Origin of the sequence: Membranihabitans maritimus (genome assembly GCF_021729145.1) — a bacterium.
GTDB lineage: Bacteria > Bacteroidota > Bacteroidia > Chitinophagales > Saprospiraceae > Membranihabitans > Membranihabitans maritimus.
On the sequence record NZ_JAJSLW010000027.1, the window covers coordinates 1 to 57,061 of the forward strand.

The 57,061-nt window shown below is 37.7% G+C and carries 59 protein-coding genes; 52 read left to right on the forward strand and 7 right to left on the reverse strand.

Annotated features, from left to right (window positions below):
- The 39 genes from LVD47_RS21325 to sucD all read left to right on the forward strand — a co-directional run.
- Window positions 1-228 (forward strand): T9SS type A sorting domain-containing protein (locus tag LVD47_RS21325; RefSeq protein ID WP_236980487.1); only part of this gene is annotated, 228 nt, incomplete at its 5' end.
- Window positions 229-1,144: 916 nt separating this feature from the next.
- Window positions 1,145-3,394, forward strand: a complete 2,250-nt coding sequence (locus LVD47_RS21330; RefSeq protein WP_236980571.1) for a polyprenyl synthetase family protein — start codon at window positions 1,145-1,147, stop codon at window positions 3,392-3,394.
- 337 nt (window positions 3,395-3,731) lie between these two features.
- Window positions 3,732-4,103 (forward strand): 30S ribosomal protein S12, encoded by a 372-nt coding sequence (gene rpsL / locus LVD47_RS21335; RefSeq protein WP_236980489.1) that lies wholly within the window; start codon window positions 3,732-3,734, stop codon window positions 4,101-4,103.
- Window positions 4,104-4,125: 22 nt separating this feature from the next.
- Window positions 4,126-4,593 (forward strand): 30S ribosomal protein S7, encoded by a 468-nt coding sequence (gene rpsG / locus LVD47_RS21340; protein WP_236980490.1) that lies wholly within the window; start codon window positions 4,126-4,128, stop codon window positions 4,591-4,593.
- 51 nt (window positions 4,594-4,644) lie between these two features.
- Window positions 4,645-6,780: an elongation factor G gene (gene fusA, locus LVD47_RS21345; protein ID WP_236980491.1), complete on the forward strand. Its 2,136-nt coding sequence runs from the start codon at window positions 4,645-4,647 to the stop codon at window positions 6,778-6,780.
- A gap of 51 nt (window positions 6,781-6,831) precedes the next feature.
- Window positions 6,832-7,140, forward strand: a complete 309-nt coding sequence (gene rpsJ / locus LVD47_RS21350; RefSeq protein WP_236980492.1) for a 30S ribosomal protein S10 — start codon at window positions 6,832-6,834, stop codon at window positions 7,138-7,140.
- Between the two features lie 128 nt (window positions 7,141-7,268).
- On the forward strand, window positions 7,269-7,889 hold the full coding sequence (gene rplC, locus LVD47_RS21355; RefSeq protein WP_236980493.1) for a 50S ribosomal protein L3: 621 nt from the start codon (window positions 7,269-7,271) through the stop codon (window positions 7,887-7,889).
- A gap of 6 nt (window positions 7,890-7,895) precedes the next feature.
- Window positions 7,896-8,525 carry a 50S ribosomal protein L4 gene (gene rplD, locus LVD47_RS21360; protein WP_236980494.1) on the forward strand — a complete coding sequence of 210 codons (630 nt, stop codon included), beginning with the start codon at window positions 7,896-7,898 and terminating at the stop codon, window positions 8,523-8,525.
- A gap of 23 nt (window positions 8,526-8,548) precedes the next feature.
- Window positions 8,549-8,845 carry a 50S ribosomal protein L23 gene (gene rplW / locus LVD47_RS21365; protein ID WP_236980495.1) on the forward strand — a complete coding sequence of 99 codons (297 nt, stop codon included), beginning with the start codon at window positions 8,549-8,551 and terminating at the stop codon, window positions 8,843-8,845.
- A 36-nt stretch (window positions 8,846-8,881) separates the two neighbouring features.
- A complete protein-coding gene (gene rplB / locus LVD47_RS21370) occupies window positions 8,882-9,712 on the forward strand; it encodes a 50S ribosomal protein L2 (protein ID WP_236980496.1) in 831 nt (276 codons plus the stop codon).
- 2 nt (window positions 9,713-9,714) lie between these two features.
- Complete coding sequence (gene rpsS / locus LVD47_RS21375) at window positions 9,715-9,984, forward strand: 30S ribosomal protein S19 (protein ID WP_236980497.1); 270 nt, start codon at window positions 9,715-9,717, stop codon at window positions 9,982-9,984.
- 36 nt (window positions 9,985-10,020) lie between these two features.
- The gene (gene rplV, locus LVD47_RS21380) at window positions 10,021-10,419 is read left to right on the forward strand and encodes a 50S ribosomal protein L22 (protein ID WP_236980499.1); all 399 of its coding nucleotides are present in this window, start codon (window positions 10,021-10,023) and stop codon (window positions 10,417-10,419) included.
- Window positions 10,420-10,442: 23 nt separating this feature from the next.
- Entirely contained in the window at window positions 10,443-11,150 is a 708-nt protein-coding gene (gene rpsC / locus LVD47_RS21385) for a 30S ribosomal protein S3 (protein ID WP_236980501.1), read from the forward strand.
- A 95-nt stretch (window positions 11,151-11,245) separates the two neighbouring features.
- Window positions 11,246-11,668, forward strand: a complete 423-nt coding sequence (gene rplP, locus LVD47_RS21390) for a 50S ribosomal protein L16 (protein WP_236980503.1) — start codon at window positions 11,246-11,248, stop codon at window positions 11,666-11,668.
- Between the two features lie 11 nt (window positions 11,669-11,679).
- Entirely contained in the window at window positions 11,680-11,940 is a 261-nt protein-coding gene (gene rpmC / locus LVD47_RS21395) for a 50S ribosomal protein L29 (protein ID WP_236980505.1), read from the forward strand.
- Window positions 11,941-11,969: 29 nt separating this feature from the next.
- The gene (gene rpsQ / locus LVD47_RS21400) at window positions 11,970-12,227 is read left to right on the forward strand and encodes a 30S ribosomal protein S17 (protein WP_236980507.1); all 258 of its coding nucleotides are present in this window, start codon (window positions 11,970-11,972) and stop codon (window positions 12,225-12,227) included.
- 30 nt (window positions 12,228-12,257) lie between these two features.
- Complete coding sequence (rplN, locus tag LVD47_RS21405; RefSeq protein ID WP_236980509.1) at window positions 12,258-12,626, forward strand: 50S ribosomal protein L14; 369 nt, start codon at window positions 12,258-12,260, stop codon at window positions 12,624-12,626.
- Between the two features lie 11 nt (window positions 12,627-12,637).
- Window positions 12,638-12,967: a 50S ribosomal protein L24 gene (rplX, locus tag LVD47_RS21410; RefSeq protein WP_236980511.1), complete on the forward strand. Its 330-nt coding sequence runs from the start codon at window positions 12,638-12,640 to the stop codon at window positions 12,965-12,967.
- Window positions 12,967-13,518 carry a 50S ribosomal protein L5 gene (gene rplE / locus LVD47_RS21415; protein ID WP_236980514.1) on the forward strand — a complete coding sequence of 184 codons (552 nt, stop codon included), beginning with the start codon at window positions 12,967-12,969 and terminating at the stop codon, window positions 13,516-13,518. Before rplX ends, rplE begins: the two co-directional genes overlap by 1 nt.
- Window positions 13,519-13,520: 2 nt before the next feature.
- Window positions 13,521-13,790: a 30S ribosomal protein S14 gene (gene rpsN, locus LVD47_RS21420; protein WP_236980516.1), complete on the forward strand. Its 270-nt coding sequence runs from the start codon at window positions 13,521-13,523 to the stop codon at window positions 13,788-13,790.
- A 21-nt stretch (window positions 13,791-13,811) separates the two neighbouring features.
- A complete protein-coding gene (gene rpsH, locus LVD47_RS21425; protein ID WP_236980517.1) occupies window positions 13,812-14,216 on the forward strand; it encodes a 30S ribosomal protein S8 in 405 nt (134 codons plus the stop codon).
- Window positions 14,217-14,234: 18 nt separating this feature from the next.
- The gene (gene rplF / locus LVD47_RS21430) at window positions 14,235-14,789 is read left to right on the forward strand and encodes a 50S ribosomal protein L6 (protein WP_236980518.1); all 555 of its coding nucleotides are present in this window, start codon (window positions 14,235-14,237) and stop codon (window positions 14,787-14,789) included.
- Between the two features lie 37 nt (window positions 14,790-14,826).
- Complete coding sequence (gene rplR, locus LVD47_RS21435) at window positions 14,827-15,180, forward strand: 50S ribosomal protein L18 (protein ID WP_236980519.1); 354 nt, start codon at window positions 14,827-14,829, stop codon at window positions 15,178-15,180.
- Between the two features lie 20 nt (window positions 15,181-15,200).
- On the forward strand, window positions 15,201-15,719 hold the full coding sequence (gene rpsE / locus LVD47_RS21440; RefSeq protein WP_236980520.1) for a 30S ribosomal protein S5: 519 nt from the start codon (window positions 15,201-15,203) through the stop codon (window positions 15,717-15,719).
- A 59-nt stretch (window positions 15,720-15,778) separates the two neighbouring features.
- Entirely contained in the window at window positions 15,779-15,958 is a 180-nt protein-coding gene (gene rpmD / locus LVD47_RS21445) for a 50S ribosomal protein L30 (RefSeq protein ID WP_236980521.1), read from the forward strand.
- A 25-nt stretch (window positions 15,959-15,983) separates the two neighbouring features.
- On the forward strand, window positions 15,984-16,433 hold the full coding sequence (gene rplO / locus LVD47_RS21450) for a 50S ribosomal protein L15 (RefSeq protein WP_236980522.1): 450 nt from the start codon (window positions 15,984-15,986) through the stop codon (window positions 16,431-16,433).
- Window positions 16,434-16,441: 8 nt separating this feature from the next.
- The gene (gene secY, locus LVD47_RS21455) at window positions 16,442-17,806 is read left to right on the forward strand and encodes a preprotein translocase subunit SecY (RefSeq protein ID WP_236980524.1); all 1,365 of its coding nucleotides are present in this window, start codon (window positions 16,442-16,444) and stop codon (window positions 17,804-17,806) included.
- 7 nt (window positions 17,807-17,813) lie between these two features.
- The gene (gene map / locus LVD47_RS21460) at window positions 17,814-18,620 is read left to right on the forward strand and encodes a type I methionyl aminopeptidase (RefSeq protein WP_236980526.1); all 807 of its coding nucleotides are present in this window, start codon (window positions 17,814-17,816) and stop codon (window positions 18,618-18,620) included.
- A gap of 39 nt (window positions 18,621-18,659) precedes the next feature.
- Window positions 18,660-18,878: a translation initiation factor IF-1 gene (gene infA, locus LVD47_RS21465; protein ID WP_236980528.1), complete on the forward strand. Its 219-nt coding sequence runs from the start codon at window positions 18,660-18,662 to the stop codon at window positions 18,876-18,878.
- A 10-nt stretch (window positions 18,879-18,888) separates the two neighbouring features.
- Complete coding sequence (gene ykgO / locus LVD47_RS21470) at window positions 18,889-19,005, forward strand: type B 50S ribosomal protein L36 (protein ID WP_236980530.1); 117 nt, start codon at window positions 18,889-18,891, stop codon at window positions 19,003-19,005.
- Window positions 19,006-19,016: 11 nt separating this feature from the next.
- A complete protein-coding gene (gene rpsM / locus LVD47_RS21475) occupies window positions 19,017-19,394 on the forward strand; it encodes a 30S ribosomal protein S13 (RefSeq protein WP_236980532.1) in 378 nt (125 codons plus the stop codon).
- A gap of 33 nt (window positions 19,395-19,427) precedes the next feature.
- Window positions 19,428-19,808 carry a 30S ribosomal protein S11 gene (gene rpsK / locus LVD47_RS21480; RefSeq protein ID WP_236980534.1) on the forward strand — a complete coding sequence of 127 codons (381 nt, stop codon included), beginning with the start codon at window positions 19,428-19,430 and terminating at the stop codon, window positions 19,806-19,808.
- Window positions 19,809-19,841: 33 nt separating this feature from the next.
- The gene (rpsD, locus tag LVD47_RS21485) at window positions 19,842-20,453 is read left to right on the forward strand and encodes a 30S ribosomal protein S4 (protein WP_236980536.1); all 612 of its coding nucleotides are present in this window, start codon (window positions 19,842-19,844) and stop codon (window positions 20,451-20,453) included.
- An 81-nt stretch (window positions 20,454-20,534) separates the two neighbouring features.
- Window positions 20,535-21,533, forward strand: coding sequence for a DNA-directed RNA polymerase subunit alpha (locus tag LVD47_RS21490; protein ID WP_236980538.1), 999 nt, complete (start codon window positions 20,535-20,537; stop codon window positions 21,531-21,533).
- 76 nt (window positions 21,534-21,609) lie between these two features.
- Complete coding sequence (rplQ, locus tag LVD47_RS21495; RefSeq protein ID WP_236980540.1) at window positions 21,610-22,122, forward strand: 50S ribosomal protein L17; 513 nt, start codon at window positions 21,610-21,612, stop codon at window positions 22,120-22,122.
- A gap of 142 nt (window positions 22,123-22,264) precedes the next feature.
- The gene (gene carA / locus LVD47_RS21500; protein ID WP_236980542.1) at window positions 22,265-23,380 is read left to right on the forward strand and encodes a glutamine-hydrolyzing carbamoyl-phosphate synthase small subunit; all 1,116 of its coding nucleotides are present in this window, start codon (window positions 22,265-22,267) and stop codon (window positions 23,378-23,380) included.
- A 5-nt stretch (window positions 23,381-23,385) separates the two neighbouring features.
- Complete coding sequence (gene eno / locus LVD47_RS21505; RefSeq protein WP_236980543.1) at window positions 23,386-24,669, forward strand: phosphopyruvate hydratase; 1,284 nt, start codon at window positions 23,386-23,388, stop codon at window positions 24,667-24,669.
- Window positions 24,670-24,704: 35 nt separating this feature from the next.
- A complete protein-coding gene (locus LVD47_RS21510; protein WP_236980544.1) occupies window positions 24,705-25,019 on the forward strand; it encodes an FtsB family cell division protein in 315 nt (104 codons plus the stop codon).
- 5 nt (window positions 25,020-25,024) lie between these two features.
- Window positions 25,025-25,903 (forward strand): succinate--CoA ligase subunit alpha, encoded by an 879-nt coding sequence (sucD, locus tag LVD47_RS21515; RefSeq protein WP_236980545.1) that lies wholly within the window; start codon window positions 25,025-25,027, stop codon window positions 25,901-25,903.
- Between the two features lie 41 nt (window positions 25,904-25,944).
- Here the strand turns inward: sucD and LVD47_RS21520 are convergent, their stop codons facing one another.
- On the reverse strand, window positions 25,945-26,223 hold the full coding sequence (locus tag LVD47_RS21520) for a chaperone modulator CbpM (protein ID WP_236980546.1): 279 nt from the start codon (window positions 26,221-26,223) through the stop codon (window positions 25,945-25,947).
- A 4-nt stretch (window positions 26,224-26,227) separates the two neighbouring features.
- Entirely contained in the window at window positions 26,228-27,142 is a 915-nt protein-coding gene (locus tag LVD47_RS21525; RefSeq protein WP_236980547.1) for a DnaJ C-terminal domain-containing protein, read from the reverse strand.
- A 141-nt stretch (window positions 27,143-27,283) separates the two neighbouring features.
- On the opposite strand from LVD47_RS21525, the gene LVD47_RS24190 reads away from it, so the two are divergent.
- Both LVD47_RS24190 and LVD47_RS21535 read left to right on the forward strand, forming a co-directional pair.
- Complete coding sequence (locus tag LVD47_RS24190) at window positions 27,284-28,360, forward strand: phosphatase domain-containing protein (protein ID WP_236980548.1); 1,077 nt, start codon at window positions 27,284-27,286, stop codon at window positions 28,358-28,360.
- Between the two features lie 116 nt (window positions 28,361-28,476).
- A complete protein-coding gene (locus tag LVD47_RS21535; RefSeq protein ID WP_236980549.1) occupies window positions 28,477-28,947 on the forward strand; it encodes a Dps family protein in 471 nt (156 codons plus the stop codon).
- A 143-nt stretch (window positions 28,948-29,090) separates the two neighbouring features.
- On the opposite strand, the gene LVD47_RS21540 is transcribed toward LVD47_RS21535, so the two are convergent.
- Window positions 29,091-29,444 (reverse strand): single-stranded DNA-binding protein, encoded by a 354-nt coding sequence (locus tag LVD47_RS21540; RefSeq protein ID WP_236980550.1) that lies wholly within the window; start codon window positions 29,442-29,444, stop codon window positions 29,091-29,093.
- A 446-nt stretch (window positions 29,445-29,890) separates the two neighbouring features.
- On the opposite strand from LVD47_RS21540, the gene LVD47_RS21545 reads away from it, so the two are divergent.
- Window positions 29,891-32,632 carry a TonB-dependent receptor gene (locus LVD47_RS21545; protein WP_236980551.1) on the forward strand — a complete coding sequence of 914 codons (2,742 nt, stop codon included), beginning with the start codon at window positions 29,891-29,893 and terminating at the stop codon, window positions 32,630-32,632.
- A gap of 358 nt (window positions 32,633-32,990) precedes the next feature.
- Here LVD47_RS21545 and LVD47_RS21550 read toward each other — a convergent pair whose 3' ends face one another.
- Both LVD47_RS21550 and LVD47_RS21555 read right to left on the reverse strand, forming a co-directional pair.
- On the reverse strand, window positions 32,991-33,308 hold the full coding sequence (locus tag LVD47_RS21550; protein ID WP_236980552.1) for a hypothetical protein: 318 nt from the start codon (window positions 33,306-33,308) through the stop codon (window positions 32,991-32,993).
- Between the two features lie 100 nt (window positions 33,309-33,408).
- Window positions 33,409-34,788, reverse strand: coding sequence for a vanadium-dependent haloperoxidase (locus LVD47_RS21555; RefSeq protein ID WP_236980553.1), 1,380 nt, complete (start codon window positions 34,786-34,788; stop codon window positions 33,409-33,411).
- Between the two features lie 322 nt (window positions 34,789-35,110).
- On the opposite strand from LVD47_RS21555, the gene LVD47_RS21560 reads away from it, so the two are divergent.
- The 4 genes from LVD47_RS21560 (at window position 35,111) to LVD47_RS21575 (ending at window position 42,446) form a co-directional block, all read left to right on the forward strand.
- Window positions 35,111-35,446, forward strand: a complete 336-nt coding sequence (locus LVD47_RS21560; RefSeq protein ID WP_236980554.1) for a hypothetical protein — start codon at window positions 35,111-35,113, stop codon at window positions 35,444-35,446.
- A gap of 1,469 nt (window positions 35,447-36,915) precedes the next feature.
- The gene (locus tag LVD47_RS21565) at window positions 36,916-40,143 is read left to right on the forward strand and encodes a SusC/RagA family TonB-linked outer membrane protein (protein ID WP_236980555.1); all 3,228 of its coding nucleotides are present in this window, start codon (window positions 36,916-36,918) and stop codon (window positions 40,141-40,143) included.
- Between the two features lie 50 nt (window positions 40,144-40,193).
- On the forward strand, window positions 40,194-42,200 hold the full coding sequence (locus LVD47_RS21570; protein ID WP_236980557.1) for a RagB/SusD family nutrient uptake outer membrane protein: 2,007 nt from the start codon (window positions 40,194-40,196) through the stop codon (window positions 42,198-42,200).
- Window positions 42,201-42,233: 33 nt separating this feature from the next.
- The gene (locus tag LVD47_RS21575) at window positions 42,234-42,446 is read left to right on the forward strand and encodes a hypothetical protein (RefSeq protein WP_236980559.1); all 213 of its coding nucleotides are present in this window, start codon (window positions 42,234-42,236) and stop codon (window positions 42,444-42,446) included.
- 75 nt (window positions 42,447-42,521) lie between these two features.
- On the opposite strand, the gene LVD47_RS21580 is transcribed toward LVD47_RS21575, so the two are convergent.
- The gene (locus LVD47_RS21580; protein WP_236980561.1) at window positions 42,522-43,841 is read right to left on the reverse strand and encodes a gluconate:H+ symporter; all 1,320 of its coding nucleotides are present in this window, start codon (window positions 43,839-43,841) and stop codon (window positions 42,522-42,524) included.
- Between the two features lie 1,002 nt (window positions 43,842-44,843).
- Between LVD47_RS21580 and LVD47_RS21585 the strand changes: the two genes are divergently transcribed.
- Both LVD47_RS21585 and LVD47_RS21590 read left to right on the forward strand, forming a co-directional pair.
- Entirely contained in the window at window positions 44,844-45,392 is a 549-nt protein-coding gene (locus tag LVD47_RS21585) for a type 1 periplasmic binding fold superfamily protein (RefSeq protein ID WP_236980563.1), read from the forward strand.
- Window positions 45,393-45,406: 14 nt separating this feature from the next.
- Window positions 45,407-47,710 carry a TonB-dependent receptor gene (locus LVD47_RS21590; protein WP_236980564.1) on the forward strand — a complete coding sequence of 768 codons (2,304 nt, stop codon included), beginning with the start codon at window positions 45,407-45,409 and terminating at the stop codon, window positions 47,708-47,710.
- 137 nt (window positions 47,711-47,847) lie between these two features.
- On the opposite strand, the gene LVD47_RS21595 is transcribed toward LVD47_RS21590, so the two are convergent.
- Window positions 47,848-49,986 (reverse strand): alginate lyase family protein, encoded by a 2,139-nt coding sequence (locus LVD47_RS21595; protein WP_236980565.1) that lies wholly within the window; start codon window positions 49,984-49,986, stop codon window positions 47,848-47,850.
- Between the two features lie 256 nt (window positions 49,987-50,242).
- On the opposite strand from LVD47_RS21595, the gene LVD47_RS21600 reads away from it, so the two are divergent.
- From LVD47_RS21600 to LVD47_RS21615, 4 genes are read left to right on the forward strand one after another with little or no spacing between them, the layout of a single operon-like run.
- Entirely contained in the window at window positions 50,243-50,890 is a 648-nt protein-coding gene (locus LVD47_RS21600; protein ID WP_236980566.1) for an RNA polymerase sigma-70 factor, read from the forward strand.
- Between the two features lie 55 nt (window positions 50,891-50,945).
- Window positions 50,946-51,917: a FecR family protein gene (locus LVD47_RS21605; protein ID WP_236980567.1), complete on the forward strand. Its 972-nt coding sequence runs from the start codon at window positions 50,946-50,948 to the stop codon at window positions 51,915-51,917.
- A gap of 29 nt (window positions 51,918-51,946) precedes the next feature.
- A complete protein-coding gene (locus LVD47_RS21610; RefSeq protein WP_236980568.1) occupies window positions 51,947-55,291 on the forward strand; it encodes a SusC/RagA family TonB-linked outer membrane protein in 3,345 nt (1,114 codons plus the stop codon).
- A gap of 22 nt (window positions 55,292-55,313) precedes the next feature.
- On the forward strand, window positions 55,314-56,993 hold the full coding sequence (locus LVD47_RS21615) for a RagB/SusD family nutrient uptake outer membrane protein (protein ID WP_236980569.1): 1,680 nt from the start codon (window positions 55,314-55,316) through the stop codon (window positions 56,991-56,993).
- Window positions 56,994-57,061: the final 68 nt, after the last annotated feature.

A 57,061-nucleotide genomic window follows, 5' to 3' on the forward strand; every position in this document is an offset into this window, starting at 1 on the left:
TTTGACGGGTATACGGTGATTGGTTTTGACTTGCCGGAAGATACGGATGCGCGATTGACGATATACGATGTGACGGGAAAGGTGTTGAAAGAATTTGAGGGTGAATACAAGAAGGGCTATAATGAAGTAAAAGTAGCACCCGATGAATTACCGGTAACCGGAGTGTTGTATTATCAATTGGATACAAAGGATTATACGGGTACTAAGCGCATGGTTAAGGTAGAGTAGGAAAGTTAACCGTTCATCGATAATTTTTTACTATAATTATTGATGATCAGGTAACGTGGTACTGATTAATTGATAAGGATGTTCTCAATGTATTACAATCAGAAAAATACAAAACCAACTTTCGCTTCACATTATGTAAATGACCTGAAGTTGATGATTAGCTTTAGTTAGATAAATATGCTAAAGTAGATACTCCCCAGTTACTTACATTCGAGATGTATTTATAATACAATTGAAATTTTAAGGGGAATAGGATAAAATTTACGTGAAGTGTACCTAAATATTGGTGATACCATATGGACAGAAACCGTCAGGGTTTTTAGCCAAGCTAGCCTTAGACAGAAAAGGTATATCCGGAATAGAAATTAAATTCAAAACCAATAGCAAGACCATTGAAGTATATTTTAAATTAATATTTGGAGCAGGTCTTGAGTTGTAACCCTGATATTCGCCAAAAAATAGCTCATTTATCGGCCTGTGGTGCTTGGGTATTCTATTGATATTTTCTACAAGAGGTTTTGTAATATTCAGAATTTTAAAAAAATATTATTCTTTTATAGATCTTGTTTAATGGGTAAATTTTGTCTTCTATTTTGTAAGGAAAATACCTTGTAGAAAGGGATTTACTGATTTTTCTCGACGGTTGAGTGAATTGAATTAAAATAAAATCAACTATAGAATTTATTTTATTTTACTAACTTGGAATGCTTTAAATCCAGATTAGATAATAAAATGGATATGATAAATGTAAGTGCTAGATATTCAGCGTTTTATTTAGTTTGTCTTTAATTAGTACTAACATCATAAATATGATTTTCATGTGTAAGATCCGGAAAATAGGTCGGATTGATTTTTAATTATTTTAGAGAAAACCATTATCATATTTAATCTGGGTTAAACCAAACAAAGCCTTGTGATGACAACGAAAACTTTTCCCTTGGATTGGCCCAAATCCGGTCTAATAGATTTAGAAGTCCACGATTTACCACACCAGAGTTCTACGACCGAGTGGTGGTACATCAATGCGCATATAGAAGCAGAAGATGGTAATAAGTACTCAGTTTTTGCTTCATTTTTTAGAAAATTATTGGAATATGATCCTGAAACAAAAAGTGTAAAATACGGGCATTCTATTACCTGGGCTTTAATTGATAATGAAAATAAAAAGTATTACAGTAATTCTTTATTAGATAAGGACTCTCCTAAAATAGGTTTAAAGCAACTGAAAGGTGGAAGGTTGATAAAAAATAAGGAAGTTCGGGAAGCAGCTATAGAAATGCTAGAAAAAGGTAGCATCCCTTATCCGGATAGGGTATTTAAAAAAGGGGCTCAAATATCAAAAGATAAGCTTTGGTTAAAATTTGATGATAATACCTTTTTGAAGAAGGATGATGGAAAATATGAGTTGAACCTTTTAGATCCTGAGCACGGGGTTTCGGTTTTTATGGAATTTGAGCCTACGAAAGCTCCTGTAAGACATGGAGATGATGGTGTAGTTAAAGGTCAATCTGCGGAGACTATGTTTTATTATTTTATTCCCAGGAACAATGCCAGGGGATATTTAAAAATATTTGATAAAGAGATTCACTTTTCTGATGCCTCTGCCTGGTACGACCATGAATTTGGTGTACGTCCGGAGGAAGAGGCTGGGAAATCCGATAGTGATTTTACGGAGAAGCTAGCCTGGAACTGGATGTCTGGTCAATTATCAAATGGGTATGAGTTTACAGTTTACGATTTAATTGACAAAGAAAATGAAAAAGGTTCGGGGGCTTGTTTTGTATTGATTGATCCAGAAGGATCTGTCGTTAAATCTAACAATTTTTCTTTGTACCCGAAGGGGGGTGTTTGGACAAGTACTAAGACTTTCAATGATTATCCTTTAACGTGGGTTCTGGAAGTTCCATCCATGGATTTTTATCTGGAAGCACAAGCCAACTTTCCGAACCAGGAGTTCATAACAGTAATTTCCAAAACAGCTTTTTGGGAAGGTGCCCTTACAATAAATGGTGAGTTGAATGGTGTTCCATTTCAAGGACCGGGGTTTTTAGAGCGGAGTGGGTTTTCAAACTCGGAAACCCTCGAAGATTTTTTAAAGATTGTAAGCCGTGAAACTAAGAGATCTGTTGATTTTGTGATCCCAAGGAATCCAGGACCGGAGAGACTTGAACAATTGATTTCCGGTGAAGGCAGAAGTCAATTTGTTAAAGGGGTAGATCCGGTACAATTTTCAAAATCATTAATAGAACCAATACGTTCCATTGTCGATAGAGGAGGTAAATCCTGGAGAAGTTATGCATTATTGGCGTGTTGTGATCTTGTTGGCGGTGACTCACAAAGAATTCAAAAGTGGTTAGCACTTCCAGAATTGCTACATGTTGGATCTTTAATTGTGGATGATGTGGAAGACAAATCTGATATTCGCAGGGGGAAACCAAGTTGTCACAAAATTTACGGTGAACCAACAGCTATCAATGCTGGATCTGCCTGTTACTTCATTGTACAAATAATTATATATTCTGAATTTTTGGATCCTGAAATTAGGTTAAAAGTATATAATTTATTTTTTGAAGCCTTGCGAGCTGCACACGCTGGTCAGGCCCTGGATATCCATGGCTTGGATTATATGATGACTGATGTGGTGGAAAGCGACCAGGGTGATTTGTTGTTGGAAAGAATAACAGCTATTCATAGGCTGAAATCCGCTGCCCCGGCTAGCTACTTGGCACAAATAGGTGCTATGGTAGGTGGTGGCACCGAAGAGCAAATTTTGGCGCTTGGAAATTATTATGAAGTATTAGGTGTTTCATTTCAAATTATAGATGATACCCTAAATTTGAAGGGATTCAAAGACGGATTGAAAACAAAAGGAGAAGATATATCGGCAGGTAAAATTACTTATCCCATAGCTCGTGCAATGAAAGATCTCAATCAAGTAGACAGAAAAAGACTTTGGGAGATATTACAAATGAAATCTAGTGATTTGAATTTAATAACTGAAGCGGTTAATATCCTCGATAAAGTATGCGCTATTGAAAAGTCAGAAAAAATTGCTTTTGAAAATTTGGAAGAAGCATGGGAAAATTTAGACCCGTTAGTTAGAGATTCAGGTGTTAAATTAAACCTTCGGGCATTTAGTTCTTATGTGCTAAACCGACATTATTAATTGAACTATTTCTCTTGATCTAAAAGGCGGTTTTATTATAATTTCAAGTAAAAAATCAAGATTTTTTGTGGGCTGCAATTGTTATTTAAATTTTTAATTTTTCGGGAATTCACATCTTATAAATATGGAGTATTTTAATTAATGGAAAATTATATTTTAATTGCAACAGAAGATTGGTTAGCTGCCGTTCTATATTATATGTTAGGGATCAATGATTTAAATAAATTTTTTAAGCTAATTTTTTTATTCTGAATAAATAATCTATCTTTGCATTCGCTTTCGGGGACGTAGTCTTCGTTTGTGAAAAATATCATAAAAATTAAGCATTAGTAGTAATATGCCAACGATTAATCAATTAGTACGAAAAGGTAGGAAGAAAATAAAAGTCAAAAGTAAATCCAGGGCTTTGAATTCTTGTCCTCAAAAAAGAGCGGTATGTACACGTGTATATACGACTACGCCTAAAAAGCCGAACTCTGCACTTCGAAAAGTAGCTAAGGTTCGTCTTACGAATGGTGTGGAGGTGATTGCATATATTCCGGGAGAAGGTCATAATTTGCAGGAACACTCTATCGTATTAGTGAGAGGTGGAAAAGTAAAGGATTTGCCTGGTGTGCGATATAAGATAGTGAGGGGGGCATTGGATACTGCAGGTGTGGAAGGTAGATTGCAATCTCGATCTAAATACGGAGCAAAAAGGCCTAAATAATAATCTAAGTAATTGATCTGAAATGAGGAAAAGAAAACCAAAAATGCGTATAGTTGAACCGGATCCTCGGTATGGAGACCCGGTAGTGACTATGTTTGTGAATAATTTGATGTGGAATGGTAAGAAGGGCTTGGCTTTTAAATTGTTTTATGATGCGATGGATATCGTAGAAGATAAAGTGGAAGAGAGCGCTTATGATACCTGGAAGAAGGCGTTGGATACTGCAATGCCTCAGGTGGAGGTTCGAAGTAGAAGGATAGGAGGTGCTACTTTTCAAATTCCTACAGAAATTCATCCGAAGAGGAAAGTGGCGACGGGTATGAAGTGGATTATTAAATTTGCTCGTCAGAGAAATGGCAAGACATTCGCAGAGAAGTTGGCCGCAGAGATAATGGCAGCTTCCAAAGGCGAGGGAGCGGCTGTTAAAAGAAAAGAAGATACACATAGAATGGCGGAGTCTAATCGAGCATTTGCGCATTTTAGAGTGTAGTTAAGTAAGGACGTTTATTTATTTAAAATATTTCAGAAGAGGTTATTCATAATGGCAAACAAAGATTTAAAATACACCAGGAATATTGGAATTGCTGCTCATATTGATGCAGGTAAAACAACTACCACTGAGCGTATTCTATATTATACAGGTATAAGTCATAAGATAGGGGAAGTGCATGATGGAGCTGCTACCATGGATTGGATGGAGCAAGAGCAGGAGCGTGGTATTACGATTACTTCGGCGGCTACGAATACAAGTTGGCCGTGGAAAGACGATACGTATACGATCAATATCATAGATACTCCCGGTCACGTGGATTTTACTGTAGAAGTAGAGCGTTCATTGCGTGTATTAGATGGTGTAGTCGCTTTGTTTTGTGCTGTGAGTGGAGTGGAACCGCAGTCTGAGACTGTTTGGAGACAAGCGGATAGATATAAAGTTCCCAGGCTGGGTTTTGTTAATAAAATGGATCGGCAGGGAGCTAATTTTTTCGAGGTAGTTCGACAAGTGAAAGAAATGTTAGGTGCGAATCCCGTGCCTATGCAAGTTCCTATCGGAGCGGAAGAAAACTTTCGGGGTGTAGTTGATTTAATTACCAATGAAGCGAGGATTTGGAATGAGGATGATATGGGTATGACATTTGAGGTAATTGATATTCCCGAAGATTTGGTGGAGACTGTTGAAGAATATCGTGAAAAGTTATTAGAGTCAGTTGCAGAATACGATGATTCATTGATGGAGAAGTATTTTGAAGATCCTGATTCTATCCAGCCTGATGAAATGAGGGCTGCAATTAGAAAAGCAGTAGTTGATCGCAAATTCATTCCTATGTTTTGTGGTTCAGCTTTTAAGAATAAAGGTGTGCAGGCAGTTCTTGATGCCGTTTGTGCATATTTGCCTTCTCCTGTTGATGTGGATGCAATTACAGGTATAAATCCTGACACAGAGGAAGAGGAGAAAAGGAAACCAGATGTGGATGCCCCTTTCTCGGCGTTAGCATTTAAGATTGCTACGGATCCGTATGTCGGACGTTTAGCTTTCTTTAGGACATATTCGGGAGCTTTGGATGCGGGTTCTTATGTGCATAATACAAGATCAGGAAAGAAAGAAAGGATTTCTCGTTTGTATCAAATGCATTCGAATAAGCAAAATGCCATTGACCGTGTAGAAGCTGGAGATATAGCAGCTGCTGTGGGATTCAAAGATATTAAGACAGGGGATACGCTATGTGATGAAAAGCACCCGATTGTGCTGGAAAGTATATCATTCCCTGATCCGGTAATAGGTTTGGCTGTTGAGCCCAAGACTCAAAAGGACATGGAAAAATTGAGTATGGGATTAGCTAAATTAGCGGAAGAAGATCCTACTTTTAAAGTGGAATTCGACGATGAAACGAATCAGACGATTATTCGTGGAATGGGAGAGTTGCATTTAGAGATAATTATAGATAGGTTGAGGAGAGAGTTTAAAGTAGAAGCTAATCAAGGTGCTCCGCAAGTAACATATAAAGAAGCTTTGACGGAGACAGTTGATCATAGAGAAAAATTGAAAAAGCAAACCGGTGGTTCAGGTCTTTTTGCGGATGTGCAATTTGAATTAGGACCTGCTGACCAGGAGTTTCTTGATAGTGATGAATTTAAGACAGGTAAAGTTAAGTTGCAGTTTGTAAATGATATTGTTGGAGGATCTATTCCTCGTGAATTGATTCCTAGTGTAGAGAAAGGTTTTAAAGCGATGATGGATAATGGTATCCTGGCAGGGTATGCGATTGACAGTATGAAAGTCAGAGTATATGACGGAAGTACCCACCCAGTGGATTCTAAGCCTATCGCTTTTGAGCTGGCAGCTAAAGAAGGATTTAGGGCAGCTGCCTCTAAAACAAAGCCTGTTTTACTGGAGCCTATTATGAAATTGGAGATTACCTCTCCTGATGAATATACTGGGTCTGTAATCGGTGACTTGAATAAAAGACGTGGTTTGGTAAAAGGCCAGGATATTAAGAATAATGCAACAATTATTAAAGCTGATGTTCCATTGGCTGAGATGTTTGGTTATGTTACACAATTACGTACAATTACTTCAGGTAGAGCTACATCATCTATGGAATTCTCTCATTATGATCCGGTTCCACAGGGAATAGCAGAAGAAATCATCCAAAAAGCTAAGGGTGAAATTAATGTGTAATAGATATTAGAATTATAAATTTGAAAGTTCTTTGTTAATTATTATAGGGTTATGAATCAGAAAATAAGGATAAAATTGCGCTCGTATGATCACAATTTAGTTGATAAGTCAACTGAAAAGATTGTGAAGACCGTTAGAAGTAGCGGTGCTGTTGTTACGGGTCCGATTCCGCTGCCTACGAAAAAAGAAGTGTTTACTGTGCTTCGTTCTCCGCACGTAAATAAAAAAGCTCGTGAGCAGTTTCAATTGCGTACCCATAAACGCCTTATTGAAATATATACCCCTACTCCGAAGACGGTAGACGCTTTATCAAGATTAGAATTACCTAGTGGTGTTGATATCCAGGTGAAACTTACTTGATAGAATTTTATCTCTTCTCGGGGTTGTATTTATAAGAATGTTTATTTGTTGATGTGAAGTTGCAGTATCACTTTAGTGTACTACAAACTTCAGAAGGTAATTTATTTTAGAAATTAAATTCCAGTAAAGTGAACGGAATATTAGGACGAAAAGTCGGTATGACAAGTTTCTATGATGAGACTGGCAAGAATATAGCCTGTACGGTTATTGAAGCAGGACCATGTGTAGTTACACAGGTGAAAACGGAAGATACTGATGGATATAATGCGGTACAATTAGGTTTTGATGACAAGAAGGAAAAAAGTACATCCAAACCAATGATGGGTCATTTTTCCAAAGCCAATAGTACTCCCAAACGTCACATTGTTGAGTTTCGTGACTTTAATGTTGAAAAGGAGTTGGGAGATGAGTTGACAATAGATGATGTGCTTATTGAAGGTGACATTATAAGTGTTGTTGGTACTTCAAAGGGTAAAGGGTTTCAAGGTGTAGTGAAAAGACACGGATTTGCGGGTGTGGGTGATGCCACTCACGGTCAGCACAACAGACAGAGAGCTCCAGGGTCTTTGGGCGCTTCTTCCGATCCTTCGAAAGTTATTAAGGGGTTGAAGATGGCAGGACAGACTGGTGGTGATCGTGTGAAAATTAAGAATTTGAAAGTTCTTAAGGTACATACGGATAAGAATTTATTAGTAGTTAAAGGTGCGGTTCCCGGACATAAGGGATCGTATGTAATTATCGAAAAGTAAGGGATCATGAAAATTGATATCGTAAATACAAATGGAGAATCCCTGGGAAGGTCTATTGAATTACCCAGTGATGTGTTTGGTGTGGAACCTAATGAACATGCGGTGTATCTTGCAGTGAAGCATTATCTGAAAAATCAGCGACAAGGGACGCATAAAGCGAAGGAGAGAAGTGAAGTGGCAGGTTCGACGCGAAAAATTAAACGTCAAAAAGGTACGGGTACTGCTCGTTTTGGAGATATAAAAAATCCTATTTTTAGAGGCGGAGGAAGAATTTTTGGTCCCAGACCCAGATCTTATAACAGTAAGTTGAATAGCAAGTTAAAAGTTGTTGCTAGAAACAGTGCGCTCTCTTCTAAAGCACAAAACGGTAAAGTAAGTGTTGTTGAAGATTTTACTTTAGAGCAGCCATCTACAAAATCTTTTATGGAGATTATATCCAACTTGAAGTTAAATGGAGAGAAGGTGTTAATGGTTACGGGAGACTATGATAAAAACCTGTACTTAAGCGGGAGGAACAATCAAAAGGTTAGAGTGGTGGAATCCAGAAATTTGAATACGTATGAAATTATGAATGCCGGTGTTTTGCTTTTTGCTGAAAGCGCTATCCAAGGTATTTCATCTGCAGAGAATAATTAAATAATTGAAGTAAATTGTAAGAAATGGCTAACCGTGTTTTGATAAAACCTTTGATTACAGAAAAATCTGATGTTTTAAACGATCAATTGAATAAGGTGAGCTTTATTGTTGACAAGAAGGCGAATAAAATAGAAATTCGCAATGCTGTTGAATCTATGTATAATGTGAGTGTAGACAGTGTTAATACAGCAGTATTGCCAGGTAAATTGAAGGTTAAATTTACGAGAGGTGGAGTTCAACGGGGAAGAAAACCCTCCTATAAAAAGGCTATTGTTACGCTTGTAGAAGGAGAACAGATAGATCTTTTTGGAGAACTGTAAGAGAAACAAATTTTAGAATAAGATAAATTTGTCAAAATGGCACTTAAAAAATACAAACCGATAACGCCGGGAATGCGATATAGATTGGGGAATGCATTCGACGAAGTGACTACGGACAAACCCGAGAAAAGTCTGACCAAAGGGAAGAGAAGAATCGGGGGACGAAATCGTAGTGGGAAAATGAATGTCAGGAACCGGGGAGGAGGACATAAAAATAGATATAGAACTATCGATTTTAAGCGTGATAAAGATAATATCCCTGCCAAAGTAAAGTCAATCGAATTTGATCCTAATCGATCTGCATTTATTGCTTTGTTGGTTTATGCGGATGGGGAAAAACGTTATATCATTGCTCCTAATGGTATTAAAGTAGGAGATGAGGTAATGTCAGGGTCTCGGGCTAGTGTTACGCCGGGTAATGCATTATTTTTAAAAGATATTCCTCTAGGATCCTTAATATATGGCATTGAAATGACGCCCGGAAAAGGAGCTCAATTGGTAAGAAGTGCGGGAACCTCAGCAGTCCTTGTTAGTAAAGAAGGGAAGTATGCGGTTGTTAAATTGCCTTCCGGGGAGGTGCGAAGAATACTGGCTGGATGTAAGGCTACTATCGGTGCTGCTTCGAACCCGGTTCACGGAAACGTGGTAATGGGTAAAGCGGGAAGAAAAAGATGGAAGGGTAGGCGTCCAAGAGTAAGAGGTGTCGCTATGAACCCAGTCGATCACCCTATGGGTGGAGGAGAAGGGAGAGCCTCAGGAGGACATCCAAGATCCCGAACGGGTGTAAAAGCCAAAGGCGAGAAAACCCGTAAGAAGAAGAAGTCATCGAATCAATTAATTATTACAAGGAGAAAAAATAGGAAGTAGTTATGCCTCGATCAATAAAAAAAGGACCTTATGTATACCACAAGCTCTTAACAAAGTTGGAGAGAGCAAAAGATTCAAGTAAGAAAACAGTTATTAAAACCTGGGCTCGATCTTCAATGATTATTCCTGATATGGTTGGAGAGACAATAGCAGTGCATAATGGAAAGACTTTTGTGCCTGTGTTTATTACAGAGAATATGGTAGGGCATAAATTAGGTGAATTTGCACCTACGAGAAGTTTCAAGGGACACTCGGGAAATCGGAAGAAGTAAATAACTACTTAGTAAGAATTTAAAATTGTGAATAAAATGGAAGCAGTTGCAAAATTAAAGAATTGTCCAATGTCAGCCAGGAAGATGAGATTGTTGGTGGATAATATAAGAGGCAAAAGTGTTAATGAAGCATTGAATATTTGCCGTTTTACCAATAAGGAAGCGTCTGAATGGATTGAGAAGTTGTTGATTTCGGCTATTTCCAATTGGGAGTATAAAAGTGAAGGGCATAGTGCAGAGGACTATGATTTGTATGTGAAAACTGCTTTGGTTGATGAAGCTGGAATGTTGAAGCGTATACAACCGGCACCTCATGGTAGAGCTCATAGGGTGCGTAAGCGTTCAAATCATGTAACACTGATTGTGGAGAATAGGGTGGAGTTTGAAAGTACAGCTGTAGAGGAAGGTCAAGAAATTGAAAATGAAGAGAATTAAAAATATTAACCAAATTTAGTAGAATGGGTCAAAAGACAAATCCAATTGGCAACAGGTTAGGTATTATTCGTGGATGGGATTCCAACTGGTTCGCAGATAAAGATTTTGCGGATAAAGTAGTGGAGGATGAGAAGATACGAAAGTATTTGCGCGCAAGGGTTCATAAAGGAGGAATTGCATCTATCATTATTGAGCGAACTTTGAAGCGAATTACTGTAACTATTACTACTTCACGACCCGGAATTATTATCGGAAAAGGAGGCTCAGAAGTTGATAGTATTAGAGCTGAGTTGAAGAAACTTACCGGTAAGGATGTACAAATCAATATTGTGGAGATTAGGAAGCCTGAGCTGAATGCATACATTGTTGCAGAATCAATTGCTAAACAATTGGAAGCCAGGATGAATTATAGAAGAGTCATAAAGATGGCTATTCAATCTACTATGAGGGCAGGGGCTGAAGGTGTAAAGGTTCGTATTGCAGGTCGATTGAACGGTGCTGATATGGCACGGACTGAAGAATACAAGGAAGGACGTACACCGCTCCATACTTTTCGAGCAGATATTGATTATGCATTAGTGGAAGCTATGACTGTATACGGTAAGATTGGTGTTAAAGTTTGGATCTGTCGTGGAGAGGTCTTAGGTAAGAGAGAATTGTCGCCCCTAGTAGGTATATCCCAAAAGGGAAAACGCGGTGGCGGAGGCGGAAGAAAGAAAAGAAGGCGGTAGAGAATATTTATAGAAATTAATTATTAATTATCTTTTAAAGATCGTACCTTTGCAAAACTTTTTCGCGAAGGGAAATAGTTAAATAAAATTGAGTTATGTTACAGCCAAAACGGACTAAATACAGGAAGCAACAGAAGGGAAGAAATAGAGGGCTCGCAAGAAAAGGTAGCACCATAGCTTTTGGTTCATTTGCATTAAAAGCGACTACAAGTGGTTGGATTACCAATCGACAGATAGAGTCGGCTAGGATTGCACTGACAAGGTATATGAAAAGAGAAGGAAAAGTGTGGATTCGGATATTTCCGGATAAACCGGTTACCGCAAAGCCTCAAGAGGTGCGTATGGGAAAGGGAAAGGGTGCCCTGTCACATTATGTAGCTGTAATTAAACCCGGGCGTATTTTGTTTGAATTGGACGGTGTATCAGAAGAAGTGGCACAGGAAGCGTTGAGATTGGCAGCTCAAAAATTGCCCATACTGACAAAATTTAGTGTCAGAAAAGATTTAAGAACAAAATAAATTAAGCGATTATGGCAACTGTAGATCCAAAGGAATATAAAGATTTGACGGTAGATGATTTGACTGCGGAGTTGGATGGTACCGAGCAGCGATTAGTGCAATTGCGTTTTGATCACTCAACCAGGGGTGTCGATAATCCTTTAGAAATAAGAACTTTGAGGAGGAATGTAGCAAAGTTGAAGACGGAACTTCGTGCTCGTGAAGTAGCTGATTTAAGTGATGAAGAGTTGGCGAAGAGAACTAATATTAAAGCACGAAGGGCGGGTAAATAAAGAGTGTAAGCGATTAAATTAACAATATTATGACAGAGAGAAATCTCAGGAAAACAAAAGTTGGGGTGATTAGTAGCAATAAAATGGATAAAACCATTACTGTGGAAGTACAGAGAAGATTGCAGCATCCTATATATGGTAAATTTGTGAAAAAATCAAGTAAGTTTACCGCTCATGATGAAAAGGAAGAAGGTAATATTGGAGACACTGTCCGCATAATGGAGACCAGACCGTTGAGTAAAAAGAAAAGGTGGAGATTGGTTGAAGTATTGGAAAAAGCCAAGTAAGAATTTAAGATCGTAAAAATTTCATTTGAAATGATACAACAGGAAAGTAGATTAAAAGTAGCGGATAACTCGGGAGCACGGGAAGTGCTTTGTATTAGAGTGTTGGGTGGATCGAAAAGTAGGTATGCAGGTATAGGTGATGAAATAGTGATCTCTGTTAAGACAGCTACACCCAGTGGTGCTATCAAAAAAGGTACTGTTTCAAGAGCAGTGATAGTGAGAACAAAGAAAGAAATTAGAAGAAGGGATGGTTCCTACATACGTTTTGATGATAATGCAGTGGTTTTATTGAATAGTGCAGGAGAGCCACGAGGAACTCGTATTTTTGGTCCTGTAGCCAGGGAATTAAGAGAAAAGGATCATATGCGCATTGTATCATTGGCACCTGAAGTTCTATAAAAGAAAATATTATGAAGAATAGATTTGAGCCAAAGTGGAAAATAAAAAAGGGTGATCAGGTAGTCGTACTCGCCGGAGAATATAAAGGTAGTAAAGGAGAAGTCCTTAGAGTATTTCCCAAAAAAGGAAAGGTGTTGGTAGAAGATGTAAATATTGTGAAAAAGCACCAGAAGCCGACAAACGACAAACCCGGAGGGATAATTGAACAACCTGCACCGTTTGATATATCAAATGTAATGTTGATTGATCCCAAGTCGGGGGAACCAACAAGAGTAGGACGAAGAATAGAGGACGGAAAATTGGTACGTTTTTCAAAAAAATCAGGGGAAATCATTAAGTAATGAGTTATAGACCGAGATTAAAGAAGATTTACAAGGAAGAAATTGTTCCTGAATTGATGAAGAAGTTTGAGTATTCCAGTGTCATGGAAGTACCTAAACTTGTAAAGATTTCTATCAATCAAGGGTTGGGACAAGCAACACAGGATAAGAAATTAATTGATGTAGCAATAGATGAGTTGTCTACTATAGCCGGACAAAAAGCGGTGCCTACAAAGGCCAGAAAGTCTATATCCAACTTTAAGTTGCGGGAAGGTATGACAATCGGGGCAAAAGTTACCTTGAGACAAGAAGGTATGTATGAGTTTTTGGATAGATTAATTTCCGTAGCGTTACCACGTGTACGTGATTTTAGAGGAATTAGTGACAAAAGTTTCGACGGTAGAGGAAATTATACTTTGGGTATTCAAGAACAAATTATATTTCCGGAGATTAACATCGATAAGGTTTCTAGAATCCAGGGAATGGATATTTCATTTGTTACAACGGCAAAAACCGATGCAGAAGCGTTAGAATTACTAAAGGCATTTGGTTTACCATTTAAAAATCAATAATAATGGCTAGAAAAGCATTAATAGCAAGAGAGGAGAAGAGAAGGCGATTAGTCGAGAAATATGCTGATTTGAGAGAAAGATTGAAAGAAGAAGGAGATTGGGAAGCTTTGGATAAGTTACCTAAAAATTCTTCACCCGTTAGATTACACAATAGGTGTAGATTGACAGGACGACCAAAAGGATATATGAGAAAGTTTGGTATCAATCGTGTAACATTTAGGGAAATGGCCCTCAATGGAAAAATTCCAGGAATAACTAAAGCCAGTTGGTAATTATCACAAATCAAAAGAATTATGGCAGTAAACGATCCAATAGCAGATTATTTAACTCGGATACGAAATGCACAAATGGCTGGACACCGAGTGGTGCAAATTCCAGCTTCTAAAGTTAAGAAGAGCATAACAGAAGTGTTGTATAATGAAGGGTTAATCTATCGATATAAATTCGATGAACAGGATGGGCCACAAGGGTCAATAAGTATAGCATTAAAATACAGTAAACCAGGAAACCAACCGGTAATCAGATCATTGAAGCGGGTAAGTAAACCGGGATTACGAATTTATAAAAGTGCAAATGAACTTCCTAGAGTTATTAATGGCTTGGGAGTAGCAATTATTTCAACTTCACAAGGTCTAATGACGGATCATGAAGCGCGAAGTAAGAATATCGGTGGAGAGGTACTTTGTTACGTTTATTAAATTTCAAATTATTTATTTATGTCACGAATAGGCTTAAGAGTTCTGGAAATACCTGGTGGGGTTAATATTGAAGTCTCCAAAGGAAATATGGTGACTGTCAAAGGTCCTAAAGGTGAGTTGAAACAACAAATTGATCAGGATTTGACTATAAAGGTAGAAGATAACGAGATTTCTTTGGAAAGACCTACCGAGCAGAAAAGACACAAAGCTTTACACGGACTCTCGAATGCCTTGATCAATAATATGCTCGAAGGGGTATCACAAGGGTATAAAAAAGAACTTGAGTTAGTGGGTGTAGGTTTCAGAGTATCTAATACTGGAAATTTATTGGAAATTATTGTAGGATATTCTCATCCCATTTTGTTTTATGTCCCTGATGAGATAAAAGTTACCACCGTAACAGAGAAGGGAAAGAATCCAACCATTATTCTGGAAGGATGTAATAAGGAATTATTGGGTATGATTGCTGCAAAGATTCGTTCTTTTAGAAAACCCGAGCCGTACAAAGGAAAAGGGATTAGATACGCTGGAGAATATATACGTAGAAAAGCTGGTAAGACAGCAGCTAAGTAGATTAAATTATAATGTGTAATAGATTAAATACACTAAGATGAAATTGACAAAGGCAGGAAGGAGACAAAGAATTAAGAAAAGGATAAAAAAATCTATCCTGGGGACTGCAGAAAGACCTCGATTGGCAGTTTATAAGTCAAATAAGGGAATTTCTTGTCAGGTAATTAATGATGACCAGGGAACAACCATTGTTTCTGCTTCATGGAAGGAGAAAGATTTTACTTCAGAAGGTACAAAGACGGATCAGGCAAAGAAGATTGGTCAATTAATTGCTGAGCGCGCAAAGGCCAACAATCTTGAATCAGTTATTTTTGATCGGAGTGGATATCGATATCATGGACGGGTTAAAGCATTAGCTGAAGGCGCTCGGGAAGGAGGACTTAAATTTTAAGATTTTAATAAATAGTCGAAATGGCAGCAAATAAAGTAAAACCAACAGAAGCATCCGAGTTAAAAGAAAAAGTGGTAAGTCTAAACCGGGTTGCGAAAGTGACTAAGGGGGGTAGAACCTTTAGCTTTTCAGCTTTGGTGGTAGTTGGTGATGGAAATGGCACTGTAGGTTATGGCCTGGGTAAAGCAAGAGATGTATCTGAAAGTATTTCGAAGGCGGTAGAAGATGCTAAGAAAAATTTGGTGAAATTCCCATTATTGAAAGGTACTATACCACATGCTCAAAAAGGAAAATTTGGGGCTGGTAAGGTTTTGATTAAGCCGGCAGCTGATGGTACCGGTGTTATTGCCGGTGGTTCTATGAGAGCTGTTTTGGAGATAGCTGGGGTACATAATGTTTTGGCTAAATCACAGGGATCGCCTAATCCGCATAATGTTGTAAAGGCTACACTTGATGCCTTGTTGAAATTAAGGGACCCATATGCTATTGCCAAGGAACGAGGTATTAAGGTAGAAGATTTGTTTCATCAGAATAATTAAGTTGAATATTTGTATAGAATATTTAGCGAACTGGAAAAGGAAATTTAAATTTAAGAATAATGGCTAAAGTAAAGATTACGCAAGTCAAAAGTGCGATTGACCGAAGTCAAAAGCAAAAAAAGACCTTGGAGGCACTAGGATTGAGAAAGATTAACGCTAGTGTTGAGCACGAATTGAATGATAATATCAAAGGGATGATCAATAAAGTATCTCATTTGGTAGAAGTTGTTGAACAATAAAATTGGCCATCTTAAAATATTGGAAATGGAATTGCACAATTTAAAACCGGTTAAGGGTTCAGTAAAGAAGAAGAAGCGTATCGCAAGAGGAGAAGGAAGTGGTAGAGGTGGTACCTCAACCAGAGGTCATAAAGGGGCTAAGTCCCGGTCGGGGTATAAAGAGAAAAGGAATTTTGAAGGAGGCCAAATGCCTTTGCAAATGCGTCTACCTAAAAGAGGATTTAAAAGTCCTAATCGCAAGGAGTACAGTACACTGAATTTGTTCCAGGTCCAGGCGATTGCTGAAAAGTATAATATAACAGATATTGATTTGCCATTTCTAAAGGAAAAGGGATATATTCAAAAAGGAGAATTGGTTAAAATTTTAGGAAATGGTGAAATCACCAATTCTTTGAATATTGAAGCACACGCTTTTTCAAAATCTGCCAAAGAAGCGATTGAAGGGAAGGGTGGTTCGGCAAAAATCTTTGAATAAGAATTCAGATGAAAAAATTCATATCTACAATAAAGAATATTTGGAAGATTAAAGAGTTGCGGGAAAGAATTTTATTTACCCTCGCTATCCTGGCTGTTTACCGGCTGGGAACTTTTATTTTATTACCTGGGGTAAACAGGGAAGTACTGGAGGCAGTTACCTCAAGCTCTGCACCAACGGATATTTTGAGTATGATTAATGCTTTTGCAGGAGGAGCCTTTAATAGAGCTGCTTTCTTTGCACTGGGAATTATGCCTTATATCACGGCTTCCATCATTGTTCAATTGTTGGGCTTTGCTGTTCCTTATTTTCAAAAATTGCAACAAAAAGAAGGGGAATCGGGAAGAAAGAAATTGAACCAGATTACGCGATTATTAACATTAGCAATAACCCTTGTCCAGGGAGGAGCCTATTTAAGTTGGATAAAAAGCCAAGGTGCCATTGACCCCAATATACCTGAATCCATATTTTGGATCAGTAATGTAATTATTCTATCTTCCGGGACAATATTTGCTATGTGGTTAGGTGAGAGAATAACTGACAGAGGTATCGGTAATGGTATTTCTTTACTGATCATGATTGGTATTATTGCCACTTTACCACAGGCCTTTGTATTCGAATTGACTTCCCAAATGTCTGGAGGAGGATTGTTGTTCTTTGTTATTGAAATAGCAGCCTTATTTGCCATTACTATGGTATGTGTTTTAATTGTCCAGGGAATTAGGAGGATACCTATTCAGTTTGCTAAGAGAATGGTAGGGAGGAGTAGTAATATTCCTGTTCAGGGAGCCAGGGATTACATCCCTTTAAAAGTAGCTGCGGCAGGTGTAATGCCAATTATCTTTGCCCAGGCACTTATGTTTTTGCCTTCTACTATTTCTCAATATGTGCTGGGACAAACCAATAGTAATGAAGGAATTCTGGCACAGTTAACAGATATATCATCACTTCCATATAATTTGGTTTATTTTATTTTGGTTGTTGTGTTTACTTATGTTTATACAGCACTCCTAGTGAACCCCAAACAATATGCTGAATATCTAAAAAGGCAAAATGCTTTTATCCCTGGTATTAAACCAGGAAGACCAACTCAAGATTTTATTGATGCGGTAACTACTCGTGTTACTTTACCTGGATCTGTATTTTTAGGTATTATTGCTATTTTGCCGGCTGTTGTGCAATTGTTTGGTGTTAATCAATTATTTGCCTACTTCTTCGGAGGTACCTCTTTACTCATTATTGTTGGTGTGGTATTGGATACCCTGCAACAAATAGAATCTTACTTGTTAATGCGGAAGTACGACGGATTGGTTAAATCGGGTAAAATTAAAGGTCGTAGCAGTTCGATGCAGACCATTGGTTCTGATTTATAATTTGTTTATGGCGCGCAGGATACGATATAAGACTGACGAAGAAATTGAATTAATACGAAAGAACTGTTTGATAGTTTCTGCTGCATTAGCACGAGTTGCTGAGTTATTGAAGCCTGGAATTACTTCGCTGGAGATTGATAAAGCTGCTGAAGAGGTAGTACGAGACCATGGTGCAGAGCCTGGATTTAAAGGTTATGGTGGATTTCCTGCCACTTTATGTGTATCCTATAACGATATTGTAGTTCACGGGATTCCAGGTGAGTATGAATTCAAATCCGGAGATATTGTATCTGTTGATTGTGGATCTTTTTCAGAAGGTTTTTATGGAGATGCAGCTTATACTTTTGCCATTGGTGAGGTAGATGCTGAAATAGTTGAGCTGCTGAAAGTGACCAGGGCGTCATTGTATGAGGGAATCGCAAATGCGATTGTGGGTAATCGACTGGGTGATATTGGTTATACTATTCAGGAATTGACGGAACGAAAGCGAAATTATGGTGTTGTGCGGGAGTTGGTAGGACATGGTGTAGGGCAAAATTTACATGAGGCTCCAGAAGTACCCAATTATGGAAAAAGGGGAAGAGGTATTGTTTTGAAGGAAGGCCTCGTGATTGCTATTGAGCCCATGATAAATTTAAAAAAACGGGATATCTACCAGGATAAAGACGGATGGACTATTCGTACTTTGGATGGTCAGCCATCTGCCCATTTTGAACATACCATAGCGGTACGAAAAAATGAAGCAGATATTTTATCAGATCATACTGATCTTGAAGAAAATATAAAAAACAATGTGAATCTCCTTGATTTTTAAGAAAAAAAAGCGATATTTGCACTCCGAATTAAGAATTTTATGGCGAAACAAGGATTAATAAAACAAGACGGAATAATTGAAGAAGCATTGTCTAACGCAATGTTTCGTGTGCGTTTAGAGAACGATCATCTAATAGTTGCTACGATTTCAGGAAAGATGCGTATGAATTATATACGAATTTTACCCGGAGATAAAGTAGCAGTGGAAATGTCGCCATACGATTTATCCAGAGGACGAATTACTTACAGATACAAGTAAAATCTATATTATGAAAGTAAAAGCATCGGTAAAAAAACGGTCAGCGGATTGCAAAATTGTCCGACGAAAAGGAAAGGTGTATATTATTAATAAAAAGAATCCTAAGTTTAAACAACGTCAGGGTTAAAATAGAGTAAAATGGCAAGAATTACTGGAGTGGATTTGCCCAGGAATAAACGAGGCATAATAGCATTAACGTATATTTTTGGAATTGGAGATTCTAGAGCTAAGGAAGTTTTGGAAGAAGCTGGAGTGGATGGAAATGTAAAGGTACAAGATTGGTCTGATGATAATATTCGTACCATAACCAATATTATCCAGAATAGCTTTAAAGTGGAAGGAGAATTACGTTCTGAAGTTCAGATGAACATTAAAAGGTTGATGGATATAGCCAGTTACAGAGGTTTGCGACATCGTAAAGGATTACCAGTTAATGGCCAAAGAACAAAAACCAATGCCCGGACACGTAAAGGAAGGAAGAAAACTGTTGCAAACAAGAAGAAGGCAGTAAAATAATTAAGCTGATAATATTACTATTCAATTTGGATTATGGCAAAGATTAAGAAGAAAAAGAAGTTACATGTTGAGCCGGAAGGCTTTGTTTATATACAGGCCAGTTTCAACAATATTATTGTTACTTTGACAAATAAGCAAGGTTCGGTTATTTCCTGGGGTTCAGCTGGAAAAGCTGGCTTTAGGGGATCAAAGAAGAACACTCCATATGCTGCCCAAATTGCAGCATCAGATGCTGGGCAGGTTGCCTATGATGCAGGAATGCGGTCTGCGGAAGTTTTCGTGAAAGGGCCAGGTTCCGGTAGAGAAGCTGCTATTCGGGCAATAGACGGTCTTGGTATCAAAATTCGAAAAATTACAGATGTTACGCCATTACCGCATAATGGTTGTAGACCTCCAAAACGTAGACGCGTTTAATACAATTAATAATTCACATTAAATCTATTTTTAATGGCAAGATATACAGGACCTAAAACTAAGAAATCACGTGCTTTCGGCCAATCACTATACGGCTTTGATAAGTATTTTGAGCGTAGAAAGTATGCGCCTGGTCAGCATGGTAATAATAAAAGAAGAAGACAAAAGTCGGATTATGCTGTACAGTTAATGGAAAAGCAAAAGGCGAAGTATACGTATGGTGTATTAGAACGGCAGTTTAGAAATTTATTTGAAACGGCAAACCGTTCAAGAGGTGTGACGGGTGAAGTTTTACTTCAATTGTTGGAATCAAGACTCGATAATACGGTTTTTAGGTTGGGTATTGCACCAACCAGGAGAGCAGCACGTCAATTAGTGACCCATAAGCATATTGTGGTAAATGGTGTTGTTACAAACATTCCTTCGGCTAAACTGGAACCAGGAGATGTAATCACAGTGAGGGGGAAATCTCAAGGAATGGAAGTAATAGAAAATTCAATCAATGCCAAGTCTGATGTTCGTAAATTCCCTTGGCTGGAGTGGAATGCAGACAAGATGGAAGGGTCTTTTATCGCATTACCTGAAAGAGAGAATATTCCGGAAAACATTAATGAGCAATTGATTGTTGAATTGTATTCCAAATAAGAAATTTGAATTTAATTCTTCTGGCAAAGGCATTTTAGGCCTTTGCCTTTAATTGTTTAAGATAATTATAAAATTTAATTTATGAGTCTGCTTAATTTTCAGAAACCAGATAAAATATTACTACAAAAAGCCGATGATTTTGATGGACAATTTGAGTTCAAGCCATTGGAACCCGGATTTGGGCAGACCATTGGAAACGGGCTTCGAAGGGTACTTCTATCTTCTCTAGAAGGTTTTGCAATATCTGCAATTCGTATAGCTGGTGTAGACCATGAATTCAGTACTATTAAGGGAGTTGTAGAGGATGTTATTGAGATTGTTTTGAATATCAAACAAATTAGACTGAAAAAGAAAATAGACGATCCTGATCTTAAGGAGGAAAAAGTTTATTTGACATTGAAAGGAAAAGAGGAGTTTAGGGCTGGTGATATAGAAGACCACACAAATGTATTTAAAGTGACCAATCCGGATCTACTGATATGCCGTATGGATCCTTCTGTTAATTTAGAGATTGAATTTACAGTTACGAAAGGAAGAGGGTATGTTCATGCCGATGAAAATTTGCCTAAAGATGCACCTATTGGTGTTATTCCGGTTGATGCTATTTATACTCCTATTAAAAATGTTCAATATAGTATTGAGAACACACGTGTAGGACAAAGGACGGATTATGAAAAACTCAATATCCAAATTACTACCGATGGAACCATTCATCCTGAGGATGCTATTAAAGAGGCGTCTAAAATTTTGATTCAGCATTTATTATTGATTACTGACGAGAATATTACTTTCGAAGCGGATGCCAAGGCAGAGGATAATATTGTTGATGAGCACGTATTGCATATGAGAAAGTTACTGAAAACTTCTCTTGAGGATCTGGATTTATCGGTAAGAGCATATAATTGCCTTAAAGCAGCTAAAATTAATACCCTAGGGGAGTTAGTGCAGTATGAAGAGCACGAGTTGATGAAATTCCGAAACTTTGGTAAAAAGTCTATGGTCGAGATTGAGGAATTATTGGATGCAAAGAATTTGACCTTTGGAATGGATCTAGCTCCGTTTAAAATTGACGAAGATTAATTAATCATTATTTTTTGCATTAACCATAGAGCTTTTTTTAGAGCTTTGGTGATGCGATGTTATCAAATTTATCATTATGAGACACGGTAAAAAGTTTAATCATTTAGGGAGAAAGAGAGGACATAGGATTGCTACCTTACGGAATATGTCAGTCGCTTTAATTATGAATAAGCGAATCAATACTACATTGGCAAAAGCAAAAGCATTACGAAAGCATGTGGAGCCGATAATTACTAAAGGGAAGGCCAATACTATGCACTCCCGAAGGGTGGTTTTTAAGTACTTGCAGGATAAGGAAGCAATTAAAGAACTATTTGGCCCCGTTGCAGCAGCAGTTGGAGATCGTCCCGGAGGTTATGTTAGGGTTATCAGAACTGGATTTAGAAAAGGTGATGGTGCTGAAATGGCGATGATTGAGTTAGTGGACTTTAATAGTGATTATAATTTGAAAGACGGTAATATCCCAGGTCAGAAGAAAACACGTAGGAGTAGGAGAAGCAGAAGAGGAAGTAAGAGCGGAGGTAGTAGCAGTGGAGCTGCAGCAGCTGCTTCGGCTGCATCAATTGCTTCAAATAAAGAAGAAGAATAATTTATTAAGCCGGTTTTTACCGGCTTTTTTTTTGTTTATATTTGTGTGATTTTAGTTCCCATGTAGAAAATGAGAATTCAAAATAACGAGCAATAATAGGATATCCATTTTAATTAATTAATTTTTGTAGATACATATAAGAATGAGAGACCGTAAAGCACCTGAAACTGCATACCTTGTACTGGAAGATGGTACTGTCTTTAAAGGGCATGCTATTGGCGTAAAAGGCACCACTACAGGGGAAATTTGTTTTAATACTGGTATGACTGGATATCAGGAAATATTTACCGATCCATCCTATTTTGGACAAATCTTAGTAAGTACAAATGTTCATATAGGTAATTATGGTTGTAAGGAATCTGATAATGAATCAGATAGTGTTAAGATAGCTGGATTTGTTTGCAGGAATTTTAGCGATCATTATTCAAGAAATTTGGGGGATAATTCTATACAGGAGTATTTTGAGGATAATAATTTAACTGGGATTTCTAATATTGATACCAGGGCGTTGGTAAAGCGGATTCGGACTGAAGGAGCTATGAATGCCATTATTTCTTCAGAAATTTTGGATATTGATGAATTGAAATCAATGGTTAAAGAGGTTCCCAGCATGGCGGGATTAGAACTGGCTTCAAAAGTAGGGACCAAAGAAGAATATTATTTGGGGGATGAGAATTCGGACATTAAGGTGGCAGTTTTGGATTATGGTGTAAAACGAAGTATTCTAACTTGCCTGGCTGAAAGAGGATGTTATTTAAAAATTTTTCCGGGAAATGTATCTTATGAGCAAGTGATGGAGTGGGGACCTGATGGTATTTTTGTTTCCAATGGACCTGGTGATCCGGCTGCTATGGGCTATGCAATAGAAGTTGTGAAGAAGGTAATTAATAATGATATTCCTTCATTTGGTATTTGTTTGGGGCATCAATTGTTTGCATTGGCTGTAGATGTTCCTACCTATAAAATGCACCATGGCCACAGAGGGATTAATCATCCGGTAAGGAATGAAAAGTCGGGTTTAGGGGAAATAACCAGTCAAAACCATGGCTTCGGGGTGAATCCGGAGGCTATTAATGCTAATTTGGATAAGATAGAGATCACACATATAAATCTTAACGACCAAACGATTGAAGGTATTAGAATAAAAGGAAAGAAAGCTTTTTCCGTCCAGTATCATCCGGAAGCTTCTCCGGGGCCTCACGATTCGAGGTATTTGTTTGACGAGTTTATTACAGAAATAAATCAGAATAAAAATTAAACTTTATGAGTGCAATCATTGATATTAAAGCTAGAGAAATATTAGATTCTCGCGGGAATCCAACAGTAGAAGTTGATTTAATTACAGAAGCGGGTTTTAAGGGACGTGCAGCAGTGCCTTCAGGTGCTTCAACCGGTCAATACGAAGCAGTCGAGTTAAGAGATGGAGATGAGGATAGGTATTTAGGTAAAGGGGTTTTGAATGCGGTAGCAAATGTAGAGGATGAAATAAGTAAATCTCTTATTGGAGTTGAAGTTTCGGATCAACGGTATATTGATGAATTAATGTTGGAACTTGATGGTACTCCGAATAAAGCTAAGCTTGGTGCCAATGCCATTCTCGGGGTTTCTTTGGCAGCAGCTAAGGCTGCAGCAGCAGAGTCAGGCCAATCTCTCTATCGGTATGTAGGTGGTGTTAACGCACATATTCTACCGGTTCCGATGATGAATATCTTAAACGGTGGATCGCACGCTGATAATAGCATTGACTTTCAGGAATTTATGATTATGCCTGTAGGTGCAGATCGTTTCAAGGACGCCTTGCAAATGGGAACGGAAGTCTTTCACAATCTCAAAAAGGTATTAAAATCAAAGGGATATTCTACAAATGTAGGAGATGAAGGTGGTTTTGCACCTAATATCAAGTCCAACAAGGAAGCTATTGAGATTGTATTGCAATCTATAGAGAAAGCTGGGTATACACCGGGAGAAGATATTTATATTGCGATGGATGCAGCGTCTTCGGAATTTTATGACAGAGAGAAAGGCAAGTATATCTTTCATCAGTCTGATAACCGGGAATTAACTTCTGAAGAAATGGTGGATTATTGGAAGGAATGGGTAGATAACTATCCGATCTTTTCAATTGAGGATGGATTAGATGAGGATGATTGGGAAGGTTGGTCCAAACTTACAGATGCCATCGGATCTAAGGTACAATTAGTTGGTGATGATTTATTCGTGACAAATGTAGATCGATTGGAGCGGGGAATTATTGATGCTGCGGCTAATTCAATACTTATAAAAGTAAATCAAATTGGTTCCTTAAGCGAAACCATTGATGCAGTGAATTTAGCAACTATTAATGCATTTACAAGTGTGATGAGTCATAGAAGTGGAGAGACTGAAGACACGACAATTGCTGATTTAGCTGTAGGACTAAATACGGGACAAATAAAAACAGGTTCTGCTTCGCGTTCAGATCGTATTGCAAAATATAATCAATTATTACGTATTGAAGAAGAGTTAGGTACGAGTGGAATTTATTTAGGAAAGGCTATCTTGGGCTAAAAAATTATTCCTATATTGGAAAGAAATCTCAAGACATGAAATTTTCTTTACACCAGGCCTTTTCTAGATTTGTTGATAGAATACCCTCTATATTTTTAGATAAATATGTGATAGCACTTATAGCGTTTGTAGTGTGGATGGTTTTTTTTGATAAGAATAGGTTGACTGTCCAAATGCAAATGTCACATGAAATTAGTCAGTTAGAAGAGAGTAAAGAGTATTATTTGAAGCAAATAGAAGATGCTAAGAAGGCAAGGGCTGATTTGAACAAGAATCTTGAGAAATATGCGAGAGAAAAATATTTTTTAAAACAAAAAGATGAAGACGTTTTCATCATTGAAAAGAATTAGATCAAATGTCAGTATTAGTCAATAAAGAATCAAAAATAATTGTTCAGGGTTTCACAGGTACAGAAGGCACATTCCACGCTGAACAAATGATAGAATATGGAACCAATGTTGTAGGAGGAGTTACTCCAGGTAAGGGAGGACAGACGCATCTAGACAGACCTGTATTTAATACAGTGGATGAAGCGGTAAAAGAAACCGGTGCAGATGTGTCGATTATATTTGTTCCTCCTGCTTTTGCAGCAGATGCTATTATGGAATCTGCTGATGCCGGGATTAAAACAATAATTTGTATTACAGAAGGAATCCCGGTACAGGATATGGTCAAAGCAAAAGCCTATGCTGAAGATTTTGATTGTAGATTAGTAGGTCCTAATTGCCCGGGTGTTATTACGCCTGGTGAGGCTAAAGTAGGAATTATGCCTGGATTTGTGTTTAAAAAGGGGAATATCGGAATTGTTTCAAAATCAGGAACCCTTACTTATGAGGCAGCTGACCAGATCGTGAAAGCTGGTTTGGGAATTTCTACGGCGATTGGAATTGGCGGAGACCCTATAATTGGGACTACGACGCAAGATGCTGTTGAGATGTTTATGAATGATCCTGAGACGGAAGGAATTGTAATGATTGGAGAAATCGGAGGAAACCTGGAGGCGGATGCTGCTAATTGGTATAAAGAAAATGGAAATAAGCCCGTAGTAGGGTTTATCGCCGGTCAGACTGCTCCTAAGGGGAGGACAATGGGACATGCCGGAGCTATAATTGGTGGAAAAGATGATACTGCGGAAGCAAAGATGCGAATCATGTCCGAATGCGGAATTACGGTTGTGAAATCACCGGCGGAAATTGGTGAGACAATGGCTAAAGTAATGGGAAAGAATAGTTGAAAATACAATAGAATATAATTTAAGAAGGGGCAATTAATTTTTTAGTTGCCCCTTTTTAATTGTCGGAGTTCATTTTTTAGTTCAATAATTTGTTCCCTGAGTCTCACGATTACATCGATTCCCTGGGGGTTTACACCGAGTTCTTTATATAGCCGGATTATTCTTTCAAAATTATCAAGCTCTGCAGGCGGTATACATTCTTCTTCTTCTATTTTGATGATTTCTACCAGACCGTGGTATTCAAGTTCGCGAATTTCACTCCTGTTTACACGGTGGTATTCCATAATTTCCCGGATTAAAATATATTCTTGTAAAGACATAATTTTATCTTTTTAATGTTGCCAATTTTTGAAAAAGCGACTTTTCTTCAGGAGAAATATTTCTGGGAATTTGTACCTGTACATCTGCGATTAAATCTCCTCGTTTATCCGGCTGTTTATAAATGGGAAGACCTTTACTATTGATTCTTATTTTTTCTCCGGGTTGGGTCCCGGGGGGGATTTTGACACGAACTTTCCCATTGAGGGTAGTTATTACCTGATCGCCACCTAAAACAGCAGTATATAAATCAATATTTACAGTGGTAAGTAGATTATCCCCTTCTCTTGTAAATGAAGTATCATTTTGAATATTAAAAGTAATGTAGAGATCTCCATTTGGGCCTCCCTGCACACCGGATTCTCCCTGGTTGGAGATTTTAATCGTCTGACCGTTTTTAATTCCAGCTGGAATGGTAATTCGAATTTTTTTACCATTAATATTGATTACTTGTTTTTGATCTTTTAGGGTTTCTGTAAGAGGGATAGTCAATTCTGCATTTAGATCTCTTCCACGCATAGATTGGAAGCCTCTCTGCTTGCTTTGTTGGTAAGAAGATCCAAACAAATCATTAAAAAAATCTGAAAAATCACCTGATTCAGAAGAGTATTGAAAATGTTGCCATCCGTCTTGGGAACTTCCTGTTTTACCGCGAGAACTCTGTTGTTGGCGTTTTGCTTTTTCAAATTCTTCAGCGTGCTCCCAGTTTTCTCCATAGGCATCGTATTTTTTCCTTTTTTCAGGGTCCGAGAGTACGGCATACGCTTCATTGAGTTTTTTGAATTGTTGTTCTGCATTGGTGTCATCGGGATTAACATCCGGATGATACTTTCTTGCGAGTTTCCGATACGCTTTTTTTATTTCTGCACTCGTAGCTGTTTTTTCCAGCCCGAGAATTTTATAATAGTCAATAAAACTCATAAATGCATAGTCTTTTATACATTAAATTACCTAATTTTTTGTAAATATATTGGAATGTTTGGTAGAAAAACTTTTAAATATTTAGGAATATTATTTGATTTTGAAAGGATAGGTTAATATCATTGGATGGATTTATAAAATGTGTTTTTTTATCAGAATTTGATGTTGGGAAAAGCTATACAGAATGTTTTTAGATTATTCCGCAGAGGATGGAAACGGTACCTTACCTCCGGACCGGTTTTAATCCAGACGTATGAAAGTTATGCAAACTATTCAGAGGTCATTGTCCGGGGAAGAGTACTGGAAAATAAGGGCGTAGTAGTCAATAAGAACGATGGATTTTGGAAGAATTTTCGTAACAATTTAAAACATTTGGGGTCAAATGAAATTGAGTTTTTGAATGTAGAATTTGAATTTGTTTCTCAAGTATTCAAGGGACAAACGGATAATGAGGGGTATTTTGAATTTTGTATTGAAATTTCGGATAAAAACCATTTTATCAATCGGGAGAATTCATTTTGGAAGCGTGGTATAATAAGGTTGTCTGATAATCAATATTCTGAGGATGTGTTTGCCGAAGTTTCAATACTTTGGCCCAATTCAAAAAGTAAATTTGGCGTGATCAGTGATATAGATGACACAATACTCAAGACCTATGTGAGTTCATGGATGCGTTGGCAAATGATTTATGTAACTCTCTTTAAAAATGTGTATCAGAGAAGACCTTTTGATGGAATGAATAAAGCATTAAATTTTCTGGCGGAATATGGCCAGGCAAATGGAGTTAAGATCAATCCTCACTTTTATGTTTCGAATAGCCCATGGAACTTGTATGAAATGTTATGGGAGTTTTTTAAAATTAATGATTTTCCCCGCGGGCCTATTTTGCTGAGGGATTACGGTGTTTTTTTTAGAAAACGACTTAAAAGGTTTCGGGATCACAAAGAAAATTCTATCGTTCATTTAATGGATTTCTATGGGGACTTACCATTTATATTAATAGGAGATGCCACAGAAAGGGATGCAGATATTTATCTTGATACATACCGTAAATATAGGAAGAGAGTATTGGCTATATTTATCAGGGAAACTTCGAGACAAGAGGCTAATCAAAGAGTTTTGGAATTAATTGATAAAAATTCAGATGCCCCAATATATTTTCTAAAGGAATCTACCGAAATTATAACCACGACTAGTGAGTTAAATATTATAGAATAAATTTTATTGTATCAATTTACACTATATGCTTATTGATTTACTCTATAATAAATCATCAACAATCTTTATACGTGAAGTGTTGAACTGGTATTATTTTTTTAAAAAACAGAATACCTATGAAAACGAATATTGGAATAAGTGATGAGCATCTTAAAGAAGCAAGTCTTCTTTTGAACACCTTACTGGCAGATGAATTTGTTTTGTATACAAAAACCAGAAATTATCACTGGAATGTGGAAGGCATGCATTTTTCAGATTTACATGAATTTTATGAAGGTCAATATAATGAGTTGGCGGAAGTAATTGATGAATTGGCGGAAAGAGTGCGAAAAATTGGCCATTACAGTCTGGGCAGACTCAGTGATTTTTTAAAAATAACGAATTTAATTGAGCAGGAAACTACGAGTAAGCCAAAAGAGCAACTCACTAATTTACTGGAAGATCACGAAACAATAATTAGGGAACTGAGACATATGATTCCGCAGTTTGAAGATAAATTTAAGGATACAGGATCCGGTGACTATTTGACTGGATTACTAACAAGGCACGAAGAAATGGCGTGGATGATAAGAGCACACCTGGGATAATTAATCGATAGCGATTTTTTCACTTAGTGAGTCTAAATAAGAAAGGTAGAGAAACTAGAATATGTGTCTCTACCTTTTCTAATTGTTTTAGTATATTCGGATGGTACGGTGTGGGTATTTTCCAGTCTTGAATATTTAGTTGGCTAAGCCATTGCTTTTGCTTTAGGTGCTTTCATTTGAATATACTGGTCTGTGACTACCTCAGTTATGTACTGGGTTTTACCATTTTTATCTTCATAACTTCTGGATTCCAGACGTCCCTGAATCATGATTTCATCACCTTTACTGAGGTATTGAGCCATTCTTTCTGCAGTATGGTTCCATGCTATTACTCTAAACCAATAGGTGTTTTCGATTTTTTGACCTATCGCATTAGTATAATAGTTATTAACAGCAATAGAGAGTGTAGCTCTTGTTTTACCTGATGAGGTTTTAAGTGTTTCTACTTCTTTTCCTAATCTTCCGATAAGTTGAACTTGATTTCTTGCATTTTTCATAACATTACTTTTTTAATTGAATTAATTTAATGTAATCGCAAGGTATGCCAGTACATAATAGAGAATCGAAATATAATCGGTTACTTGCGTTTGTATGTGTTTGTAATCGTTTGTAAATGCTTACAAACGATTACTGTAAATGGTATTACCCGAAGAGGTATGTATTCTCTATCGTTTGACAGTAAAAAAAAGTAGTGTAGCGTGTATAAAACATGAAAAAGTAAAGGGGGAAAGAAATCTTTAAAAGGATACCTGAGACCGTATTTCTTCATATTAACTACAGAATAAGAGTATTTAACATATAATTAATAGTGATTATAGTGTTTGATAAACACATGTATTTTAAATGCTGATAAGTTCTTAGTATCTTCAAGGTTTGAATAATGGCACTTCTGTTGGGCTGGCGATATATTCTATTTGATTGATGATTTTGTAATTTTTAGTTAATGAAATTTCTATTTACCCCATTTCTTGTATTCATTTGTTTTGTTTCACTCTATTCTCAGGAGAAAGTAACTATTACCGGTGGTGTAATGGATTCGGAGGAGGAAGCACCCGTAATAGCAGCTACTGTAGCAGTTTTGAAAGTTGCAGATTCGACAACCTTGACAGGGGTAGTGACAGATCTTGACGGTAAATTTGCGATACCCAATATCATACCGGGAGATTATTTGTTAAAAGTTCAATATCTAGGATACGAAACTGTTTTTTTGGAAATCAGTGCCGAAAACGATTTAGATTTGGAGTGGATTACTATTGCGGAAGCATCTCATACTTTGGATGAAGTCGTAATACAAGGCGAAGTGACAACCGGTAAACAAAAAGGAGATACCACTCAATACAACGCGGGGGCTTTTACGACTTTGCCGGATGCAAGCGGGCAGGAATTAATCGAAAAGATGCCTGGAGTGACTGTAATTGATGGAAAAATTCAGGCTCAGGGTGAAGATATTCAGCAGATATTGGTCGATGGCAAACCTTTTTTTGAAGGTGATATCAAAACTGCATTGCAAAGTTTGCCGGCAGATGTCATACAAAGTATTCAAATTTATGATAAGAAAAGTGATAAGGCAGAATTAAGTGGTTTTGATGACGGAGAAGAGGCTAGGACCATTAACATTATCACCAAGCCTGATAGAAAAAGAGGACAATTTGGGAAAACCACCGGCGGATATGGAACCGATGAGAGGTATCAGGTGGGAGCAAGCGTTAATTTTTTTGATAATGACCAAAGAATTACAGTTACAGGTTTAAGTAATAATATAAATGCAGTAGATTATTCAGCTGATCCGAATAGTCAGGGTGAGTCCAGGACTCAGGATGGAATAATTAATACGAATAATATAGCACTTCAATACAGTAATGAATGGAATGATAAATTGGAACTCAGTGGGAATTATCAATTTAGTAATCGGAAAAATCAGGGGCAGAACTTTTTGACAAGGGACTATACTATACCTTCTCAGGAAGGTCAAATTTATAACCAGGAAAGTTCACAGAATAGGAGTAATCAGGATCATAACTTCAATGCTAAACTGGACTATGAAATAGATGAAAGTAATCGCTTGATTGTCAGACCTTATATTTCTTTGAAAAACGATACCAATGATGACTCCTTTGAAGGAAAAACGAGGAGTGCTGAAGGTTTGATTAATGAGACTTTCAACGAATCGAATTCCAATAACTTTGATTATGATTTTGGTGGCAGTGCTTATTATAGCCATAAATTTGGGAAAGAAGGCAGAAGTTTGACGCTTGGATCCAGGAGTGGGTATCATACGAATACAGATCGCGGGAATCGTTTGGCAAATAATATTTATTATGAAGAAGGAATCGATGATGAAATATTGAACCAAAGAATAGAAAGGGAAAGAAATGGGGTCAATTGGGAAGTTCAGGGATCCTATACGGAGCCCATTGGTGAACGAGGTCTTATTGAATTAGAATATGAGGTGGGAGATCGCATTGATGATTCAGATATGTTGAATTTTAATATTGAAGAGGATCCGGGAGGCGAATTTGAGGGAATGGTTTTGGATACCGCATTGAGTAATGTTTTTGAAAGTCGGTATCTTACTCAGGAGGCAGAAATTGGATATCAATATAAAATAGAGGATGTATTGAGTGTTCAGGTGGAATTGGAATATCAAATAGCAGATTTGGAAAATGTTCAGGAATTTCCCCAACCATTTGATACCAAAAGACGATTTACCAGTTTCTTGCCGTCGTTTAGAATGGACTACCAGGTAGCAGATAACAAGAATCTTGAAGTAAATTATTATAATTGGGCCAATGAACCTTCAATAGGTCAGTTGCAAAATGTAATTGATAATTCAAATCCGCTGCAATTGCGGACCGGGAATCCCGATCTGGACCAAGCCATTAACCACCGAATAAGAGCGCGATACAAATCACGGAATCCTGAAACAGAAAAGTCATTTTATACAGGGTTTTATTCCAGTATAATACAGAATAATGTTACGAATAGTACATTGATAGCGAATGAGGCCATGCCTTTAACAGATGAAATAACCCTTCAAAAGGGTTCTCAACTGATCAGTCCGATTAATATTAAAGGTTATTGGAGAGTAGGTTCATATGTAAGTTTTGGGCTGCCAGTAAAGCTAATTAAGTCCAATTTTAATATTTGGGGAGGATTGGGACATTCTCAGGATCCGGGTTTGATTAATGATGAGAGAAGCATTACTAATTCCAGTAATTTTAGGCTTGGTTTATCACTCAGCAGTAATATCAGCGATCGCGTCGATTTTAATGTTTCGACCCGGTCTTCTTATAACCTGGTCAATAATAACTTAAGGCCTAAGTTAGATAATAATTTTTATGTCCAATCCACTAGATTAAGCTATAAATGGATTATTTGGGATGGGTTTACCTATCGAACAGATGTTCGTCACCGATTGAATAGTGGTTTGGCAGAAGATTTCGATAATAGTTATTTTTTGGTTAATATGAGTTTTGGAAAGAAAATGTTGCCTCAGGAAAGAGGAGAGTTAAGCTTAAATGTGTATGATTTGTTGGGGCAAAATAATAACATTAATAGAAGTGTAACAGAAACCTTCATTGAAGATCGAAGGGGCACAGTTTTACAACGATACTTTATGCTTTCCTTCACCTATAATATAAGGCATTTTAGTAAAGGTGCCTCGATTGATGATTTTGATATATAATAACTTCTAATTTAGATCTGTACATTTAAATAGATCTTAATGTAGAGGTCAATGGCAATTAAGGCGCAGCTTTTAAAAGATCAGCAAGAAACCTAACATTCGGCTTAGGCAAAAATGAATATCCTTATTTGTATATATATTTTTCAGTTCCTAAAACTCTAAATCCTTTCGTTTTCCGGGCGGTTGATTAAATTTCAGTAAGAAGGCTATTAATTATTGCAGGTCCATAGGTTATTGCTATCCCCTTCAAGCTTGAAGTATAGAGCCTCTAATTTTGAGGTTCTCCCGTATCCGGGTAAATATGGACAATGAAAATTGTAAAACTGAATTGGAATTTCCGGTAATACCTGTACCCAGATTATTGACTGCAGCCCATTTTCTCTGTTCTGGATTGTAAGCTATCATTAAATAATCGCTTTTCATCTACCGTCATATTATTTGTTAATATCAATAATTCGTTGCGTATGGTATCTGCTAAATCCCTGCTTTCAGATGTTAACATTGTTTTACGATCTAGCATCGTTTGTAACTCTGATTCCCAATGTTTTGCCCGGGATGGTTTTGCTTCTGCCATATGGAGCATGGAATCCTGAAAATGGCGTATAGAGTCTGCAAGAGCAAATCTTGCTTTGCGCAGTTGTGTAGCCTCACAAGTTAATTTGGAAATTTTACTCATGTTGTTTTGCCAGGAATTATTCGTGTTGGTAGAACATGATATCATCAATATAAAACACAAAATTGAACTTATTAAATACCTCAGTACCATAACGATTGTTTTATTGAATATTTTCGGGCCAATGGATATTATTGACCACTGCATCACCGACTGCAAACCCAAGATCGAGTCCCCTTGAATTATCCATTTCATAGTGGATACCTCCATAGTATCTGGAAAGTGCACATTCCTCAGCCATATCGTAAAAATTGTCAAAGGTTCTGGCTTCAAATCCATATTGGACCTGACTTAAGTCTGTAAAAGTATAATCGCCACTTTCATCGGAAAAAAGATGGATTAACACTTTCGTTCCTGCTCCTATCTCTGCGGAATGACCAGAAGTATATGCAGGAAATGGGGGTGTCCCAATTATTGTACCAAAGTTGGGATCTATGTATTTCTGAATAAAGCTAACGGGGCGAATTAATAAATAATCATACTTTGACTTCCAGCAACTAATAAATGCGTCATTTTCTGCAACTGCCATCATGCCAAGACCCACGGCGGTCTTTTCCAGCGTTGCATCAGATTCTTGTAACAATTGTGTGACAATATTAAAAGTGTGGCCGGCGGGTGTACAGGTGGCAAAGGGATCATCCGCCCAATACTTGGCTATAGTTACCTGTTCTTCAGTATTTCGTCGTGTTACTTGCTCATAGACATCCATTGCCTGAGAGTAAAATTCTGAATTTTCGTCTTTTGAATACGCAATGTGTTCTCCAGGTTGACTGGACTCTACTATGCCGGGTACAAAACTCCTGTTTTGATGCCAGTATGGACTTAGGGGTATTAGCTGCGCCCCAGTGGGTATCCAGCAATGTTCAGCTACAGGCATTTCAAATTTATCCTTTCTAAAAGGGTCCAGGTAGGCTTCATGGCCACCGTCAGTGGTACTTATCTGATATAAAGCTTCAGCTAAAGCTAATCCAAAAGTTTCGGATCTTTGAATAACTTCCTGGGGAACACCTTCTCTTAGGATGGTTTTATTTTCCAATTCCATTCTGTCAATTCGTTCCCTGTTGTCTTGTGTAATATTTACTTCAAACATTCTACGCATAATATGTGCAGATGCAGCATTGCAGGCAAGTGCCCAATTGTATTCTACTTCGTCACTGGGTATGGGAAGACTTCCCGATTCAATACCGTCGATCTGCCCGGCCAGTGAATTATTGCTATTGATACCGTGAATCACAGATTCGTAAGCAGCCAGTCCTAAATAACCGTAAGCTCGTGAAGCTTGTGTCGGTAAGAACCCCGGTGTGGTCTGAGTTATTCTACAATTCAGAAAAAAGTATTCCTGTAAAAAATTCCCGTCGTATGACCTTGTTGGCTGACTTTCCTGATTAGGAATTATCTCCGAATCATCCTGACAGCTCATCAAGGTAATTGCAATAAAAGAAGATGCCAGCAATACGGTTTTCAAAGATTGTAAATATTTCATGGGATTACCTTATTTTCAAATAGTTAGAGGACAAAAATAAGCTTTTGCCTGCAATAATTAAAATTTTAACTTTTGGTATTAAAAGGGGGCAAAATACAAAAAGAGAACAATATACATAGATTACCTCTTACAATGCTGCAAGCTTTAAAAGTTATAGTGCAGTGTACCAAATACAAAAAAACATTTTATATTTAATAAGTCTAAATAAAATTTATATATTTATTGACATTACTTCGTGGATTCCCCTTGTAGTATTTTTCCAAACATATTCTGAGGAAGTGGGGAAGCCTGGATTGTAAACTGAATTAAAAGTATTAATGTTATGAAGTCTTGCGTACCAAAAATGGTTATTAGAGGTACATATTTTCATATTGCACAATGCACTGAATGTGGCCGGATAGGGTTTTGTTATAGGAATCTACTTTTGGGTTTTGAAAAGAAGGTTTTTATTGATTGGGGAAAAGAATTAATGAAAAAGGAATTCCGTGAACATGCTTGTTTGTTCCCGGATGGGAATCCACATATAATTATTGATTCGTGCCATTTTGATATCCAATTTACCTTTACAGAGTGGGAGTTTGAAGAACTTTGTAAGGTTTTATTTCACGGAATCATGTTAATTGAGACGCAGGATTCCGTGTACCGATCGATGAATTAACAAGACTTTCAAAATTGGAATCCGGAGCTACAAGCAGTAAGCCATAAACTTTGGCTTTACCTGAAGATAGTGGTTCTTTGATTGGATAAAAGAGGTATTGACATGTAATGGAAATGATGTATGACCTATTAGTTATTAAACTCTGATAATGTTACACCGGGAGCAATAAGGTGTAACTACGGGGTTGTATAAGAAGAATGAGATGTTTAATTTAATGTCCGGTCAAAATGCTTAGTTCCTGGGGTTATAGGACTTTCATATAATATTGTATTCTCTATTTCTCTTACTGCATGGTTACATAAAATTTTACGTGTAGGACCTCTTAGTCGGAATTCATAAAATATGTAAAATGTAATTTCCAGGAGTTTCTTTTTTGGCATCAATTGTAATATAAAATGGAACCAGCCACCGTATCCTTAGAATATTTACTGGGTTGGTTTACCATCTTTATTACAAAGATCATTTAATATATAATAAGGGTATGGAATAATATTAAACCACGTTATGGTTGCATGTTAACCTACGTAATGTCCCGGCTATGTCTATCGTTTCATTTGATTTTCATGATAGATTAATGTGGAATATGTATTGAATAAAGTAATAGGCTCTTCAATTAAGAGGTAGTAAGGTAACCAGGAAATATAGTCGCTTTTATTGCGGGTTTGATTTCTGCCAGCCTTCCGGTGACCGGATTTTTGATTTGGTGGGGGCGGAGGAAAAAGAACTGATTGTGTAACTTTACTATTACTCCCATTTTCATAGTTCCCTTGTAGAGATTTTGAACGTTAGACGGTTCTTTGAAAGGTCCATATCCTTGTCGTGAGTCGTATCTATTTTGCGCCAGGTCGCTTGTAACGAGGAAAATATTTTAGTTCCTACCCTTACTTATCGATTGATTTTGAAACAAAATACCAACTTCACAGGCTCTTTTTGTCAGGACAACCTGTTGACCACAGGTGTTAATAATGGAAGCTCACGTAAATAGTATTTTTATCTACACTCTAACATTTTTCATACAGACATCTAATATCATTTGTAAGATATATTATATATATGTTGATATTTTACAAAAATTATGTTGATTTTTTATTAACTGAACTCTTATATAATTTAATGAATTAGGACGATAGGTGATTTCTTTAAATACTTAGCTGAATCAATGAAAATATTGTAAATCATCTAGTAAAATGTGTTGAAATTCCAATTGTAGTTGAGGTGTGAGGTGTTTTATTTTTGTGCATATTTTTACTATTTGATATTATATAATAATACACTATTGATGTTTAATTCGTATTAATTGAAAATATATGAAATAAAAAAATTTTCATTTTTTGTTTGTTTCATTTGTTTGCCTATATTAGGTTTTTATTAACTAAAATATTTTAAATTATATGATGGAGAAAATATTTCAACTATTACTGTTAATATATTGATATTATTAATGAAAAAATGTGAAAAAACCAACAACAATGAAACTAAAAACACAGAAATTACTAAAAGAAACTCAATTTTTTAGATTGAGTTGTGCAAGCGCTTTAAATGTGATAACTTTGCTATTGTTTTTTACCGCTACATTAGATGCACAAATTACAGTAGAAGGTACTGTTACGGACAAAGAAGGAGAAGTATTGATAGGTGTAAATGTTCAGGTCAAAGGAACCAGCAATGGGGCTTCGACCGATTTTGATGGAAATTATACACTGGAGAATGTAGATGAAAATGCAATTTTAATGTTTTCGTATGTAGGGTATCAACAACAGGAAATTGCTGTGGAAGGTGAATCTGAAATTAATGCAACGATGTTATCCGATGCTGAGTTGCTGGAAGAGGTTGTGGTAGTAGGGTATGGTACGGCACGTAAAAAGGACCTCACAGGTTCTGTAGTAAATGTTGAAGCTGAGAAGCTAATGAAATATCAGCCGAATAATATGCAGGAATTGTTGCGTTCTTCTGTTCCCGGACTGAAAGTGGGGTATAGTACCTCTGCCAAGAATACTCCGGATTTTGAAATCAGAGGCGATAATACAATCAAGGCAGAGGATGATGATGGTACAAATGCTCCTGAAATTTCAGCAAATCGTCCATTGATTGTGTTAGATGGTGTCATATTTAATGGGGATATTGCTGAAATTAATGTAAACGATATAGCGAGTATCGACGTCCTGAAAGATGCCAGTGCGGCTTCCATCTACGGTTCGCGAGCTTCCAACGGTGTGATAATGGTAACGACGAAGAAAGGGACATCCTCGAAACCTACGGTCAATGCGAGTGTGAAACTGGGCGTAGTTACGGGGGCGAAAAGGATAAATACTTTTAAGGCAGGTAATGAAGTGATGACATGGTTGACGGATATGAATGAATCGATCAATAGCCTTTCCCAGGAGCCCTGGTCAAAATATGATAAATATGAAACATTGGCTCCGGAGTACCAGGATGATTGGTTACAAGCTAATGGTATTCCCGGAGAAACTGACCCTACCGTAATTACTACGGCATGGTTGGATGCCTTTGGATTCGAAGGGAATGAAAAGGAGAATTATTTAATGGGGAGGGAATTTGATTGGCAGGATTGGTTGTTTCATTCAGGTATTCGCCAGGATTATGACGTCAGCGTATCAGGAAGGAAGGATGATGTTTCGTACTATTGGTCTTTGGGGTATTTAAACAATGAATCTGTTCAAATCGGGGAAAAGTTTTCTACCGTTACTTCGCGACTTAATCTTGATGTAAAAGCTACTAATTTTTTAAATCTGGGGATTAATGCCAATTTTGCTTATCAGGACGAAGGAAATGAACCTATAGATAATGGTGGGTATCGAACGGCATCGCCATATGATGCTCCCTGGGTGAATGATGTATATAATGAGAATATACCCGAGATTGGGGATTTGCCCAATCGATATCCAAGAGAGTATTTAAAAACGGCAGGAGCGGGCTCCAATAGGGGCAATCCCTTTTTGGACCCAGCCTTTATTACCCGCAAATACGACCGGTTTAGAATTTTCCCAACCATGTATGCCAAATTGTCTTTACCTTTTGATATTAAGTTTACTTCCAGATTTACTACAAGGCTTGATTTCAGAGAAAGATTATATTATGAAGACAGCGAGAATCCGAATTGGGCTCACGGGGGATATGCCCGCAGACAGGGTGATAAAACCTATGAGTGGCAGCTGGATAATATTCTCAATTGGACCCGGGAATTTGGGGACCACAGGATTGATTTCACGGGACTTGTAAATGCTGAGAGCAGGAAGTCCTGGTATAACCAGGCAGCTTCTTCCAATTTTTCACCTACTCAAGCCCTGGGATATCACGGATTGGTTTTCGGATTGGTACAGCAAACCGATTCCGGCGATGAGATAGTAAACCGCAATGCTTTGATGGGAAGAATTAGTTATGGATTTGGTAATAAGTACAATCTTTCAGTCTCTGTAAGAAGGGATGGATATTCACGCTTCGGATCTGAAAGTAAATATGCTGTTTTCCCATCTATATCAGGTGCCTGGAATATCTCAAGCGAAGAGTTTATGAGTGGAATGTCTGATTGGATGACCTTTTTGAAATTGCGTGCTAGTTGGGGGGTAAATGGAAATAGTAGTGGATTGGGGTCTTATGCGGCATATGCTACTTTAAGTGATAATAAATACCTCAATTATGACAATGGATATTTTGTTGCTCCGTATTTGTACATAAATAGAATGGCGAATCCCAACTTAGCATGGGAGAAAAACCAAGCGTGGAATTTTGGATTGGACTACGGTTTATTCAGTAGCCGTGTTCGCGGTGCAATTGATATTTATAAATCGAAAACAACAGATTTATTACTAGATAAAAAACTGCCCATCGTTACAGGCTTCAACAATATTACCACCAATGTGGGAAGCCTTGAAAATGTGGGGGTTGACTTGTCAATTAATACCATCAATATAGAAAATGCTGAGTTTAGCTGGACCAGTAATCTCAATTTAAGCTATAATAACAATAAGATCGTTTCTTTGACGGGTGAAAAGGTCGAATTGACCGATGAGAATGGAAATACCTACCTTGGAGAGCCGGATGATATTGATAATGGCTGGTTTATCGGTCAAAATAAAGATGTGATTTGGGATTTTGAGTTGGATGGTGTATACAGTGTGGCTGAGGCAGATGAAGCTGCACAATATGGATTATATCCGGGTGACTTCAGGATGGTTGATCAAAATAATGATGGGGTATTAAATGCTAACGATAAAGTCTTTCAGGGATTAAGTAAAAATCCATGGTATGTAACCCTGGGAAATGAATTCCAATATAAGGGTTTTGATCTTGGAATAATATTATTGGCAAAAATGGGATATAGCGGAGGAAGTGACCTGCCATTTAACAATCAGCAATCATATATTAAAAATCATAATTGGTATAATATTCCCTATTGGACTCCTAATAATCAAATTAGCAATGCAGCAAGGATTAATTCGATCCGGATCGGAGAGGCACTTTATTATCAATCAAAATCATATCTCCGTATTCAGAATATATCGGTAGGTTATACTTTGCCTCCACAATTGCTACAGAATATTAAGTTGAACAGTACAATCCGGTTGGGCTTTACCGTGGATAATGTAGGAATTATTACCAATTGGATACTCGGTGACCCGGAATCAGAAAGGGAAATGCCAAGAATCTTTTCATTTAATGTAAATACTACATTATGATTGGCAAGTTTTTAGGATTGAAATTTTTAAGATTGGAAAATGAAAAAAGAATGAAAAACATAATATATATAAAAGAAATCGGATTAATATTTTTGTTGACTTTTTCAATGTCTTGTAAGGATGAATTTCTCGATCAAGCTCCATTGTCTACACTTAGTCCTGAAAATACCTTTGTAAATGCTGCGGGATTGCAGACAGCATTGGATGCAGCAATAAAAGGTGTTTTTAACCAATGGAATGGTGATACACGAGAGTTGATGTTTAATCACAATATGAGTGAAGCTACTGTAGTCAGTGCCACGGACAAACCTGATGCTTTTGTAGATTTACGTACCTACGCCACTCCACAAAATTCAAGGGATAATGATGCCGGGCGGGCACTTTCTTTTTATGCTGAAGGGTATAAACAAATTAAAAATTGTAATACGGTCATTGATTATATTGATATCCCGGAGTGGGCAGGAGGAGAAGCCGATCCCGATCGAAACCATTTGCTGGGAAGTGCTTATTTTGTACGTGCTTTTTTCTACATGCAACTCACTATGCAATTCGGGAATGTGGCTTTTCCATTGAACGTTATTTCCGAGGCTCGTCAGGATTTCAAAGCCTTCCATATGCAAGGTATTTGGGATCAAATGATTTCCGACCTGGAATGGGCGGTACAGCATGTCAAACCCAAGAGCCAAATACCGGTTGGACAACCCCCAGTGGATGCGGTCAAAATACTATTAGCTAAATATTATATGTTGAATGAGCGTTTTGCAGATGCAGAAAACCTGATGACAGATGTAATTAATGATCCGGAATCAAGGTTGTTTACAGATGCCGATGTAGACGTTGACTTTGTCAGAATCGGAAACAATGTAAATCCATTTACCGGTGAAGTTTTGGAAGGATTGGATTGCAATCAGCCGGCAGATGCCATTAATTTATTACATCGGGATGAAGGGGCACAAAAAACGAGTAATCCGGAAGGAATCTGGCTCGTAGTTAATGAGCCATTTATTGATGGTAGTCAGGGAAGATCCGCAGCTGTTCGCGCCTGGGGCCCCAATTTTGTCAGTACGAACAAAGGGGTGAAAGCTCCTCCGGCCGGAACAGTTACGGGTATGAATATAGCACAAAACGAAGAATCAAAACAAATGCATAAATGGGGTAGGGGACAGGGATTTGCCCGTCCGACCAATTATTCGCAGTTTGAAATATGGAGATTTAATGATGAAAATGATCGACAGGACTATCGTCACAAAAGAGGCAATTGGTTTGATATGGATATGCTTATTTATGACAATCCTGATCTCCAGGGAACGGAATGGTACGGCAAACCCGCACAGCTTTATTACAATAATGTTTTGCTCTGTGAAGACTCGATACGGTGTTGGTTTGGATACCCAATGTATAAGTTTTATGCTGAAAACAAAGAAGATCAGGTGAAACGGCAAGATGGTGGGAAAAGGGATATTTATCTTATGAGAGAAGCAGAGGCTTACCTGGTCAGGGCTGAAGCTCGATTCTGGCAAAGCAATTTCCAGGGGGCATCAGAAGATATTAATACCATTCGGGAAAGGGCTAATGCGATGCATATGTACACGGCGGCAGATGTGCAGGCAGATGGAATCGGTGCAATTTTAGATGAAAGGTGTAGAGAGTTATTTGGAGAAGAATACCGACATGACGAACTGGTTCGCATTTCGATAATATTTGCAAAAACAGGAAGACAATGTTACAATGGAAATACTTATACCTGGGACGGCGAGGATATGGAAAAATCACTATCACAGGCGAGTTTTTATTATGACCGGCAGATAGAGAAAAATAATTTTTTCAGAGATGAAACTTCCTGGTCTACTTATCCTACTACTAGATATACCATAGATCCAAAACATATTTTTTGGCCGATCTATGAACCCTATATCATTGGGAATGTAGGGAATATCCTCAATCAAACAACCGGATACGATGGTTCAGAAAAAAATGTAGAACCTTTGACACATGTTGTTCAATCAGCCGGGGTGCCCAATGAAGATCCCATGGTAGCTATAGGGGAAATTGAATAGGTTGATTTTAGATAATGTAATAATAGAGATTATTTGATTCTTAATAACCGGGCCATCGAATATCATTCGATGGCCCTTCTCAATGGCAGAAAACCAATTAATTTAATGGCCGGTCTTTTGTGTTATAATCTGGCGGAGGAAGGCAAACTTCTATCTATCCCAACTATGATTGTGTTTTTGTTTCCTCCCAATAAAATCCCTTTTAATGGGATTTATGCCATATATCGACATCCCAATACCCTTTGATCAATTTGGTGTTCAATCATTTGTTGGGTAATGCAGGCTATACTCAACAAAAAGGTAGTTCCCACTATTCAATACTTACCCCACAAATAAATTCAATACCAGAACCCCCAAAAGTCCTGCAATTGAAACGATAGTTTCCATAACAGACCAGGTTTTAATGGTTTGTTTTACCGTGAGGTTGAAATATTCTTTAAACATCCAGAAACCAGTGTCATTTACATGAGAAAACATCAGGCTTCCAGCCCCGGTTGCTAAAACCATTAATTCAGGACTGGCACCGTTTTGTTCGATTAAAGGAAACACAATTCCGGCACTGGTAAGGCCGGCTACGGTAGCTGACCCTACACATACGCGGATAATTGCTGCTATGCCCCAGGCCATAAGAAGAGGAGAAATCGTTACATCGCGGAGGAGGTCACCGATATAGTCACTTACTCCACTGTCGATCATAATTTGCTTAAGGGATCCTGCACCCGCTATGATCAGTAAAATCATCGCAATACTTTTTATCGAACTATTTAAGCTTTTGGAAATTTCAGTCATTGATTTTCCCCGGTTAATTCCGAGTGTAAAAATCGCTACAACAATGGCGATTAACATGGCTATAATAGGATCACTCAGGGCATAAATAATATATCCTACAGGAGTATCCGGGGATACAAAAAATTTCAGAATGGCAGTTATTCCAAGTACAATAACCGGAAGTAGTGCCGTGAATATACTGATGCCCAGTCCCGGCATCTCTTCATCGGACATAATATTGGGGTTATAGAATTCCTTGAGTGGCTTGGGGTTGTACTTTTTGAGTGTTTGAGCAAAGACCGGTCCGCCTAGAATAATAGCTGGTATGGCTACGATTAATCCATATATCAATGTTAATCCAAGGTCAGCGCCATAATCATTTACCAATGCAGAAGGAGCAGGATGTGGTGGGAGGTATCCATGGGTGACCGAAAGGGATGCAAGCATGGGGAGACCTACATATAGCATCGGCAAGCCGGTAGCAGCAGCAACCGTGAAAACCAGTGGTACAAGAATTACAAAGCCTACGGAGTAAAACATTGGGATTCCTATGATCATTCCGGTCAATACCAGTGCCCACTGGACATATTTTCTTCCGAATGCCTTAATCAAACTGTCAGAAATCCTTTGCGCAGCACCACTATCTGCCACGAGTTTCCCAAGCATGGCACCAAATCCGAGAATGATTACCAGGAAGCCCAAAACACTACCTATCCCATCTTGTACGGATTGTGAAACAGCAAGGGGTTCCATTCCTTCAGCGAGGCCAATACCGGTAGAAACCAATACAAAAGAAATAAAAGTATCAAATTTGAAATATCCAATTAAAATTACCAGAATGATGATCCCGGTAAGAACAATAAATAGTGGCATATCTGAAATAAGTTCAATTAATTTTAAAAAAGATCAGAAGGTACGATTTTTATTTTATTATCCAACGTATTTTGGATATTTGCTAAAAAGGCATTTGAAAAGAGTATTTTCGCACTGTGTAGGATCCCACTGAATTCAGGAAGTAAAGTTTAGGTAAATTCAAGGTGTCAGGAAATTCGGTAAATAGTGGATTATCTTAAGGTTCCTGAACAGCAGAGTATGTAGGTGATTACATCCCTGTAGCTCCCAAATTTGAGGGATGACAAACGGTCAAACTTACTATATATGATATATTTATAGGTGTTTTGTTCAATAATGCATTGCATTTGTGTAACTAGTCAGGATTGACCAATCCAGTACGGGTGAAAAAAATGTATTGATTTATCATCTTTTGTATAATTCGATAATACAACCAGATTAAGCAATTATTTTGAAATCCTTTTGAAAGAATTTATGTACTTTTCTGGGCATCGCATCAGGGATATTAGCAAAGGTATAATTTCTTATTTAATTTTTATATGAACGCTAGTTCGACGAATAATTGTTTCTGTCTTTTTTTTTAGCGAAAAAAGCAATGCCCAGGGCATCACTTGGTGGGAATCGGTGCCGGAATCGATAATTTTACTTGTTTTTCACCCTGGGTTTCCAGCCATAGTTAATTATATTTCGCTTCCCGGCAATCACATGTGGTGACGCGCTTCAGAGCTTTTATTTTCCCTGTCGAATTTACGTTTTATTAAAAAATACCAATTAGAGCAATAACGAGGTGGAAACCAATATTTGAAATTTATTGGAAACAAGTAATATTCCTGGGTGTAGAGGGTTTGTTTGCCAGGTCTGGGTAGTATACGTTAAATAGTGTGGTATGATTTTGCTTTGTTAAGTATTTATCGTAGGCGTCAATTTTTATATCTTTATTAACAGATTTTATGGTAAAGATGTAGGAGTTTTTAAATGATGTTTTGTTACATTTGCAACTTTATTGCATTAAAATAATGATCTATGAGAAAATTAATCTTGTTTGCATTTGTATCTTTAATATTTTTTTCATGTGAAAAGGATGACCCCATTGTACCGCATGAGGAGGAATTAATTACGACTATGAATTTGACTTTGACTCCTGATTCTGGAGAGGTCGTTTTGTTTACTTTTAGTGACCTGGACGGGGACGGTGGTGATGATCCTAGTATTTCTACTGAAGCTCTACGGGCTAATACAGTCTATTCAGCTACTTTGGAGTTATTGAATGCAACAGAAAGTCCAGCGGAAGATATTACTGAAGAAATAAGAGAAGAAAATGAAGAACACCAATTTTTCTTCCGGTCGAATGCCGGCTTGGATTTAAGTGTAGAATACAATGATCAGGATGATTCCGGAAATCCCCTGGGAGTGGAAACAAATTTTTCAACGGGAGCTCCTTCTTCCGGGCAATTGATAGTAACTTTGCGTCACGAACCAAATAAAAGTGCTTCTGGTGTATCCGAGGGGGATATTTCCAACGCTGGTGGTGAGACGGATATCGAAGTAACGTTTGATGTCGTGATCGAATAAGATGAAAAATGCCAATGAAAATAAAATTCCTTATAGTTTTTTGTGTTTGGGTGTGTTATGGAAGTGCCCAGGATTGTAATTTAATCCTGGAGGGTTATGTACTGGACTCAGACACGAAAGTGCCATTGGAATTTTCTAATATTTATATACAAAGTGTTAATAAGGGAGCAGTTGCCGATGGTAGAGGGTACTTCAAAATCGTTGAATTATGCCCTAGAGAAGAATATCAGCTGAAAGTAAGTCATGTCGGTTGTGAAACCAAGTTGATTAGTGTTCCACTTGCAAGTGATACGACTATTACAGTGTTTCTAAATCACCAGGGAGAATTAATAGATGAAGTGGTGGTAAATGCTCTGGGGGAGGAGGCGACCAGCGCTTCCAGTTCTTCAGTAGAGCAGTCGGAAATTTCGGAGAATAGCAATGATAATATTTCAGACTTGTTGGAAACAATTAGTGGGGTTAGTATTCTCAGGAATGGGTCTGGTGTGTCCAAGCCGGTAGTACATGGCCTTTACGGTAACCGGGTAGGAATATTGAATAACGGTATTCCACAAGCAGGGCAAAAATGGGGAAATGACCATGCCCCGGAAATAGACGCTTTTGTTGCAGATAAATTATCGGTAGTCAAGGGAACAAGTGCCTTGGAGTATGGAGGTTCTTCTTTAGGTAGTATGGTATTGGTAAATGTCGACCGGATTGGAAATACAGACGGGATCGATGGAGAATTGAATTATATTTTTGAATCCAATGGATTGGGGAATACGGGAAATCTAAAACTGGAGAATTCCAATAAGTTATTGAATTGGAGGCTTACTTCTACCTTTAAAATAAAAGGAGATAATAAAGCACCGGATTATTTTTTAACCAATACCGGGAAAAGAGAAGGAAATTTGGCTTTTCAGGCTGAGAAAACGATTGGTGAGAAGTGGTCCAATCGCTGGTATTATAGCTTTTTCAATACCGAAATAGGAATTTTACGAGGCTCACATATTGGAAATTTGACCGATCTGGAGATTGCAATCGGTAGGGCAGAACCATTTTTTACAAATAGTGAATTTAGTTATCAAATTGATGCCCCCAGCCAAAAAGTACAACACCATTTGTGGAAATGGGAAAGTAAATTGTTCCTGAAGAACGACAGAGTTCTGGCACTAAAATACGGTGGGCAGATTAATCAACGAAAAGAATTTGATGTTCGCAGGAGTGGACGTTCCGATATTCCGGCAATGAGCATGGATCTAACTTCCCATTTTGGAGAAGGTAAATATTCTGGTATTCTTGCCAATAGTATTGATTTTAATATGGGAGTTCAATTAAATTTTCTGGATAATACCAATAATCCCGAAACAGGGATTCTCCCATTGATCCCAGATTACAGGTCTTTTCAGACTTCGGGGTTTATGATTTTTCAAAAGCAGGTTTCAGATTTGTTTTTTGAGTGGGGGGGAAGGTATGATTACAAATACATGAATGTAAAAGCCATATCCCGATCTGTTCCGCGCGAAATTCAGGAATATATTCATCACTTTAGTAATTATTCTTTTTCAGGAGGCCTCCAGTATGATTGGTTTGATAAGGTGCGGACTAATTTCAATATGGGATATATGTTGCGGGCACCGGAGATAAATGAGTTGTATAGTTTTGGATTGCATCAGGGGGTAAGTGGAATTGAAGAAGGAAATCCGGAAATGGACCAGGAGAAGTCATTTAAAATTACTTTAAACAATGACTTGAAGATTTCGGAGGTTTTTAGTCTTAGCCTTTTGGGATATTACCAAAGGATAAACGGTTTTATATACCTTGAACCTCAAAATGAATATAGATTAACCATCCGGGGTGCCTTCCCTTTATTTGAATATACTCAGGCAGATGCGGATATTGCGGGTGTTGATTTTAGTTTAAAGTTTATACCGGAAAAATCCTGGCGGGTTGATGTGAAATATTCTATTGTTCGAGGACAAAATCGAGACGATGAGCTGGCCCTGATTAATTTACCTTCTGATAATATTAGAAGTAAGGTGAAATATTTTTTCGATGATTCGGAAAATTCTAATTCTTTCCTGTCAATTAGTGGGGATTATATTTTTAGGCAAACCCGCATAGAGAAGAGTCAGGATTTTCTTTTGCCCCCGGATGGATACTTTTTATTGGGATTTTCTGCCGGTACGACCATCCCCTTTTTGGATAATGGTTTGACCGCTGAATTGCGGTTTGAGAATGCATTGAACCGTAGGTACCGGGATTACTTGAATCGACAGCGGTATTTTGCTGATGAACCGGGGATAAATGTTAGTTTGAGATTGAATTACAAGTTTTGATTCTTGCTGAAAGAAAGCGCAAGTTCCGTTCCCATCTATAGGGGAAAGAAACCTACAGTGAAAGCCCTGGGATGTTTACGCCGGGCTGACCAACGGGATCACTTTGTGATAAGGTTCTTCCGCGGACATTCGTTAATTTATTCCTCCACCTTTATTACTGAAAGTTCCTTATTTATCGGAATGGTTACTTGCTTAATCATGTCGTTATTCTCATACACCTTAATTTTTGCAGTACTATTCACCACTTCCATTTCCGCGGTTAGTTCAGGAGTCTTACCTTCAGTAGCTACCATTACCCATCCGAATACGGTCTTTCCCGCCGGAATATTGGATGAATAAATTACCGTTGGATTGGGTTCTTTGGTTCCGTAAGTTTCGCTATACCATCCCTGATAGTATGGTTCTTCCTGGCCTTTTACTATTCTAGACTCCCAGCTTATTTTGCCAATAGGAATAATCATCAGATTGGGGTATTCCGTATTAGTAGAAAAAGCCTGGAGGTCTTTTATTTGAACAAGTGATTGCGGGACATAGTGCCACATCGCTTCAATTTCCCTCGGCTGGTCTGTATTCAGTTGTTCTAATACAAACCATTGATTGTCTTTGGTGTATAGCACGGACCGAGAATGTGTACTTTCTCCTTCCAAGCCTTCAAAACCATTTGTAAATGTTCCTGTAGCGAAATCGTACTGTCTCGTTGAAATAAAATCTTCACCTTTCTTGAGAGCTTCTTCCCCAACCAATGGGCCCGGATTTTGTCCTTTTCCATCTACCAAAATTACGTTGTGTGAAAAAGAACTCCTAAAATAACCACGCCAGATGGTCGGGTCAAAACTAAAGTAGTCCTCATGGGTATACCTACCCCCGTCGACTAAAATGTCCTTTCCAAATGCATGGATGGAAAGATGAAGCATATCCCGGTGTTGGTGCCCGGTGCCGTATGGGCCATTGTCAAAAAAAGACCATGTAGCATTTTTACCCCAATCCGATCGCATAATATTTATTCCAGCCCATGGGAAAATAATAGACGGAAGGCCCGCTGGTTTTAATCCCTCCCGGCCATTGGTAGCAATATATACCCAATCCTGTCTATTGAACTTTTCAGCAGCGATAAGGACTCTTTCTCGTAAATTATCTTTATCAGAATCATTATTGAGCGGTTGGGTCCCGTCGGGACGCATAGAATAAGCTAAATAATTATACATTTCTTCAATCCGATTCATATATTCTGAGGATATTCCCCGATTAGCATTATTGAAGTGCCTGGCCAGTGATTCGAACCGTCTGAGGGCTACCCACTGCGTTTTAGAGGAGACTTCCGTCTGTATTCCGTCGGGGTAGACCTGCCGGTTAATTTCTTCATTCATTGTCTCTAATGCATAATTAGCCCACTTTTCGGACTCCTTAAATTCAGGAAATGCCAGACCGACTAAGGCCAGGCCGTTCATTTCCATGGTAGTCCAATTATGCCCGGATTTGTGGTATTGGTGAAGATATCTTGCTTGATCAATAAAACTGGACAGCATCAACAATCTTGCTGCAGGGCTGAAACCTTTTAAATTCTGTAATGCGAAAAACATTTGTGGCCAGGTGGCTCCCAGTCGCCTTCCGGTATCCAGGGTTCGCCATTCCAGTTCCCCAATATCCCTGTAGTCGAGGTTGTTTATCCCTTTGAGTACTAAGAATATAGAATCATCCTCTTTTGGTAATGGATGTTGCAGTATCCAATCTTTAACTACATTATCAAATTTGGATATATATTTTTTATTTTTGTTTTTCGCCCAGGCGTGATAAAGGGCCGGTAGGTAGTTTTGTGTATTCAGGGAATAGGCAAATTCAGCGTCATCTTTTGGGCCTGTGTATTTCCAGTCCCAATTACCGCTTACATCAATTGGTACTTGTCCTTCTGCCTCTTTAAGTAGAATCCTGTTTTCGAGCAAGCCATTGGCTACTCTCATGAATTCATCTTCATTCATTGGGTCAAAAGAATTAATTACCCAGTCTCTTTTGATTGTTCTGAAGTGAAGAAGTAATTCTTCACAAGCTGATACAGTGTCTGAGTTTTTTAGCGCCTTTTTCACAGCATGTAACCCACCATTTTCTAAATCGATTGCATTGAAAAGTTTATTAATGCTTTCAGGGGCAATTTTTATAACTTCTTCTATGGTGAAGGGGGGTTTGATTTGATTTTTTTGATTGGTATTGCCAATAACCTTATAAGTGAATAGATATCCGGTAATAAGGATAGTAATTGTTGAAAATAAATATTTAATCATGGTTAATATTGTGAAATATAGTTAATGTATTTAGGTAAATATATGAAATTTAAAATGGTTTGTCTCCGTCTGGATAATTTGTAAATCCATTGATCTTCGTATCTTTTTGTTTTGTCTGTTGATTCAGTTTTTATAGTGCTTTGTGAGGTATTATTGGAAAATAATTTCAAAAAATATGAATTTTGACTACGTGTTGTTGGTTCTTTTGGTGTCTTACATATAAATAATATGGTAATGGGTTTTAAAATTAATAGGAATGTCAATAGAACCGGGTGAGGGTAGAAAAGGAATGGGAATCAGATCTTTAAAGGTTGCCAGGGACAGCAATGAAAGAGATAAGAATGGAATGGTCGATAAGGTGGTGGCTTCGGTGGACAACGAACGATTTTTACGGGAAGCCTTCAGTGAAGATGAATGGTTGGGATGTACGTTACTATTCGAACATTATTATGCACCGTTGTGTAGTCATTCCATTCGATTTGTATACTCCCGGGAATATGCCGAAGATGTCGTGGCAGAGGTTTTTAGGGAATTCTGGCAGAGAAAACATTTTAGAAAGATCACTACCACTTTTCGAACTTATTTGTTTCGTGCAGTGAGAAACAGATCACTGAATTTTATACGAAGGGAATTAAGACAAACCTTGCCTTCTAACGGGGATCTGCCCATAGTTTCAGATGCTATGAGGCCTGATGAGCAAATGATGTACGATCAGTTTTACCAAAAAATTCAAAAGAGTATTGACCAGTTGCCTCCAAAATGTAAGAAAATATTTTTGATGAGCCGGTTTGAAGGTAAGAGCCTGAAAGAAATAGCCCGGTCTCAGGATATTTCGATCCGAACAGTAGAAACTCATATTAGCAAAGCCCTATCAGCGTTGCGGGAAGTTTTGAAGGACCAATAATGGACCATGGAAGTGCTGGATGTCTGGTCATATTATATAGATTTATAATTTAAACATGAACACAAAGATCAATAAAGAACTATTATTTCGATATTTTTCCGGATTGTCAACGCCATTGGAAAATTCCGGGATTGAACGTTGGCTGGAACGCGATGGAAATGAAGAAGTATTTTTCCTGTATCTGGAGGAATGGGAGAGGACCAATGCTCAGTATCTTCCTGACAAGGATGCGTTTTTTTTAAAGTTTAGGGGAGAGTTGGACCGAAAGGTAAAAAGAAATAATAATCCCGGGAATTGGTACGTAACATTGATAAATGTTCAAAGGAAATGGTGGGGGATTGCCGCTGCGTTTATGATTATAATATTTGGGGCTGTTTTAGCCAAAGACTGGATTTTATATAAGAATTATTCTACGCAATTCGGTGAAACGATGACAATAATCCTGGATGATGAAAGTCAGGTCGTTCTCAATGCTAATACCTCGTTGAAAGTACCTCGATGGATTGGGTATTCAGAGGACAGGGAAGTGTGGATGACAGGGGAGGCTTTTTTTAAAGTAAGTAAAAAAAGAAATCACAAAAAATTCAGAGTACACACGGACAACCTAAGTGTGGAAGTATTGGGGACCCGTTTTAATGTAACTGATCGCCACCAAACTACCAAGGTAGTGCTTCAGGAGGGTAAAGTGAAAGTTGTGTCGAATAGTGACGAGGGGAGCATAGCTATGTTGGAAAAAGCCGGGGATTATGCTGAGGTGCAAAACAAAATACCGGAAATCATCACTCGTCGTGTGGATGAATCCCTGTATACCACCTGGCAGGAGAAGCGGTTGAAATTTAATGAAACTCCGTTGCCCCAGGTTTTACAGACTATTGAAGATTATTATGGCGTCCGCGTTGGAAGTAATGATACGATATTATACAATAGGAAGTTTTCGGGGACACTGCCTAATAATGACCTGGATATTATTCTCCAGGCATTATCGAATATTTACGGGGCGGAATTCAAAAGAGAAATCAATAATTGAAGATATAATCTAACAAAAATGTGAGGAATATGAATAAGATATACACGGTGTTATGGCTTTTACTGTGCCAGCAATTGTTATTCGCCCAGGGGGATATGGCAATGAATGTGCTTTCGAATCCACATTTGGCTCAAGAAAATCTGTCGGAAAATACACTGTCGGGAATTTTGGGACAAATCGAGAAAAAATTTAAAGTGTTCTTTAATTTTGATCCCGATCTTATATCGAATAAGGATATTGACGGAAAGATCATCATCTCAGACGATCTCAATGAGACTCTGGAAAGAGTACTTAAGCCTCTGGGACTGGAATACCAAAAACTAGGCGATAGCTATTATGCGATATATCCGGTAAAAGAGCGGGCCGTCAAAGAAAAAATGCAACCGGTAGAGAACCTCCCGGTAAAAGAAAGCGGGGAAAATGATGTAGGAGATAATGGAAGTAGGGGATTTGTAAGCCCAAAGATTTTTCATCGTACTGATTTGTCCAAATTATTGAAGCAAGAAAGTACCATAACCGGCAGAGTAACAGATTCTGACGGTGAAGCTTTGATAGGGGTCAATGTCTTGGTGAAAGGGACGAACAAGGGAACTTCCACGGATTTTGAAGGAAATTTCACGTTGGAGGATGTCAATGAAAATGCCGTTTTGGTAGTTTCGTATATCGGGTACCAGACCCAGGAAATTCCGGTAAATGGAGAAAAAGAAATAACAATTACATTACTGGAGGATTTGCAGACGTTGGATGAGGTAGTGGTAGTGGGGTATGGGACTCAAAAAAAGAGTGACTTGACAGGGTCTATCTCTTCAATTCCAAAAGATAGGTTAGAAATTTCCCCAAATATAAATATTTCTCAAGCCATTCAGGGTGCTGTTTCCGGGGTGATGATTCAAACAAGTTCAGCTGGTGCTGCTCCAACAGAATCTTTAATGATAAGGGGTAGAAACTCTATTAATGCAGGCAATACACCTTTGGTTGTCGTTGATGGGATAAGTTATTATGGAAATATATCTGATATAAACCCCGCAGATGTTGAATCAATTGAAATATTAAAAGATGCCTCTGCGTCTGCAATTTATGGTGCTAGAGGAGCAAATGGTGTGATTCTTATAACAACTAAAAAAGGAAGAGATGGAGATCCAATAGTTTCATATAATTCGCACATTTCATTTCAGCGATTTACGAAATTACCTAATGTAATGAACGGAGAGGAGTTTTTTAGGTTTAGAGAAGAACGGTTTCCCGGAGTGGTCACTGAATCGGAAAGGGAAGTATTGGAAAATGAAGAATCGGTTGATTGGATAAACTTAGGATTGCGGGAAGGATTTAGACAGCAACATAACCTTTCATTAGCGGGGGCCATTGGTAAGACTTCATTCTATTTAAGTGGTGGATATCTGGGAGCAAATGGTATTGTTATTAACGATGATTTCCAAAGAATGACAGGAAGATTAAATTTAGATATTCCTTTAAATGATTGGTTAACAATTGGGACACGAACTCAATTGTCAAATGATAACAAAAGTGGGGTTCCGCCCAGTCAATCAAGTTTATTTTATATGAACCCCAATTCTAAACCCTATGATGATGAGGGAAATTTGACAATATACCCATGGCCGGAGGATGTTTTTTTTGGAAATCCACTTGCACCCACTCTATATGATGATATAAATAAATCAGATCAGGTTCTAAGCAACAATTATGTTTTAATTAAATTACCATTTTTAAAAGGTTTGAGTTATAGATTGAATGGGGGAGTTAGAAATCGTACATATGAGCAATCAACTTATCGAGGTAGAAACACAGCTTCTGGGTTGGAGTCAAGAGGTAATGCTGATTTGAGTCGAGGTTCTTTTTTTAGCAGTGTATATGAGAATATTTTATCTTATAATTCAACCATTCGTCAGCATGGTATATTTGCCACTGCAGTATTAGGTTACGAGAGGAATAAGAACACATCAAATTCATTGTCTGCGGTGGGATTTCCTAATGACTTTCTTTCTTTTTATGCGGCACCACAGGCAGATGCTAGTATTCCAAGTTTTTCATTTACTGAAACTAAATTACTCTCTCAAATGCTTCGCTTAAATTACATATATGATAGCCGATATCTTGTTACACTTACAGGACGCAGAGATGGATTTTCGGGGTTTGGAGAAGCAACAAAATGGGGTGTTTTCCCTTCAATTGCAATTGCCTGGAATTTAGCAAATGAGGGTTTTTTCCCTTTTAGAAACATCTTTAATTCAATAAAATTACGCGCTTCGTATGGATCGAATGGAAATAATGCTATTGGGGCTTATGAGTCTTTATCTAATTTGAGTTCAAATGACTTTATACATCAAAGTGAAACTAGAGCGGGGTTCTTCCCTGCAAAACTTGGACAAGAAAATCTTAGTTGGGAGGAGTCCAAAACTCTTAATATTGGATTAGATTTCGGATTAATGGAAAACAGAATCTATGGGGAAGTCAATTTTTTTAGTACAAATACAAGTGATTTGCTTTTGAACAGAACTATTTCATCTGTTCATGGGATTACTTCCATTATTCAAAATATAGGAGAAGTAGAAAATATAGGATTTGAATTTTCCATAAATTCAAGGAATGTGACAAGGGGTAATTTTACATGGAATACATCTGGTAATATATCTATTATTAGAAATAAAATAGTTGATTTATATGGAACTGGAACGGATGATATTGCAAATTCTTGGTTTATAGGTCATCCAATAAACGTTAATTTTGATTTTGTTGTGGATGGAGTTTGGCAGTTAAATGAAGCAGATCAGGCAGCTACTTGGGGAAGTCAACCTGGATTTGTTAAGCTTAGGGATGTAAATGGAGACGGGCGAATGACAGCATCTGAGGATATGCAAATAATTGGACAGAGGGATCCTAAGTTAATGTGGGGAATGACCAATATTTTTTCATTTAAAAAATTTTCACTTAATATTTTTATCCACGGTGTACATGGTGTAACAAAGCGTAATCCCTTAAAAACGGATAATGATACATATGCCCAAGTTCGACAAAATACAACAAAAAAGAATTGGTGGACCCCGAATAATCCTACTAACGATTTTGTTATGAATCACTTGGATGCTGAGATAATGGATGGAATAGGTGGAAGAGGGGGGTCTAGAATATGGTGGTATGAGAATGCCAGTTTTATCAGAGTAAAAGATGTTTCAATTTCTTATAACGCACCTGAAAATTTTATAAAAAGGATCGGACTTCAAGGATTTCGAATTTATATCAATGGTCGTAATCAATTTACATTTACAGAATGGGATGCTCTGGACCCGGAGTTAAGCTCCCAATTGGCTATACCATTACAAAAAGAGTTGGTTTTTGGCCTGGATTTAAAGTTTTGATAATCTTACTAAAATTAATATAATGAAATTTAAATATAGATTTATTCTTGCAAGCTGTCTTTGCTTGGTTTTGATATCAGGGTGTAATGTTTTTAATGAAGATTATTTAGAAGAGAGACCTCCTCATCTCATAAGTGCAGGAACACTTTTCGAATCATATGAAGGTTTTCAAAGTGGATTAAATGGTCTATATGCTGAGGTAAGATTAGAATTAAGTGGATTACAATCAAATACGGCTCCTCGTTATGCAATCACCATGGGAGGAACTGACGTATTGGTTACAAACTTACCCCATGTTGGTTGGTCAACAATGGCATCTAAGTTTGGTAACGAACTTAATCCAAATCAATCATGGTTAAGTGAATGGTTTGCATGGGTATATGGCATTGTGAATGCAGCAAATACTATTATAGATGAAGCAGAAAAAAGGGAGGATGTAGAATGGAGTTATGATGGAAAAAATCCGGAAGAAAATAGAAATTTGGTAATCGCGGAGGCAAGAGCAATACGAGCCTGGGCGTACCGTCATTTATCTTATTTATGGGGTGATGTTCCTTTGGTTTTGCAACCATCCTCTGGCTCATCAATTAAAACTGATTGGGAAAGAAGCCCGGTAAAACTCGTTCGTGAACAGATGATTGAAGATTTTTTATTTGCTGAACAATATATTCCTGTAGAGAGAGAAAATCAAGGCAGATTAACGAAAGGAGCTGTGCAACATTATCTTGCAGAAACTTATCTCACCTTGGACGAACCAAATAATGCCTTGATGATGGCTGATAAGGTAATAAATACACCGGAATATAATCTTATCACTGAAAGGTATGGCGTGAGAATGGACGAACCAGGTACTCCTTTTATGGATATGTTTTATGACGGGAATGCTAACAGAGAAGAAGGGAATTCCGAAGCTTTATGGGTTTTCCCATTTGAACAGTTTAGCCAGGGCGGAGGTGTTGCCCACAAAAATCGACACCATGCCAGCAGATATAGTGAAATAGTAATTGATGGAATAGTCCCCCTTCAAAATACTTTGGAAAGAGGGGGTAGAGGAGCAACTATATGTTCTTTGTCAAAATTTTGTCTTGGACTTTGGGATAAGGGAGATGATAGAGCATCTGAATTTGCTATAAGATGGTTTTATGTTTTGAAAGATGCAGAGTCAAATGCACCTTATCCTGCAGATAGGTTGCCTTCAGGATATTCATATGGAGATACTATATGGACCAATTATGAAGAAGTTTTATCTCCGTCAAACTTAAGGCAGCCAAATAGGCCATTCTCGAGAAAGGTTGAGGGTACTGATCCTAATAATGTCAGTACCAGTAATCAATGGAACGATCAAATTTATCTCCGATTGGCTGATACATATCTTTTGAAAGCAGAGGCTCAGTACAAACTAGGAGATATTTTAGGAGCGACTGAAACTATAAATACTATCAGAAGAAGGTCTAATGCAGATGCTATTACTGAGTCAGATATAGATATTGATTTTATATTAGATGAAAGGGCACGGGAATTAATAATGGAAGAGCATCGTCGGTATACATTGATAAGGAATAATAAGTGGATAGAAAGAACTAAGGCTCATAATTTCCATGGTGGACAGTTTATTGAAGAAAAGCATAGGTTAATGCCTATCCCACAAGATGTTATTAATACAAATTTATCAAGTGTCTTCCCACAAAATCCTGGATATTGAGTGTCCTGACAAGGATTGAACAAAGGAAAAGTTCTTTGTTTATTACTTATGCTGAGTAAAAGATGAGG

Excerpts from the sequence above, each read along its gene's own strand:
- LVD47_RS21570 (WP_236980557.1), top strand. The coding sequence starts at position 40,194 with ATGAAAAACATAATATATATAAAAGAAATCGGATTAATATTTTTGTTG.
- LVD47_RS21600 (WP_236980566.1), top strand. The coding sequence starts at position 50,243 with ATGTCAATAGAACCGGGTGAGGGTAGAAAAGGAATGGGAATCAGATCT.
- rpsH (WP_236980517.1), top strand. The coding sequence starts at position 13,812 with ATGGCAGTAAACGATCCAATAGCAGATTATTTAACTCGGATACGAAAT.
- rplB (WP_236980496.1), top strand. The coding sequence starts at position 8,882 with ATGGCACTTAAAAAATACAAACCGATAACGCCGGGAATGCGATATAGA.
- rpmC (WP_236980505.1), top strand. The coding sequence starts at position 11,680 with ATGGCAACTGTAGATCCAAAGGAATATAAAGATTTGACGGTAGATGAT.
- fusA (WP_236980491.1), top strand. The coding sequence starts at position 4,645 with ATGGCAAACAAAGATTTAAAATACACCAGGAATATTGGAATTGCTGCT.
- rplP (WP_236980503.1), top strand. The coding sequence starts at position 11,246 with ATGTTACAGCCAAAACGGACTAAATACAGGAAGCAACAGAAGGGAAGA.
- sucD (WP_236980545.1), top strand. The coding sequence starts at position 25,025 with ATGTCAGTATTAGTCAATAAAGAATCAAAAATAATTGTTCAGGGTTTC.
- LVD47_RS21540 (WP_236980550.1), bottom strand. The coding sequence starts at position 29,444 with ATGAAAAATGCAAGAAATCAAGTTCAACTTATCGGAAGATTAGGAAAA.
- LVD47_RS21590 (WP_236980564.1), top strand. The coding sequence starts at position 45,407 with ATGAAAATAAAATTCCTTATAGTTTTTTGTGTTTGGGTGTGTTATGGA.
- LVD47_RS21595 (WP_236980565.1), bottom strand. The coding sequence starts at position 49,986 with ATGATTAAATATTTATTTTCAACAATTACTATCCTTATTACCGGATAT.
- LVD47_RS21555 (WP_236980553.1), bottom strand. The coding sequence starts at position 34,788 with ATGAAATATTTACAATCTTTGAAAACCGTATTGCTGGCATCTTCTTTT.
- LVD47_RS21585 (WP_236980563.1), top strand. The coding sequence starts at position 44,844 with ATGAGAAAATTAATCTTGTTTGCATTTGTATCTTTAATATTTTTTTCA.
- rpsS (WP_236980497.1), top strand. The coding sequence starts at position 9,715 with ATGCCTCGATCAATAAAAAAAGGACCTTATGTATACCACAAGCTCTTA.
- rpsL (WP_236980489.1), top strand. The coding sequence starts at position 3,732 with ATGCCAACGATTAATCAATTAGTACGAAAAGGTAGGAAGAAAATAAAA.
- LVD47_RS21490 (WP_236980538.1), top strand. The coding sequence starts at position 20,535 with ATGAGTCTGCTTAATTTTCAGAAACCAGATAAAATATTACTACAAAAA.
- rplN (WP_236980509.1), top strand. The coding sequence starts at position 12,258 with ATGATACAACAGGAAAGTAGATTAAAAGTAGCGGATAACTCGGGAGCA.
- carA (WP_236980542.1), top strand. The coding sequence starts at position 22,265 with ATGAGAGACCGTAAAGCACCTGAAACTGCATACCTTGTACTGGAAGAT.
- rpsM (WP_236980532.1), top strand. The coding sequence starts at position 19,017 with ATGGCAAGAATTACTGGAGTGGATTTGCCCAGGAATAAACGAGGCATA.
- rpmD (WP_236980521.1), top strand. The coding sequence starts at position 15,779 with ATGGCTAAAGTAAAGATTACGCAAGTCAAAAGTGCGATTGACCGAAGT.
- rplF (WP_236980518.1), top strand. The coding sequence starts at position 14,235 with ATGTCACGAATAGGCTTAAGAGTTCTGGAAATACCTGGTGGGGTTAAT.
- LVD47_RS21560 (WP_236980554.1), top strand. The coding sequence starts at position 35,111 with ATGAAGTCTTGCGTACCAAAAATGGTTATTAGAGGTACATATTTTCAT.
- rplO (WP_236980522.1), top strand. The coding sequence starts at position 15,984 with ATGGAATTGCACAATTTAAAACCGGTTAAGGGTTCAGTAAAGAAGAAG.
- LVD47_RS21565 (WP_236980555.1), top strand. The coding sequence starts at position 36,916 with ATGAAACTAAAAACACAGAAATTACTAAAAGAAACTCAATTTTTTAGA.
- rpsQ (WP_236980507.1), top strand. The coding sequence starts at position 11,970 with ATGACAGAGAGAAATCTCAGGAAAACAAAAGTTGGGGTGATTAGTAGC.
- rpsE (WP_236980520.1), top strand. The coding sequence starts at position 15,201 with ATGGCAGCAAATAAAGTAAAACCAACAGAAGCATCCGAGTTAAAAGAA.
- LVD47_RS21510 (WP_236980544.1), top strand. The coding sequence starts at position 24,705 with ATGAAATTTTCTTTACACCAGGCCTTTTCTAGATTTGTTGATAGAATA.
- rplR (WP_236980519.1), top strand. The coding sequence starts at position 14,827 with ATGAAATTGACAAAGGCAGGAAGGAGACAAAGAATTAAGAAAAGGATA.
- rplV (WP_236980499.1), top strand. The coding sequence starts at position 10,021 with ATGGAAGCAGTTGCAAAATTAAAGAATTGTCCAATGTCAGCCAGGAAG.
- LVD47_RS21615 (WP_236980569.1), top strand. The coding sequence starts at position 55,314 with ATGAAATTTAAATATAGATTTATTCTTGCAAGCTGTCTTTGCTTGGTT.
- rplD (WP_236980494.1), top strand. The coding sequence starts at position 7,896 with ATGAAAATTGATATCGTAAATACAAATGGAGAATCCCTGGGAAGGTCT.
- rpsD (WP_236980536.1), top strand. The coding sequence starts at position 19,842 with ATGGCAAGATATACAGGACCTAAAACTAAGAAATCACGTGCTTTCGGC.
- LVD47_RS21545 (WP_236980551.1), top strand. The coding sequence starts at position 29,891 with ATGAAATTTCTATTTACCCCATTTCTTGTATTCATTTGTTTTGTTTCA.
- LVD47_RS21580 (WP_236980561.1), bottom strand. The coding sequence starts at position 43,841 with ATGCCACTATTTATTGTTCTTACCGGGATCATCATTCTGGTAATTTTA.
- LVD47_RS21330 (WP_236980571.1), top strand. The coding sequence starts at position 1,145 with ATGACAACGAAAACTTTTCCCTTGGATTGGCCCAAATCCGGTCTAATA.
- LVD47_RS21525 (WP_236980547.1), bottom strand. The coding sequence starts at position 27,142 with ATGAGTTTTATTGACTATTATAAAATTCTCGGGCTGGAAAAAACAGCT.
- rplX (WP_236980511.1), top strand. The coding sequence starts at position 12,638 with ATGAAGAATAGATTTGAGCCAAAGTGGAAAATAAAAAAGGGTGATCAG.
- LVD47_RS21605 (WP_236980567.1), top strand. The coding sequence starts at position 50,946 with ATGAACACAAAGATCAATAAAGAACTATTATTTCGATATTTTTCCGGA.
- eno (WP_236980543.1), top strand. The coding sequence starts at position 23,386 with ATGAGTGCAATCATTGATATTAAAGCTAGAGAAATATTAGATTCTCGC.
- LVD47_RS21550 (WP_236980552.1), bottom strand. The coding sequence starts at position 33,308 with ATGAGTAAAATTTCCAAATTAACTTGTGAGGCTACACAACTGCGCAAA.
- rpsJ (WP_236980492.1), top strand. The coding sequence starts at position 6,832 with ATGAATCAGAAAATAAGGATAAAATTGCGCTCGTATGATCACAATTTA.
- rpsG (WP_236980490.1), top strand. The coding sequence starts at position 4,126 with ATGAGGAAAAGAAAACCAAAAATGCGTATAGTTGAACCGGATCCTCGG.
- rplW (WP_236980495.1), top strand. The coding sequence starts at position 8,549 with ATGGCTAACCGTGTTTTGATAAAACCTTTGATTACAGAAAAATCTGAT.
- ykgO (WP_236980530.1), top strand. The coding sequence starts at position 18,889 with ATGAAAGTAAAAGCATCGGTAAAAAAACGGTCAGCGGATTGCAAAATT.
- secY (WP_236980524.1), top strand. The coding sequence starts at position 16,442 with ATGAAAAAATTCATATCTACAATAAAGAATATTTGGAAGATTAAAGAG.
- LVD47_RS21610 (WP_236980568.1), top strand. The coding sequence starts at position 51,947 with ATGAATAAGATATACACGGTGTTATGGCTTTTACTGTGCCAGCAATTG.
- rpsC (WP_236980501.1), top strand. The coding sequence starts at position 10,443 with ATGGGTCAAAAGACAAATCCAATTGGCAACAGGTTAGGTATTATTCGT.
- rplE (WP_236980514.1), top strand. The coding sequence starts at position 12,967 with ATGAGTTATAGACCGAGATTAAAGAAGATTTACAAGGAAGAAATTGTT.
- LVD47_RS21535 (WP_236980549.1), top strand. The coding sequence starts at position 28,477 with ATGAAAACGAATATTGGAATAAGTGATGAGCATCTTAAAGAAGCAAGT.
- LVD47_RS21520 (WP_236980546.1), bottom strand. The coding sequence starts at position 26,223 with ATGTCTTTACAAGAATATATTTTAATCCGGGAAATTATGGAATACCAC.
- rplQ (WP_236980540.1), top strand. The coding sequence starts at position 21,610 with ATGAGACACGGTAAAAAGTTTAATCATTTAGGGAGAAAGAGAGGACAT.
- rpsN (WP_236980516.1), top strand. The coding sequence starts at position 13,521 with ATGGCTAGAAAAGCATTAATAGCAAGAGAGGAGAAGAGAAGGCGATTA.
- rpsK (WP_236980534.1), top strand. The coding sequence starts at position 19,428 with ATGGCAAAGATTAAGAAGAAAAAGAAGTTACATGTTGAGCCGGAAGGC.
- map (WP_236980526.1), top strand. The coding sequence starts at position 17,814 with ATGGCGCGCAGGATACGATATAAGACTGACGAAGAAATTGAATTAATA.
- infA (WP_236980528.1), top strand. The coding sequence starts at position 18,660 with ATGGCGAAACAAGGATTAATAAAACAAGACGGAATAATTGAAGAAGCA.